Genomic DNA, 56,920 nt, shown 5'->3' with positions numbered 1-56,920 from the left:
ATTCGCCGATGGGCGAGCGCGGCACCAGCACCCGCTCGTCGACCACGAACGGCAACCCGCAGAACCAGGCTTCGCCGAGCAGATAGGCGGTGGGCACCCGCTCCTGGATACGCTTGTGCAGCAGCACCCCGAGTTCATAGCGCTCATCGTCTTCCAGGGCGCAATCCAGGTAGCGGTCGGCAGTGTCCCAAGGCAGGTGCACGGCGCCCAGCACCAGAGCGCGGGCTTCGTCCCAGGCGTTGTCATGGCCATGGCCGAAGAACAGCCCTTCGGCATGGAAACGGCTGACGGCCCAGCGGATGTGGTCGCGCAAGGTACGCAGGCGGGATTCGCTCATGAAAGGCTCCGGATGATCAGCCGCGCATTCTAACCCGCGTCCGGTCCGCCTGCAGGAACTTAACGTCGGAGGCCCTCTTCCTAACCTTAAAGGTCCAACGAGGAGAATGTCATGAGCAAGACCGTAGCCGACCACCTCTGGGAGCGACTCGGCCAGTGGAGCGTCGAACGCGTCTTCGGTTATCCCGGCGATGGCATCAACGGCATCATGGGCGCCCTGGGGCGGGTGGCCGACCAGTTCGACTACGTGCGGGTGCGCCACGAGGAGATGGCCGCCTTCATGGCCTGCGCCCATGCCAAATTCACCGGCGAGGTGGGTGTTTGCCTGGCCACCTCGGGGCCCGGCGCCATCCATCTGCTCAACGGCCTGTACGACGCCAAGATGGACCATATGCCGGTGGTCGCCCTGGTCGGCCAGCAGGCCGCCTCGGCGCTCGGCAGCGACTACCAACAGGAAGTCGACCTGCATACTCTGTTCAAGGATGTCTCCGCCTATGTGGAGACGGTGGTGCATCCCGCGCAGCTGCGTCATGTCATCGACCGCGCCTTCCGCGTGGCCATCGCCGAGCGCCAGGTGGCCACGGTGATCATCCCCAACGATATCCAGCAATTGCCGGCGGTGGAAAGCCCGCCGCATCAGCACGCCAATGTGCTGTCCGGCGCCGGCGCCATTCCGCCGCGGCCCTATGCCCAGGAAGACGATCTGCAGGCTGCCGCCGACATCCTCAACGCGGGCCAGAAGGTCGCCATGCTGGTAGGTGCCGGTGCCCTGCAGGCACGCAGCGAGGTGATGGCGGTGGCCGAGAAGCTCAGCGCCGGGGTGGCCAAGGCGCTGCTGGGCAAGGGGGTGCTCTCGGATGAACTGCCCTATGTCACCGGCTCCATCGGCTTGCTGGGCACCGAGGCCAGCGACCTGCTGATGAAGGAATGCGACACCCTGCTGATCGTCGGCTCGACCTTTCCCTACACCGAATTCCTGCCCAAGGAAGGCCAGGCCAGAGCGGTGCAGATCGATCTGCACGCGCGCAACATCAGCATGAGGTATCCCATCGAGCAACCTTTGCTGGGCGATGCGGCCGAGACCCTACGCCGCCTGCTGCCGTTGCTGCACGGCAAGCCCCATGACAGGTGGCGGACGCGGATCGAAAAAAGCGTGGCCGCCTCCTGGCAGTCGATCAAGCAGCGGGCCCTGGCGCCAGCCGATCCGATCAATCCGCAACGGGTGTTCTTCGAACTCTCCAGCCAGTTGCCCCAGGACGCCATCCTCTGCGGCGACAGCGGCTCCCATACCAACTGGTACGCCCGCGACATCCGCATGAGCGGGCAGATGCTGGGGTCGCTGTCGGGCAAGCTGGCGACCATGGGCTGCGGCATTCCCTATGCCATCGCCGCTAAGTTCGCCCATCCGGATCGCCCGGTGATCGCCCTGGTGGGCGACGGCGCCATGCAGATGAACGGCAATGCCGAACTGGTCACCCTGCAGCAGTACTGGAAGAGGTTCAGCAACCCGACCTTCATCGTCATGGTGCTCAACAACGGCGACCTCAACCAGGTGACCTGGGAGCAGCGCGCCCTGGCCGGCGATCCCAAGTTCGCCCCGGCCCAGGACGTGCTCGACTTCCCCTATGCCCGCTACGGCGAATTGCTCGGCTTCAAGGGCCTGCGCATCCATAGACCGGACGAGGTGGCCGACGCCTGGCAGCAGGCCTTCGAGGCGGATCGCCCGGTGGTGCTGGAGTTCGTCACCGACCCCAGCGTACCGCCCCTGCCGCCGCACATCAGCTTCGAACAGGCGCGGGCCTTCCTCGGCGCCATCGCCGGCGGCGATCCGAATGGCTGGGACATGCTCAAGCAAGGGGCAAGGCAACTGTTGCGCTAGAGCCTTCCCCAGGCGCGCCGAGCCGTATAACCTCGGCGGCTTGCAAAAGGAGCCTGGGGTATGAGCATGCAGTTGCCCGAGCGAGACAGTTTCGATCCACCCGCGCTGCGTCTGCGGCGCCCCTTCCTGACGTCCCTGGCCAACGGCCTGGGTTGGCTGTCGTTGCTGGCCGGGATGAGCGCCCTGCTGGTGGGTGGCTGTGCCCTGCTGCAGTTGCCGCAGCTGGCGCCCTACCTGGTGCTGGAGCAGGAAATCGCCCGGAATGTCGTGGGCGGCGGGGCTTTGCTGTTGCTCCTGGGACTCTGGCTGCGCCGCCGTAGTCAGAAACGCTTCCGCTATCGCAATTCCCTGAGCCTGGCCCCGGAACTCAAGCGGCGACGCTGATCAGCGCTGGCGCAGTCGCGCCAGGCCGCCACCGATGACCCCGGTGAGGCAGCCCAGTACCAGGCCGCCGACATGGGCGCCGTTGGCGATGGAGCCGAAGCCGAGCAGATCGAAGACCCCGGTGAGGCAAATCACCAGCCAGACCAGCATCATGGCTACCACCCCGCGCGGCATGCGATAGGCCGGATTGGGCGCCAGCCACTGGAACAGCCAGCAATGGCCGAGCAGGCCGTAGAGCACCCCGGACAGACCGCCGAACAGCGCCGGTCCGGTCCAGGCGTACTGGACCAGGTTGGCGCCGACAGCGAAGGCCAGGGTCAGCACCAGCAGCATCAAGCCGCCCTGACGAAACTCGATGCGTCGGCCCAGCTCCCAGAACCAGAGGGCGTTCATCGCCAGGTGTAGCACCCCGAAGTGCAGGAAGATCGGCGTGACCAGCCGCCACCACTCACCGCGGGAGAGGCTGACGCCCAGGTCGAGGAAGGCGATGTGGTCGGCATCGATCAGGCGGAAGTCCTGCAGCGTCAGGTAATGAATCAACGCCAGGTTGTCGCCGAACTCGGTCGCCAGGCCCAACGCCAGGGTGACGATCAAGAAGACCGCGCTGATCGGGCTGGCCCTGAGCTGCCCCAGCAGGCCCGGGCCGAGCGGCCGTTGGGTCGCCACGACTTCGCCACGGGGGTCGCCGTCGGGATAGCGCTCGTAGAGGGCACGGGTTTCCTCGACCCGCAGTGGGTCCAATACCCAGAGCACCTGGCTGTCGCCCTCCTCCACCACCCGGTGACGAATCCGCAGCCGACGCAGCAGACGGGTGAAGCCCAGCAGGTCGCGCCCCAGGGGCACGCGCAGGACGGGTTGCGGCTGGTTCATCGGCCCGCCTCCCGCTGCACGTCGATCCAGACGAATTTCTGCGGATCGATCTGGCGTTCGTCGTCCAGGCGATAGGCCACCAGCTTGCCGTACTTGACCGCGCTGTAGTCCAGGCAGGCTAGGTTGGGTCGCAGCGGTTCGGGATGGCCGTCGCGCCAGTAGTGGCCGACGAACAGCAGCGGCTCGCCCTCGCCATAGCAGAGCAGCCCGGCCTTTTCCTCGTCGCTCAGCCGCGCGCAGGCGATCTCCGCCGGCAGGGCGTCGGGCTGGAAGACCACGTCGCCGTAGGTCTGGGGATCGCGCTCCCAGAACTTGGTGCGAAAGCGCGCCCGCACGTAGCCATCGCTGCTCTTGAGGCGCAGGCCGTGGGGCAACGGCAGCGAGACGCCATTGAGCAGCCGCGAGGCGACCCGGCTCGGCAGGCTGCCGGCGAGGATGGACTGGCGGACGAAATCTTCGTCGATGCAGGCGTCGGGATAGTGGTGCAGGAATTCGTCGATCAGCCGTTGATCCCAGCAGGCATGGACGATGCGGAAGTGGCCGAAATCCATGCACAGCGGCAGGGTGTAGAGCCAGCGCAGGTGGTCCTGCCATTCCTCGGGATAGTCGGCGAAAGCGCTCAACGTCTCCTGGATCAACTGGCGATGCCGCGGGGTGTGCTCGCGTACCCAGGTCTGGCCGCTGCCGGGCGTGGCCGGGGTATGCCAGGCCAGGGCATTGAGTTCGTGGTTGCCGAGGATGCAGTGGGCATGGCCCCCCTCGACCATGGCGCGGACCCGCCGCAGGGCACCGCGGATACGCGGACCGCGGTCGACCAGATCGCCGAGGAAGATCGCCTGGCGCTCGGGGTGCTGCCAGACGCCGTCCACCTGCTGGTAGTCGAGGCGCTCCAGCAGCAGATCCAGGGTGTGGGCGCAGCCGTGGAGGTCGCCGATGAGATCGTAGCCCAGGGGCATCAATCGTCTCCCAGCCGACTGCCCCAGCCGAGCTTGGTCCGGCAGATCTCGTAATAGTTGTGATCCAGGGGATGGATCAATCTCAGCTTGTGGGGCTTCTTCTGAATGGTCACGGTATCGCCGGGCGCGCAGGTGAAATGATTCTGGCCATCACATGAGACCTGCGGATAGATGGTCATGTTCGGCGAGACCAGGATCGACAGGGTGCTGTCGCCGGAGACCACGATGGGCCGGCTGGACAGGGTGTGGGGGTACATGGGTACCACCACGATGGCGTCCAGCTTGGGATGCATGATGGGGCCACCGGCCGACAGCGAATAGGCGGTGGAGCCGGTGGGGGTGGCGACGATCAGGCCGTCGGCGCGCTGGCTGCAGACGAACTGGCCGTCGATGTACAGCTCGAATTCGATCATCCGGGTGGACTTGCCGGGGTGCAGCACCACGTCGTTGAGCGCATCGCCCTGGCCGATGATCTCGCCGCCACGCTCGACGAAGGCATCGAGCAGGAAGCGCGTCTCCATCAGGTACTGGCCGTCGAGCACCTCGGCGACCTTGGTCTCCAGCTCGTCCGGGCGAATGTCGGTGAGAAAGCCCAGCTTGCCGCGATTGATGCCCAGCACCGGCACTCGCGGGCGTACCAGGGCGCGGGCGGCACCGAGCAGGCTGCCATCGCCGCCGACCACGATCACCAGGTCGCAGATCTCGCCCATGAGCTTGCGCGACACCGTCTGCAGGCCATGGCCGGGAAATACCTCGGCGATGGTGTTCTCCAGGATGACGTTGCGGTTCCGCGCCAGCAGAAACGTCTTCAGCCGGCGGATGGTGTCCAGCACCTGGGTGCTGCCAAGTCGGCCGATGATGCCAATGTTACGAAAGGAGTCCATGTCGCGCCGGCGGCCCCGTTGGCTGGATTGGGCGGAAAGTATGGGCGAAAGCCCATGGCAGCGGCAAACCGCCTGCATCCGACCACGGGTCGCCTCGGTTGATCCGCTACCCCGTCCTTGGCCTATGCTGGCGCCATGACGCCCTTCGCCGAGCTGTGCGCGTTGCAACGCCGCCTGAGCCAGCCCCAGGTGCGCGACCTCGCCTGGACGCTGAGCGCGCCGCCGCTGCTGGTGGCCGACGATACCCGCCATCCCCTGCTCGCCAGCGACTGGGCGGCCCACCCCGACCGGCTGGCGGACTGGCTGCGGCGACAGGATGCGGCGCCGGCCGAATTGGCCGCTTGGCTGGCGCAGGGCAGCGACCGGCGCCTGGGGCGGCAATACGAAAGACTCTGGCAGTTCGCCCTGGATCGCGCGCCAGGGGTCCGACTGCTGGCCGCCAACCTGCCGCTGCGCGAAGGCGAGCGGACGCTGGGCGAACTGGACCTGCTGGTGGCGGATGACGAGGGTACCCACCACTTGGAACTGGCGGTGAAGTTCTACCTGGGCGAAGGGGCGCCGACCACGCCGCGCTGGCTGGGGCCGGGCGGCGAAGACCAGCTGGCGCGCAAGCTGGCCCATCTGCGCGAGCGGCAGCTGCCGCTGTCGAGCACCCCACTGGCCAGAGCCAACCTGGCCGCCCGGGACATCGCGCCGCCGCGGGCCGCTTTCTGGCTGGGGGGCTATCTGTTCCAGCCGCTCGCCGCCGCCCTGCCCTGGCCCGCTGGCGCCGTGCCACCGGCGCAACCGCCGCTGTGGTGCGAACGCTCACGACTGCCCGACGGCCCTTGGGAGGTGCTGCCCAAGGGCCACTGGCTGGCACCGGCCGTGGCGAGCACACCCTGCCTGCCGCTGCCGGAGGGGGAACCGATCTGGCCACAATTGCTGGTACGCCGCGATGGCCAAGGCGACGAAGCGGCGCGGTTGTTCCTGGTGCCCCCGGGCTGGCCGCTTCAGCCCGCGGCCAAGGCCGCCAGTTGAGTCTCCAGCGCCCGGCGCCCCTGCAGACCGCCACTGTGCACCAGCACCAGGCGGCTGTCCGGGGCCACCGCGCCCCGCTGGATCTCGTCCCGGAGCGCCAGCCAGAGCTTGCCGGTGTAGAGCGGATCGAGGGCGATACCGGTCTGCACCTCGAAATCCGCCATGGCCCGGGCCAGCTCGGCATCGATCCGTCCGAAGCCGCCGCGACAGGCATTCACCAGGCGCCAGTTCGTCGTGGTTCCGTGCGGTAGCAAGGCCGCCAGATTGGCCTCGACGCCATGCCTCGGCGGTACGGCCAGCCCACCCACCACCTGCCACGCCGGATCGGCGGCGCGGATCACCCCGGCCAGGGTGGTGCCGGTGCCGGCAGCCAGCCAGAGTTGCTGGCAATCCGGCCAATCCAGGGCGGCGAGGCCCTGGCGCAATTCGGCGACGATCGCGGCACAGGCGAGCGCCGCCGCTTCATCGCAGCCCCCTTCGGGGACGGGAAGCAGGTCCGGATAGCGGGCCTGCCAGGATTGCCAGAAGTCGGCGTCATGACGACGGCGATAGCCACCATAGCCGAGCCAGTGCAGGGCCATGCCCCAGGCCTGGAGATCTTGGACAGTGGGCGTCTGGCAGGGCTCGCCACGCAGCAGGCCAACGGTGGCGAAGCCTTCTTGCCGCCCCAGCGCAGCGAGTGCATGGAGGTGATTGGAGTGGGCGCCGCCAAGGCTGATGAGGCCTCGACCCTCACCTCGGCGCAGTCGTTCGCGCCAGGGCAGCAGCTTGTAACCCTTGTTGCCGTTGGCGGCATCCGGGCGCTGGTCCAGGCGCAGCACGGCCAGACGCAGACCCCGCCCGGCCAAGGAGGCGAGCTGCACCTCCTGGAGGCGGGCGGGCGGAAACGGCGTGGGTTCAGAGATTGGCGACGTCGCCATCGCTGTCGTCGCCCCGGTGCTCGGCGCAGCGTGTCGAGCGCAGCGGATCGAACTGGGCGGGATGCTCCACCCGGGTCACCGGGCGACCGCAACGCTCGCCGTCCACCTCGGCCTGGCACACCGGCTGCTGGTGATGTTCCAGCCAGCGCTGGTACTGCTCGCGGCTGACCTTGCAGTGTTCGGCGACGAAGCCCAGGGGGTCGGCGCTGAAGCGCGGCACGTCCTGGCGCCCGAGGATCAGATGCCCCGCGCCGGGCTGGAAGGTGACGAAGAGGATGCCCTGGCGCGCCAGGCGCTCCAATTGTCCTTCGTTGCTGTCGGCCATCAGCTGGGCGCAGCGCTCGCGCAACTGGCGGATGTCGTCCTGCAACTGGCCGTCCAGTTCGTCGCGGTACTTGAGTTCCACCTCGCGGATCGACAGCTGGTTCTTCAGCTCATTCACCGCGGCAGCCACCCGCGCTTCGCTCTCGGCCTCGGTCTGGATGCGCAGCGCCTCGATCTTGTAGAGGGCGTTGCGCTCCAGGGTACGCATCTGCTCGTTGAGTTCTTCGCGCTGCTGGCGGGCGAGGTCGTTCTGCTGCTCCAGATGCTGGGCCAGGGCAGCGTAGCGCACCTCCAGCTCGGCCTTGGCGGTGCGCAGCTCGTCGGCGTCGCGCTGCAGCCGCGCCAGGTCTTCCTGATGCTGACGGGTGAGCGTGAGCAGGCGGGTGCGTTGGCCAGCGATGAGCTTATCCAGCGCCTCCTGGTGTTCCTGGGCGAGGATGCGGCGGACCCGCTCCAGACGCGCCTCGACATCGATACCGTCGGCGGCGCTGGGATGGTATTCCCCGGCCAGCTCGACCTCGCCGTCGCGCGGAGCGACCAGGCCCAGGCAGTCGCGAATCGCCTGCCAGTCGTCGTGCTCCTCATCGCTGCGCGGGTCCCAGAGATCCCCCTGGTGCCAGGAAATGGCGCATTGGCTGCGGCTGGCCAGGCGGATCGGACCGGCGCCGAGATCGGGACCGACGCCGCCACGCTCGGCCAATTCCATCAGCGGCAGATTCCATTCGGGCAGCGGGCAACCCTGGGCGTCGAAGGCCAGCAGGAAGAACACCGCGGCCTTGACCCGACGATGGTCGTCCAGCAGCAGATAGACGAAGCGATGGCGCCGTCCTGCACAGTCGAGCAGAGTACCCTCGCCACGCCAGAGCGCCTGGAAATCGGGAAACAGCAAGGCGCGGTTCACGCCCTGGTCGCCGAACCCCAGCACCACCGGGGTCAGTACCGCCTCTTCGTTCAACGTCTCTGCCATCTGTGCCGCTTGCCCTGTCGATCCCACATGAATACCGAGGCCAGCGTCCGTCCCCGTGACTCGCTCAGGCATTGGCAGGGCGAGGGGTCGATGCGACTGGAGGTGCATCCTACCTCTACCGGCCGGCGAGGGACTAATGCTTCCCCGCGCGTTACCTGGTGCGTCGCCAGGCGGATCGCCCGGCCGACGCGGCAGGACGGCAGCTTAGCCAATCCTGCGCAGCGCGACGGGGCCTGGACCGGACATTGGGACGGCGGTCGGTTTGGAAAGAATGTTATGAGAGACAGGTCACAGAAATCTTCCCGGTTTGCAACGAAGAGTTACAGCTGCGCGGCAAGTCGCGTGGCCTGGTCGATGGCGCGCTTGGCATCCAGCTCAGCCGCGACGTCCGCCCCGCCAACCCGATGCACCGCCATGCCCGAGCCCAGCAGGTCGCTCTCCAGCTCGCGCAGCGACTCCTGCCCGGCGCAGAGCACCACGTTGTCCACCTCCAGCAACTGCTCGGTGCCGTCGGGCAGGCGCAGGTGCAGGCCAGCATCGTCGATGCGCAGGTATTCCACTCCGCCGACCGCCTGGACGCCGCGCTGCTGCAACCGGGCTCGGTGAATCCAGCCAGTGGTCTTGCCGAGGCCCTTGCCGGGCTTGCCCGGCTTGCGCTGCAGCAGCCAGACCTCCCGCGCCACGACCGGCGGTGCGGCCGGGGCCAGGCCGCCACGGCTGCTGAAGCTCGGGTCTATGCCCCACTCCCGGTAGAAGGCGGTGATGGGTTCTGCGTCCTGGTGGCCGTGGGTGAGAAAATCCGCGACGTCGAAGCCGATGCCGCCAGCCCCAATCAGGGCGACTCGTCGCCCCACCGGCTGGCGCTCCAGCAGCACGTCCAGGTAGCCCAGTACCTTGGGATGGTCGACGCCGGGAATCGCGGGAATCCGTGGAGTGACACCGGTCGCCAGGATCACCGCGTCGAAGCCCTCGGCCTGCAGTTCGGCAGCACTCACCCGATGGTTGAGACGGACCTCGACGTCCAGCCGCTCCAGACGCCGCTGGAAGTACCTGAGGGTCTCGCCGAATTCTTCCTTGCCGGGAATGCGCTTGGCGACGTTGAACTGGCCACCGATGCGCTCGCTGGCTTCGAACAGCACCACCCGGTGACCGCGCTCTGCGAGGGTACTCGCGGCGGCCAAGCCGGCCGGTCCGGCACCGACCACGGCATAGGTGCGCGGCTCGGCGGCAGGCAGGATCAGCAACTCTGTCTCATGGCAGGCGCGGGGATTGACCAGGCAACTGGTCAGCTTGCCGGCGAAGGTGTGGTCGAGGCAGGCCTGGTTGCAGGCGATGCAGGTGTTGATCTCGTCGGCACGGCCCGCGGCGGCCTTGGCGACGAAGTCCGCATCGGCCAGCAACGGGCGCGCCATGGACACCAGGTCGGCCTGGCCGGCGGCGAGGATGGCTTCGGCCACCTCGGGTGTGTTGATGCGGTTGGTGGCGATCAGCGGCACCCCTACCCGGCCCTTGAGCTGGGCGGTGACGGCGGCGAAGGCGCCGCGCGGCACCAGGGTGGCGATGGTGGGAATACGCGCCTCGTGCCAGCCGATGCCGGTGTTGATCAGGCTGACGCCAGCGACCTCCAGCCATCGCGCCAGCTGCAGGCACTCCTCGGGGGTACTGCCCTGCTCCACCAGGTCCAGCAGCGAGAGGCGGAAGATGATCAGGAAGTCCGGCCCCGTTGCCGCACGGATGCCCTCGACGATGGCCAGCGGCAGCCGGCAGCGGCTGGAGAAGTCACCGCCCCAGCGATCGGTTCGGTGGTTGGTCCGTGCGGCGATGAACTGGTTGATGAAGTAGCCTTCCGAACCCATCACCTCGACCCCGTCATAGCCGGCCTGTTGGGCGAGCTGCGCGCAGCGGACGAAGGCAGCGATCTGGTCCTCGACCTCGGTGTCGCTGAGTTCGCGGGGCGTGAAGGGATTGATCGGGGCCTGCAGCGCCGACGGTGCCACCAGCTGGGGATTGTAGGCGTAGCGACCGGCATGCAGGATCTGCAGGCAGATGCGTCCTCCCGCGGCATGCACCGCCTCGGTCACCGGGCGGTGATGCTCGGCTTCCTCGGCGGTGGTCAGCTTGGCGGCACCCTTGGCCACCGCGCCCTCTTCGTTGGGGGCGATGCCGCCGGTGACGATCAGCCCCACCCCGCCCCGTGCCCGTTCGGCGAAAAAGGCCGCCATGCGCGCGAAGCCGCCCGGACGCTCTTCCAGCCCCGTGTGCATGGAACCCATCACCACACGATTGCGCAACCTGATCGACCCCACGCGCAGAGGTTCGAGCAGATGCGGATAGGTATCTATAGGGGTGGTATTACGGGGGGCACGTTCGATCATGGCGGTCTCCGGTCGGTTGGCCCTTCTCGGGAGGGCCTGCTGCCACGATAGGAGCCCTGCGCCCAGGTCTCAATCACTGGAAATGACAACCTCTTTACCCAAATGCACAGCCGTGGCTTGGCAGAGGCGTCTGGGTCTCCTACCCTGAGCACCTTTGTTTCGCCCGGCCGCACGCCGGGCCCGATGCGGAGTGTCGATGCGCAAGCTCGTGTTCCTGGTGCTGATCGCCCTGTTCGCCGTACTGGCGGGCTGGGTGGCCCAGCGGCCTACCTTCCATTACCTGTCGGATCTGCGCAGCAGCCTGGCGGTGGACCTGGCCACCACGCCGAGCGTGGCCAGCACCGGCAACCTGCTGGGAATAGAGCCCGAGCTGTTCGCCCTGGATTACGGCAATCCCGAGCGCCTGAGGCTCAAGCTCGACGCCTACCTGGACAACGCCCGGCGCCTGGGCCTGCTCGGCGCCCACACCGTGGTGATACTGCCCGAACATGTGGGCACGCCGCTGGCGCTGATGGGCGAGAAACCCGAGGTCTATGCCGCGCTGCGCACCGAGGACGCCTTCCACTGGCTGATGCTGGGCAATCCCCTGCGCTTCGTCCGCGCCTGGTTCCAGGCCGAAGGTGACCAGCGCCTGGCCGACACTCTGTTGCGCATGAAGGCCTGGGACATGGCCAGCGCCTACCAGCAACTCTTCGCCGGCCTCGCCCGCCGCTACCAGGTCACCCTGGTGGCCGGCTCCATCGTCCTGCCCGGCCCGAGCCTGGTGGAGGGTGAACTCCAGGTCGGTAACGGCCCCCTGCGCAACGTCACCCTGGTGTTCGATCCCCAGGGTCAGCCGCTCGGGCCGGCGCTGGTCCGGCCTTTGCCTGGCCAGCAAGGAGGCGAGGACCTCAGCCCGCCCTTGCTGCGCCTGGATACCGCCTTGGGGCGCCTGGGCGTGATACAGGGCAGCGATACCTCTCGCGCCGGGGTGCTGGACGATCCCCAGGTGGACCTGCTGGCCATTCCCGCACTGGCCTCGGACGCGACCCCGGCTCCGGCCCCCTTCGACGCCCAGCGCCTGCGCGCGGCCGGCATCCGCGCCGCCCTGGAAGTCCAGTTGCATGGCCGGTTGTGGGAATGGCGCGCCGACGGCGCCAGCCAGGGCTTCACCCCGGACGCGGCGGCGACGACGGATCCGGCCCGCAGCGGTGCCAAGCTGATCAACCTGCGGCTATGAGCGCTCCCGCGCTGCGCCTCGGCGATCTGTCCACCGGCTTCGTACTGGCGCTGGCCGCCGCGGTGACGGCGCGCGGCGCGGACGCCGAGGCTCTGCTCGACCGCTTCGGCCTCAGCGCGGCGCGGCTGGCCGAGCCCGGCGGGCGGTTGTCGATCCCCCACTACATGCGTCTCGGTCACGCCGCCCTGGAACTGACCGGCGATCCGGCCCTGGGGCTGGCCATGGGCCGGGCGATGCGTCCTGCCTTCCTTGGCCTCGCCGGGGTCACCGTGGCCCAGGCCCCGGACGTACGCCACGCAGCGGAAACGCTGCTGCACCTGGAGCCGCTGTACGGCCGCAACTATCGCGGGCGTTCGCGTTGGGCCGCCCAGGGCGGCGATGGCTGGCTGCACTTCTATAGCATCAGTCCCTACAACGGCTACAACCGCTTCGTGGTCGACGTGGTGCTCAGCGCCTGGCTGGCGCTGCTGGGCAGCGTGGCCGGCACGCCCCTGTCCCCCCGCCGCGTGCTGGTCGAGTACCCGGCGCCGGCCGACCTCGCGCCCTACGAGGCCGCCTTCGGTTGCCCGGTGGAATTCGGCGCAGCGGAGAACGCCTTGTTGCTCGAGGCCGGGACCCTGGCCCTGCCCGGCCCCGACCACTGCCCCGCCACCTGGCGCCAGTTGCTGGCCCTGAGCGCAGCGGAACATGAACGCCTGACCCGTACTCGCGGCCTCACCGAACGGGTGGTGGAGGTCATGGGGCCGCTGCTGCGCCATGGCGAGCCGACCCTGGAGCAGATCGCCAGCCGCCTGCGCCTGCCGCCCTGGACCCTGAGGCGCAAGCTGGCGGACGAGGGCACCCAGTATCGCACCCTGCTGAACCTGACCCGCCGGGACCTGGCCCTGGCCTACATCCGCGACACCGAAGCCAGTTTCGGCGAGATCGCCTACCTGCTGGGTTTCGCCTCACCCGCCGCCTTCCAGCGCGCCTTCAAACGCTGGACCGAGCAGACGCCTGGCGATTGGCGACGCAACGCACGCCTGGCCTGACCTCAGCGGTTCTCCGCTGCGTACGGCCCAGGTGCTACCAATCGCTGCCCTGCCCCAGCAGCTCCAGGGCGTGGTGGCGCAAGTCCAGCAACCGCGGATCGTCGCGCCGCCGCGGATATGGCTGGTCGACGACGATCTCGGCCAGCACCCGGGCCGGCCGCGCCGAGAACACCAGTACCCGGTCGCACAGCAACAAGGCCTCCTCGACATCGTGGGTCACCAGCAAGGCGCTGTAGCGCTGTTGCTGCCAGAGCCGGATCAACTCGCTCTGCATGGCGATGCGGGTGAGGGAATCCAGCTTGCCCAGGGGTTCGTCGAGCAGCAGCAGCCGCGGCTCGTTCACCAGCGCCCGGGCCAGGGCCGCGCGCTGGGCCATGCCCCCGGACAGTTGCCGCGGATAGGCATGGCGAAACTCCAGCAGACCGACCCGGTGCAGCGCCTCGTCCACCCGCTCGCGCTGGGTGGCGAGCAGCCCCCGCGCCTGCAGGCCGAGGGCGACGTTGTCCCACACGCGGCGCCAGGGGTAGAGGGTGGGGTCCTGGAACATCAGGACGCGGGAGTGATGCGGCCCGGGGATGGCGGCACCGTCGGCCAGCAGGCTGCCACTCTGCACCTGCTCCAGGCCTGCCACCAGGCGCAGCAAGGTCGACTTGCCGCAGCCCGAAGGGCCCAGCAACCCCAGGCTCTCGCCAGCGGCGAGGCGCAGATCGACCCGCTCCAGCACGGGCAGGGCGCCATCCGCCAGTTCGAAGGCATGGCTCAGGCCGCGTACCTCCAGACTCATTCCCGGTGTTTCCCGAACCAGGGAAGCCGCTGCCTTCACCATTTCATCGTCCCCTTCTGCCAGGACAGCACCCGGTCACGGATGGCGAACAGCAGGGTGATCAACCCCGAGCAGAGCAACGCCATCACCAGCAGCGCCGCATACATGTTGGCGTAGGCCGCCCAGCCCTGGGCCCATTGCAGATACCAGCCCAGGCCGGCCTTGACGCCCATCATCTCGGCCACCACCAGCACCGAGAAGGACGCCCCCAGCCCCATGAACAGCCCGACGAACACCTGGGGCAAGGCCGCCGGTATGGCCACCCGCAGGATCAGGAAGGCATTGCTCGCCCCCAGGGTGCGGGCCACCTCGTAGTAGGCGCGATCGACGCTGGCGACGCCGGACCAGGTCAGCACCGTGACCGGAAACCAGGTGGCCAGGGCGATAAGGAAGACGCTCGCGCTCCAGCTGGTGGGAAAGAAGAAGAAGCAGATCGGCAGCAGCGCGGTGGACGGGATGGGACCGAGCAGGCGCAGCACCGGATGCACCCAGTAGCCGATGCGCTGGGACCAACCGATGGCGAGACCAGCGAGAAAACCGCAGAAGGCACCGGCGGCGACCCCGTTGAGCAACAGCCACAACGAGTGCGCCAGACTCAGGCCCAGCCGCGGCCAGTCGTCGACGAACACCTCGACCAGTGCCTGGGGCGGGGCGAAGAAGGGGACCGGCAGCAGCCGCAGCTTGGCCGTCAGCAGGGTCCAGATCCCCAGCAGCAAGGGCAGCGCGATCAGCCAGGGCCCCGCGCGCCGCAGCCTCGCCAGCAGCCGTTCGCTGCGCCCGGACAGCAGCGCCAGCAAGGCCAGGAGCGCGGCGACCACCGTGGCCGCCACGGCCAGTTCGCGGGTGAAAGGCCAGGGCCGCCCGTGCTCGGGGTAAAACGGCAGGAACAGCGCCAGGGCCAGCCAGGCCACCGCGGCTAGCAGGCCACCTCGCCAGGTGAGAGCGGTCGCCTGGACCGGTTGGATGCGCTCAAGCGAAGACGTCGGCATGGATGCTCTCCGCGAATTCCAAGGGGTCGGTCCGCGGTCGCAGCACCTCGATCTGCTTGAGGTCGCGGGCGTAGACGGCGATTTCCCTGACGAAGGCCTCGCCCACCGAATAATGGGCATGGGTGTGCTCCCGCAGGATGGCCAGCAACTCCTCCCGGGAGCTGTTCACCGTGAGCGGCAGGAAGCGCTCGGCCACCGCGTCGGGATGCTGCGCTGCCCAGGCGTGGGCCTGCAGGATGGCATGGGAGATGGCCGCTGCCACCGGCTTGTCCTGGCGCGCCAGGGTGCCGCTGACCCCGATCACGCAGCAGCTCAGGTTGGCGTAGTCTTCCGTCAGGTTGTTGGAAAGCTCGACGATGCCAGGCCGCTGCTTGACCCGGTACATCATGGGGTCCGAGCCGCTGGCCGCCTGGATCTCGCCCTTGGCCAGCGCCGGGCCGAGCAGGTCCACCGGATATACCCGCCAGGTGATGTCGCGGCTGGGGTCGACGCCATGGCGCTTGAGCATCAGGGCGAAGAAGTTCTTGTCCGCCGCGGCCATGTCGGTGACGCCGATGGTGGCCCCCTTGAGCGCCGCCAGGTCGCCGGGGCCGCCCTGCCGCGCCAGCAACCGCAGACAACCGCCGTGGGTGCCGCCGGTGAGCTGGACGTCGAAGCCCTGCTCCAGCGCCTTGAGCCAGCGCAAGGCCATGCCCACCGCGGCGTCGGCCTTGCCGGTGGCCATGGATTCCAGCAGTACCTCGGTGGAGTTGCCGAAGTTGACGAACTCCACGTCCAGGTTGTGCTGCTTGAAGATGCCCTGGGTATCGGCGACGGTCACCGGTGCCAGGCAGACGGCGTTGAGATTGACCGCCAGCCGCACCTTGCGTGGCTCCGGCAAGCCCCAGCGGGCGGTGTCCTGCAGGAAATCCACCGGACTGGCCGCAGGGGCCGCGCCATGGCCGGCGTGCCCTGCGTGGGCATCGCTCGCCTCGGCGGCGAAGCCCAGCCGGCCGACCAGTGCTGCAGCGGTAGCGGCGCCCGCCATGCCGAGCAGACGGCGGCGATTGAGGGTATGGATGGTCATGAAGCCTCCTGAACGTTTCCGGGCAGGCTCCACAGCGTCGGGTGGCGTGCCGATGAGGGTGTAAAGCGGTCGACCCAGGTTGCGACGGCCGTGGCAAGCCGCATCCGGTCATCCCCGAGCGGTGTGATTTCGCACGCGACGCGCCTTAGCATAAGGTCGCGCCAGAGCGGTCGAGCCGATCCCAAGCCAGGCGCACGGTGCCCGTTCGCTCACCTGGCCTCCGCGCGGTGAGCCGTGCCCGAAGACCGACAGGATGCGCATCGGAGCGATCCAGCAGCGCGACGGTAAAGCACGGGAAGCGCCTTGGTAAAATTCAATTTAGAGCTAATCTAATATGCAAAATGGACATTTAACGCGAAGGGAACTCAGGGTACGCCTGCAGCCGGCATCATTATCCGTCGGGGAGTCATCGCGCAGCCTGACGAGTCTATGTGGCCAGACCCGCCTTCCGGCACTGCTCAGGCCTTAACCATGTTCAAAGCCTTGCTCGCCCTGTTCCTATTGACACTCGGTACCAGGCTGCACGCCGCCGACGCGCCCGCCACCGCACCGGCCAGCCTTGATCCCCAGCAGGCGCGCCAGGTCGCGGCCCTGCTGCAGGATCCACAACGCCGCCAGGAGCTGATCCTGACCTTGCAGGCCATCGCCAGCCAGCCGGCGAGCGCGGCCGGGACGGACACGACGCCGGCCAGCGCGGCAGCCTCCACTGCGCCGGCCACAGCTGCCACCCCGGCAGCGGGCCAAGAAAAGGCGCTGGTGCCCCTGGAAGCCAATGGCCTGATCGCCCAGACGCTCAGTCGCGTCGGTCGCTGGGCCGACAACCTGGGCAGCGAACTGAATCAGGTGCAGCGGGCGGTACGCACCCTGCCGGATTGGTCGCGTGCCAGCTTCACTTCCGAAGCGGGGCGCCGGGCCCTGCTGCAGGCCCTGCTGACCCTGGCCACCCTGTTCGCCGCCGGCCTGCTCATCGAGTGGCTGATCCGCCGGGCACTCCGGCCCCCCCGGCAACGGCTGCAGCGCCATGCCGATCACGCCGACAGCCGCGCCCGGCGCCAAGCCCAGCAGGCGGCGGCCCAGCAGCCGCCACCTGCAGCCTCGGCAGCCGCCGCCGAGGAGGCCGCCACCCGCCCGGCCGAGCCCGCGGTGGCCCTGGTCAAGACCCAGCGCGATGGGGTGGATCAGCTCGAAGAGGTGCCCATCTCACCGTCCGATAGCGCTGCGCCCGTGCCCGATGAGCCGGCGAACGCCTCCGCCCCGACCGACCCCGCACCCGCCAAGCCCGCCCGGCCCAGCGGCGAAGAGCACTGGACCACCCTGCGGCATCTGCCCTTCGCCCTGGGGCTGCTGGTGCTGGAAATGCTGCCGCTACTGGCCTTCTGGGCCATGGCGGCGCTGCTCATCCACTACCTGGTGGGGTCAGATGCTAACCTGCGCGAGCTGGTCGGCGGCTTCCTCGGCGCCTACCTCACCACCCGCCTCGCCCTGATCGTCACCCGCCTGCTCATCGACCCCGCCGCCCATGGCATCCGCCTGCTCAAGGTCAAGACGGCCCTGGCGAGCCCCCTGCTGCGCTGGCTGCAGGCCTTCGTCTCCCTGATCACCTTCGGCCTGGCCCTGGCCCAGGCGGCGGACATCCTCGGCGCCAACGAAGCCGGCCGCGAGGCCATCGTCAAGTTGGTCTCGCTGCTGGCGCACCTGCTGGTGGTGGGGCTGATCTTCCACGTCCGCCGCCCGGTCGCCGCGCGCATCGCCGGGCAGCAGGACGGCAGTGGCGCCCTCACCGCACTGCGCGCCTGGCTGGGACAGGTCTGGGCAGTGTTCGCCGCGGTCTTCGTCATGGGCGGCTGGACCATGTGGGCGCTGGACATCGAGAACGGCCTGCCACGGCTGATGAACTTCGTCGCGGTCTCGGCCGGCATCGTCATCCTCGGCCGCCTGGCGGCGGTGTTCCTGCTCGGCCTGCTCGGCCGGTTGTTCCAGCCAGCGCCGAGCGAGGGTGCCAGCAGCGCCGATCTGCACCTGCAGCGCTACTATCCGCTGGCCCGCTGGCTGGTGGGAGTGATCGTCACCCTGGTTACCGCCCTGGCACTCTTCCAGTCCTGGGGCTGGAGCGTGCTGGACTGGTTCGACGACGGCAGCATCGGCCGCAGTCTGCTGTCCGCCTTCCTCACCATCCTGATCGCCGCCATCATCGCCGTGGCGATCTGGGAAGGCGCCAATGTGGCGGTCAACCGCCGCCTGAGCCGCTGGACCGAGCGCGGCGATACCGTCCGCGCGGCGCGCCTGCGGACCCTGCTGCCCATGCTGCGCACCGGCCTGTTTCTCCTGGTCGCCCTGATCGTCGGCCTCACCGCCCTGAGCGAACTGGGCATCAACACCACCCCCCTGCTGGCCAGCGCCAGCATCATCGGCGTGGCCCTGGGTTTCGGCTCGCAGAAGCTGGTACAGGACTTCATCACCGGCATCTTCCTGCTGCTGGAGAACGCCATGCAGGTGGGCGACTGGGTCACGGTGGCCGGGGTCTCGGGTACCGTGGAGTACCTGTCGATCCGCACCGTACGACTGCGCGCCGGCGACGGCTCGCTGCACATCGTGCCCTTCAGCTCGGTGTCGGCGGTCAACAACATCAATCGCGGCATCGGCAACGCCGCCCTGCGCATCAGCGTGGGCTATAGCGAGGACATCGAACGGGCCATCGCCGAACTCAAGGACATCGGCGCCGGCCTGCGCGCCGACGAGGCCTTCAAGGACCTGATCCTGGCCGACCTGGAAATCTGGGGCGTGGATGCCGTCGACGGTTCCATGGTCACCCTCGCCGGGCAGATGAGGTGCATCGACAAGGGCCGCTGGGGCGTGCAGCGCGAACTCAACCGGCGCATCCTCGAACGCTTCCGCGAACGCGGCATCGAGATCGCCAACCCACGTGCCAGCCTGCTGCTGCCGAGCGAGACCGGCGCCGTGCCCTCGGCCCCCATCCAGCCACGTCCTACGGAGTGACCGTGCAGTATCGCCTGGACGCCTTCAATGGCCTGATCATCGACGCCGCCTCGCTGCCACCCAACCGCGAGGCCTTCGCTCCAGCGCTTGCCGATCTGCTCGACCAGGCGCGCCGCGAGGGGCGCAACCTGGTCTGGCTCACCCTGCCACTGGCCCTCGGCGAACTGGTCGGGGTCGCCACGGCGGCGGGTTTCGTCTTCCACAATTGCCTCGAACAGGAACTGACCCTGGTCTGGCGTGGCACGCCGACGGCCTTTGCGCCCTTCGTGCCCACCCATAGCCTGGGCGTGGGTGGCCTGGTGCTCAATGGCCGGGGCGAACTGCTGGCGATCCGCGAACGCGGCAGCCAGGGCTACAAGCTGCCAGGCGGCCACGTCGAGCTGGGCGAGGATCTGGCCCCCGCGGTCATCCGCGAAGTCTGGGAGGAGACCGGCATCCACAGTGCCTTCCGCGCCGTGGTCGGTCTGGTGACCACCCACCCTTACCGCTTCGGCAAGTCCAACCTCTATGTGGTCTGCCGCCTCGATCCGCTGAGCGCCGACATCGCCATCCAGGACCCGGCGGAAATCGAGGACGCGCGCTGGCTGGCGCTGACTGACTACCTGGCGGACCTGGGCAACAGCGCCTTCAACCGCGAGCTGGTGCGCAGCCTCGCCCGGAGCGAGGGGCTGGCACCCAGCACCCTGAACAGCGAGCGATATCCCAAGGCCGAGGTCTTTCTCGCTCAGAGCCTGTCCAACGTCTGCTGTGCGTCGGCCAAACGGCGTTGAAAATGGCTTCGGAATGCTCATTTACTACTTGTAAACTCCGCTTCCTCAGCCATTTTCGCCTTGTTTGTCTCTAGCTCGCGAGACTTTGAACAGGCTCTTAGTCGTCGAAGGACTGATCCATGCTCTCGGCCGGATGGGCGTCTCGCGGGCGGCCCACTGGGCGGGCGGGGATGCCCACCACCGTGGTATGGGGCGCCACGTGATGCAACACCACGCTGCCGGCGCCGACCTTGGCGCCTTCGCCGATCTCCAGGTTGCCGAGGATCTTCGCCCCGGCACCGATCATCACGCCCTTGCGTATCTTGGGATGGCGATCACCCTGCTCCTTGCCGGTACCGCCGAGGGTCACCTGCTGCAGGATGGAGACATCGTCTTCCACCACCGCGGTCTCGCCGATGACGATGCCGGTACCATGGTCGAGCATGATGCCGCGGCCCAGTTGCGCGGCGGGATGGATGTCGATGGCCAGCAGCCGGTTGCACCGTGCTTGCAGGTGCAGCGCTAGCAGGCGTTCGCCACAGGTCCAGAGGGCATGACCTAGGCGATGGGCCTGCAAGGTCAGGAAGCCCTTGGAGAAGAGGAAGATCTCCAGCAGGCTGGCATAGGCCGGGTCCCGCGCCAGCACCGCCTCCAGGTCGGCGCAGGCGGCTGTCACCAAGTCTGGCAGCTCGGCATGCAACGCCACGAAGCGCCTGGCGAGTTGCTCGGCCTGACGTGGGTCCTCCGCCAGGGCATCGGCGCAGCGCCGGGCCAGGGCACTGGCGAGATCGTCGGGCTGCAGCAGCGCCCGTGCCAGCCCATCGGCCAAGGCCGGTGCCTCAGGGCATCCCGCCTCGGCCTGGGCACGCAGGAGTTGCCAGAGTTCGGTAGCGGAGCGAGGGGGCATGGCGGACGGCGTTCCTAGCGAAAAGAATCGTCTAGTTTAGCGAGCACGGCGGGCAACGTCTTGTACATCAACGTAGTGCTGTCGCGTCGCCCGGGCTGCTGGGCATCCAGGGCGTAGCCGGGAATCCGGCCCGCAACCTCGTAGCCCAGGGACAGATAGAGCGGCTCGGCATGGTCGTCGCTGCGGGTATCGAGGGTGAGGAGTTCCCGACCATGAGCCCGGGCGGCGTCTTCCAGCCTGAGCATCAGCTGTCGGGCGATCCCCTGGCGACGCTGCTCGGGATGGACCAGCAGCTTGGCCACCTCGGCTCGATGCGGCTGGTTGGCCGGAGTGTCGAGCACCAGTTGGACACTGCCGACCACCCATCCCTCGTGGAGAGCGGCGAACAGCAGCCGCGCGCCGCGCGCGATTCCTGGTGCCACGCCGTCCAGCCAGAAGCCTCTATTGACGGCCGCGGCCAGGGGCAGGATGAAGCCGATGCTCGCCCCCTCGGCCACGCAGGCGGCGAGCAGTCGCTGGAAATCCTCCAGATGGGCATTGAAGCGCACAGCATCGAACTGCTCGATGGAAAGCCTGGCGGACATGAGATACCTCTCAGACGAGAAACAGCAGATAGCGGGCACCGGCACTGCCACTGAGAAAACGGCTGCTGCCCCAGAGCCGATAACGCAGGCAGTCACCCACGCCAAGGCGATGGTGCTGCTCCTCCACCCAGAGTTGCAGTTCACCATCGAGCATCAGCAGATGGTGTTCGAGACCGGGACGAGGCGAACTCTCGTAGCGGATGTCCACGCCTGGCCCCAGTTGGCTCTCGATCACCTCCCCCGCCAGCGCCCGGGACGGCGGCGACACGGAACGGCGGGTGAACGCCTGGACGGGATCGGCCCAGAGTTGCTGGGCCGACCGCGGCACCTGCGCCGGAAAGCCGGCTTCCACGCTGTGCAGCAGCCGTGTGAGGGTCAGGCCATAGGCGGTGCAGAGCTGGCCGAGGACCGCCGTGGTCGGGCTGACCTCGGCATTTTCCAGCCGCGACAGGGTAGCCCGGCTCACGCCACTGCGGCTGGCGAGCTGTTCCAGTGAAAGTCCGTGCTCCAGCCGGAGCGCCTTGAGTCGGAGGGCCAGGTGTTCGTCCAGCATGTCATTCTCCCATTTAAAGGAATTTTTCCCATAAATGGGAATAAAATGCAAGCTCGAGCGTTATTCAGAGAACGGGGAAATGGATCTCTCTATCGTCTTAAACTTTATCGAAAGAACTATTAGAAGTGCGCCTTGATATCGAGTTAGTTGACATACATCATTAACTTCAGTTAAACGGCCTTGGCTTCACCCTTTGACGCCGAGTCAGCCAGCCATCGCAATAAGTTATAAATCTTCCTTTGCCGAGATAAGCCGCTCAGCGCTTGGGAGGATGCAGTGTCGCTCCCAGCAAGAACCTTATCGAGCATTCGCCGTCTGAGCTGATACCCTGCTAACCCAGCAGTGGCGAGCCCCGTCACAAGATATTTCAAAATATTTCAACCTAACTCCCCCGGATTCCAGTTCAGCGTCGCGATCCTTTACCAAAAACCTCTACAGCTCCTGTACAACATTGTGCGAACGGCTCTAATGGCGAAGATCATCCGCACAAAGCTGTATCGAACCTGCATCGCGTCCAACAAAAGTTCCCTCTATCGCCCATCCAGAACTCGTTTCCCTTCGCGCTACTCTCAACTAGCGAATCGCTTAGTCTTTGGGGCCCGGCGTTCAAATTCCTACCTTTGCACTCAGGAGAAGTTATTATGGCTAACAAGAGCAGCAATCCAGGCAACTTCGCCAACAATCGCGACCGTGCCGCGGAAGCCGGTCGCAAGGGTGGTCGGGCCAGTGGTGGCAACTTCGCCAACAACCCCACACGGGCCTCAGAGGCTGGACGCAAGGGCGGCCAGAACAGCCACGGCACTCGTCGAAACGATGCGGCGAGCGAGGCGGCGCCGACCTGAGGCAGCCTGATCCCCCGGCAGCCTCCTAATATCCGACATCGTGGCAGGCTGCCGCCCTACCTTGGCGCGGATGTCCGCCTGGCGTTTCAGCCTTTCCGGCCAAGGCCGACTGCGTCACAACTCACATAACTGCATGACCGTGCTACTTTTATCGGATAGACAGGGTGTTCCCCTTGGGTTCGCTCCTTCCCCTTCCGTCCGCGCGTGCCGGTGCCCATGCTCGATAACATTCGCATCCAGAACAAACTCTTCGCCGGCTTCGCCGCCATCATCGCCCTGGTCGTGCTGCTGCTCTGGCAGACCTATGCCGCCCTGCAGAGCCTGGTCGACGCCAATCGCTGGGATCGCCACACCGCCGAGGTCCTGCTGGCGGTCACGGCGCTGGACAACAACCTCCTCGAGACCCGCGCCAAGCTGCGTAACTACTGGTATTCCGGCACGCCCGCCGACGCCGAGACGGCGCGTCAGGCCCTGCCGCAGCTGGCCAACGCCGTACGCACGCCCCAGCAACTGACCCAGGACAACCCTGAGCAGCAACAGCGCTTCACTCGGCTGGCGGCGAGTCTCGACGACTGGCGGCGCAATACCTTCGAAACGCTGCTGCGTCTGCGCGAGACCGGTAACCTCACCCCGACCCAGCTGGCCAACGAGCCCCTGATCGATGCCCTGAACACCCAGGTCGCCGGCATCCGCCAGCAGATTCAGAGCATCGCCGACGAGGAGCGCAAGCTGACGGCGCAACGGGCCGCGCACACCGAGAGCACCCGCAGCCGCCTCACCTGGACCCTGCTGGCCGGCGGCGCCCTGTGCATACTGCTCGCCGCGCTCATCGCCTGGGTGCTGTCCCATGGCCTGCTCCGCTCGATTCGTGGCCTGACCGATACGGTGGCGCGGATTTCCGCTGGCGAAAGTGGCGCGCGCGTTCAGGTGCGGGGTCGCGACGAACTGGGCCAGGTGGGCCTGGCATTCAACCAGATGGCCCAGCAGATCCAGGATGACCACAGCCGGGAACAGGCGTTGATGCAGCGCCTGCGCGACGACGTCGACGACCTGCTCGAGCTGGTCAACAAGGCCGCCGCCGGTGATCTCACCGGGCGGACCCGCGTCAGTGGCGACGATGCCATCGGCCAGCTGGCCCGCGGCCTGGGCAAGATGATCGAGGACCTGCGCGGCATGCTCACCAAGGTCCAGCGCGCCGGTATCCAGGTGACCTCCTCCACCACCGAGATCGCGGCCTCGTCCCGCCAGCAGGAAGCCACCAGCATCGAACAGGCGCAGACCAGCGTGGAAGTCCTGAGCACCACGCGGGAGATCGCCGCCAACGCCAATGCGCTGCTCAAGACCATGGAAGAAGCCGTGCAGGTGGCCGACGAGACCACCCACGGCGCGGTGCAGGCGCGCAGCAACCTGGCGAGCATGGACGCCACCATGCAGCGCATGGTGGCGGCGACCGATTCCATCAACGCCAAGCTCGCGGCGCTGTCGGAAAAATCCAGCCACATCAACAAGGTGCTGACCACCATCACCAAGGTGGCCGACCAGACCAACCTGCTGTCGCTCAATGCGGCCATCGAAGCGGAAAAGGCCGGTGAGGCAGGTCGCGGCTTCTCGGTGGTGGCCACCGAGATCCGCCGGCTGTCGGACCAGACCACCGCCGCCACCGACGACATCGAGCAGATGCTCAAGGACATGAACTCCGCGGTTTCCGCCAGCGTCATGGGCATGGACAAGTTCTCCGAGGAAATCCGTCGCAGCGTGCAGGAGGTGGCGAGCGTCAGCGACCAACTGGCCGAGGTCATCGAGGACGTGCAGAAACTGCCGGCGCGTTTCGACATCGTGCTGGAGGGCATGCAGTCCCAGGCGGTGGGTGCCGTGCAGATCGCCGAGACCATCACCCAGCTCAACGACAGCACCCAGCAGACCACCGAGGCGCTCAAGGCCACCAGCGAGGCGGTCCAGTACCTGCAGCAGGCCGCGCAGGACCTGCAGAGCAGCGTCGCCACCTTCTCGGTCAGCCGTTGACGATGCAGATCCTGGCCTTCCAGCTGGCCGAGGCGGCCGCGGCCCTGCCGACGGCGGTCATCCGCCAGGTACTGCCCTATCTGCAACTCACCCGCTTTCCCGCGGCGCCCGCCGGTGTCGCCGGGTTGATGAACCTGCACGGCGCGGCGGTGCCGGTGGTGGACGTCACCGCCATGAGCGGCGCACGTAGCGCCCGGCTGCGGCAGGACACCCGCATCCTGCTGGTGGACTATCCGCTGTCCACGCCGGACGGTGATAGCCAGCCGCTCGGCCTGGTGGTGGAAGGCGTCGTCGGCATACGCCGGGTGACGGCCACCACGCCACGACCGGCTGGTATCGCACTGCCCGACTACCCCTGGCTGGGCGAAATCCTGGAAACGCCCGAAGGTCTCTGGCTCTGGCTCGACCTGCAGCGGCTACTCTCGCCCACCCTGGCCGCGCTGCTGTTCCAGGAGGCCGCGTGAAACTCGATCCGCGCCTCGCGCCCCTGGTACGTTCCCGCACCGGGCTCGCCATCGCCGACGACATGCTGGGGCGCGCCATTCGCCAGCGGCTGCGCGAGCGCCAGGAGAGCGAGGCGGAACTCTACATGGCGCGCATTCTCGACGACGAGGCGGAGTTCGCCGACCTGCTGGACCTGCTGGTCATCCCGGAGACCTGGTTCTTCCGCGATCCCCAGGCCATCACCCACGCGGCCCGCTTCGCCCAGGCGCGTCACGCGGGCAGCGGTCGCCCCGTGCGGCTGCTCAGCCTGCCCTGCTCCACCGGCGAGGAACCCTACACCCTGGCCATGGCACTACTCGATGCCGGCCTGCCGGCCAGCGCCTTCCAGGTGACCGCCGTGGACATCAACGAACCTTCCCTGGAGCGCGCCAGGCGTGGCCTCTACGGCCGCAACTCCTTTCGCGCCAAGGACCTGGGCTTCCGCGAGCGCTATTTCAGTGCCGAGGGTGATCGGCATCGCCTGGCCGAGTCGGTGCGCAACCAGGTGCGCTTCCGCCAGGGCAACATCCTCCAGCTCGGCAGCCTGCGCGACGGCGCGCTCTTCGACGTGGTGCTCTGCCGCAACCTGCTGATCTACTTCGACGACCAGACCCAGGGCCGCGCCTTGAGCCACCTGGCCGCCCTGCTGCACGACGATGGCCTGCTCTGCGTGGGCAGCTCGGAAATGGTCAGCGCCATGCGCCACGGCTTCGCCAGCCTGGGCGTGGCCCATGCCTCGGCACTGGTCAAGCGCCAGGCACAGGTAGCGGATGCCCCCCGCTCCCCGAACGTTACCACCACGCCACGGCGCAAAGCCGCACCCCGTCCAGCCGCGGCGCCCCGTGCGCCGGCACCGCCGCCTCCGCGCAGTCGCGCCTTGCCCGTCAGTGCGCCCGCGACGCCCGGGCCACCACCGGTATTGGAGCAGGCGCAGCGGCTCGCCGATGCCGGCCAGGGCGACGCCGCCGAGGCCTTGCTGCGCGGCCTGCTGGAACAGGATCGCAGCCAGGCCGGCGCTCACTTCCTGCTCGCCCTGATCCTACCCGACGCACGCGCCGCCGAGGCCGAGCGAGCGCTACGCCAGGCCCTCTACCTCGAACCCGCGCATTACCCCGCGCTGTGCCGGCTGGCGCTGATCTGCGAGCGCGCCGGACGCCTCGACGAAGCCGGCCGCCTGCGCGAGCGCGCGGCGCGCATCCAGCCCGGCGGCGCAGGGGATCAGGCATGAGCCTGGATCGCGAACTGGCCGACGCCGAACGGGCTGCCTGGGCCGAGCGCTATGCGGCACCCCTGGCCGATGCCCAGACGCGCTCGCTCAGCGCCCTGGTGTTTCGCCTGGGCGGGGAATGGCTCGGGTTGCCGGGCAGTTGTCTGGTCACCGCCACCGAGCCCATCGCCGCCCACCGGGTGCCCCATCGCCGCTCACCACTGCTGCACGGCATCGTGCCGGTGCGCGGCCAGCTGTATCCCTGCATCGCCCTGGACCTGCTGCTCGCGGTGGCCCCCGCCAGCCGCAGCCAGGGCTTTCCGCGCCTGCTGCTGATCCGTATCGGCCGCCGCGACTGGGCGATCCAGGTCGACGAGGTGCTGGGGCTGCAACGCTATGCGCCGGCGGAGTTGCAGCCGCCGCCGGCGACCCTCGGCGGCGAGTTGCTGAGTTATCTCGGCGGGGTCTATCGCGAAGGTCCGCACCAGGTCGGACTGATCGAGCCGGCGCGCCTGGAACGTGCCCTGGAAGAGGCCCTGCGATGAGCCAGCCCCCGCGCGACGTGCGCGAGATGTCGCTGTACGACCTCTTCGCCAGCGAGGTGCAGAGCCACCTGCAGGCGCTGGACGCCGGCCTGCTGCGCCTCGAGCGCGATCCCGCCGATATCGCCGTGATCGAGCCCATGATGCGCGCAGCCCACTCGATCAAGGGCGCCGCTCGCATCGTCGACCTGGATGGCCTGGTCGAACTGGCCCACGCCATGGAGGATTGCCTGGTGGCCGTGCAGGACGGCCAGCGCCGCCTGGGCACCGCAGCCATCGACCAACTGTTCCGCTGCGTCGATGTCCTCGGCGAGGTCAGCCGCCTGGACGAGGCCGCCAGCCAACGCTGGCAGCTCGAACAGCGCGATGCCCAGCGCGCCCTGGCCCGGGCCCTGAGCGTCGCCGATGCCGACGCGGCGCCGAGCCCGGCAGCAACGCCGCCCGGCGTGCCGGCACCGAGCGTCGCTGCCGCCGTGGAAGAGCCCCCCGAGCCCGAACGCACCCGGGACCCGCTGCGGGTCGACAGCGGCCGCTTCAACCAGATTCTTGCCCTCACCAGCGAGGCCCGGGTGATGGGCCTCGGCCTGCACGGCCTGGTGCAGGGCTTCCAGGGCTATCGCGGCGAACTGCAGGCGCTGTTCGGCCAGGCAGCGGCGGCGAGTAACGAGCTGCGCCTGCGCCAGGAGGGGCTGCTCGATCGCTATCAACAGCAGCTGCAGGCACTGGAAGCCTACGAACGCCGCCTGCTCGGCGTCTGCCGAGGTCTGCTGGACGAGGTGCTCGGCGTACGGATGCGTCCGCTGCGCGACGCCGTACAGGGCTTTCCGCGGCTGGTACGCGACCTTGCCAGGAGCCTGGACAAGGACGCCACCCTGCAGGTGGACGGCGCCGACACCCTGATCGACCGCGAGGTACTCGCGCGCCTGGAAAGCCCGCTCAACCACCTGCTGCGCAATGCCGTCGACCACGGGCTGGAAACGCCGGCCGAACGCCGTGCCCTGGGCAAGCCGGAAAGGGGCCAGATCCGCCTCGAGGCACGCCATGTCGCCGGTCGGCTGCAGGTGAGCCTGCACGACGATGGCCGTGGTCTTGACCTGGAGCGCATCCGCGCGGCAGTGATTGCCCGTCGCCTGAGTCCCGCCCCGGTCGCCGCCGAGCTGAGTCCCGCCGAGCTGCTGGAATTTCTGCTGCTGCCCGGCTTCAGCCTCAAGGAGACGGTCACCGAGCTGTCCGGACGCGGCGTGGGCCTGGACGTGGTGGCCGATGCCATCCGCGCCCTGGACGGCGAGGTGCGCCTGGAAACCCGTCCGGGTGAAGGCTTCAGCACCCACCTGCTGGTGCCGGTCAGCCGCTCCATCGTCCGCGCCCTGATCGTCGACATCGCCGGCGAAGCCTATGCCCTGCCGGTCAACCGCATCGAGCGGGTGCTGCGCCTGGCAGCGAACGAGGTGCATTCCCTGGAGGGCAAGGCCTTCTTCCTGCTCGGCGAGGATCGCCTGGGCCTGGTCGCCGCCCACCAGCTCCTGGAACTCGACCCGACTCCGGCCGGCGACGACCTGGCGGTGCTGGTGATCGGCGGCGGCGAGCGCCGCTACGGCCTGGTGGTGGATCGCCTGCGCGGCGAGCAGGGCCTGGCGCTCAAGCCGCTGGACGACATCTTCGGCAAGCTGCGCTCGGTCACTGCCGGGGCCCTGCTCGACGATGGCGACCCGGTGCTGCTACTGGACGTCGCCGACCTGCTGACCGGCATCGAGCGCCTGCTGGGCGAAGGCCGGCTGCGCCAGGTACAGGGCGGCCAGGTCGCCGACACCCGAAGGGTGAAGCGCATCCTGGTGGTGGACGACTCCCTCACGGTGCGCGAGATGGAACGCAAGCTGCTGGAAGGCCAGGGCTACGAGGTGGAAGTGGCGGTGGACGGCATGGACGGCTGGAATGCCGTGCGCGCCGGCGATTTCGACATGCTGCTGTCGGACATCGACATGCCACGCATGAACGGCATCGAGCTGGTGGAGCTGGTGCGTCGCGATCCTCGCCTGCACGCCCTGCCGGTGATGATCGTCTCCTACAAGGACCGTCCGGAAGATCGGCTCAAGGGGATGCAGGCCGGTGCCGATTACTATCTGACCAAGGGCAGCTTCCATGATGACGCCCTGATCACCGCCGTGCAGGACCTCATCGGAGCCCCATGAGAATCGCCATCGTCAACGACCTGCTGCTGGCCACCGAAGCCCTGCGCCGCCTGCTGGCCAGAGACGGGCGTCATACGGTGGCCTGGATCGCCCACGATGGCGAGGAAGCCGTGGCACGCTGCGCCGAGGATCGGCCCGATCTCATCCTCATGGACTTGCAGATGCCGCGCCTGGACGGCATCGAGGCGACCCGCCGGATCATGGCGCAGTCGCCCTGCGCCATCCTGGTGGTCACCGCCACCCCGGACGATTGCGAAGGGGTGTTCCGTGCCATGGGCGCCGGTGCCCTCGACGTGACCGCCACCCCAGCCCTCGCCGGAGGGGCCGACGGTGGCGCCTTATTGCGCAAGATCGGCCGTATCGAACCCCTGGTGCGGCTGCCCGATCGCCCCGCTCAAGCGGTGCTGCCGCAAGCGACCGCGCCGGTCGGCATGCCCGGCGAGACACCGGGCGCCCTGGTGGCCATCGGCGCCTCCACCGGCGGCCCGGCCGCCCTGGTGAGCCTGTTCGAGGGCTGGGCTCCGACCGGCGCCGCCAGCGTGGTCCTGGTCCAGCATATCGACCGTCGCTTCGCCCCCAGCTTCATCGCCTGGCTCGACACCCAGATCGCCTGGCCCGTCACGGCCGCCGCCGCCGGCGCCCAGCCGCAGCCCGGCCAGGTCTGCGTGGCCCTGGGCGACGATCACCTGCTGCTGGACAGCCGCGGCCGCTTCGCCTACACCCCCGACCCGCTCGACTATCCCTATCGGCCGTCGGTGGATGTGTTCTTCACCAGCCTTGCCGGCCACCCCCACCTGGGCCGCCAGGTGCTGGGCATCCTCCTCACCGGCATGGGACGCGATGGCGCGAGCGGGCTGTATGCCCTGCGCCAGAGCGGTTGCCCGACCCTGGCCCAGGATGAGGCCAGTTGTGCCGTATACGGCATGCCCGCAGCTGCGGTTAGAATGGGCGCCGCGGAGCGCGTGCTCAGTCCTGCGCAGATCGGCGCCTGGCTGCAGCGACGCTTCGCCTCGCCCCCGGAGGGCAGAACATGACAGGCCGCCAACAGGAGCGTTGGCCGGTGCAGCGGCAGGGAATGGCCAAGTTGAGATGCGGGATTCTCACCCCCCGCTCGCAGAAGGACGCGCAGTAATGGCCACGCATGAGGGTGGAGCCCTGGATAGTCTGATCGCCCCCAAGGTGCGGCTGCTGCTGGTGGACGATCAACTGATCATCATCGAGGCAGTGCGGCGGATGATCGCGGATCAGCCCGACGTCGAACTGCATTACTGCCTGGATGCGCACCAGGCGGTGAACATGGCGCTGCAGCTGAAACCCACCGTGGTGCTGCAGGACCTGATCATGCCCGAGATCGATGGCCTGGAAACCGTTCGCCGCTTCCGCGCGGACCCGGCGCTGCGCGACGTACCCATCGTGGTGCTCTCCTCCAAGGAGGACCCCCAGGTCAAGGCGCAGAGCTTCGCCACCGGCGCCAACGACTACCTGGTCAAGCTGCCTGACAAGCTGGAGCTGCTGGCCCGGATTCGCTACCACTCCGAAGCCTACGTCCTGCGCGCCCAGCGCGACGAGGCCTTCCGCTTCCTGCGCGAAAGCCAGCGGCAACTCGCCGAGGCCAACATCCAGCTGCAGAAACTGGTCGCCATCGACAGCCTCACCGGCATCAACAACCGGCGGCATTTCGACCAGACCTACGAAGGCGAATGGCTGCGCGCCCGTCGCAGTCGCCAGCCGTTGGCCCTGCTGCTCTGCGACGTCGACCACTTCAAGCGCTACAACGACACCTACGGCCACCTGAGCGGCGATCTCTGCCTGAAGAAGGTGGCCGCGGTGCTCACCGAACAGCTCAAGCGCCCGGCGGACCTGGTGGCCCGCTACGGCGGCGAGGAATTCGCCATGGTCCTGCCGGACACCGACGCCGAAGGCGCGCGCCAGGTCGCCGAAGCCTGCCGCGCCGGGGTCGAGCGCCTGCAGGTGGCCCACAGCGGCAGCGAGATCGGGGTGGTGACCATTTCCATCGGCGTCGGCAGCATCCAGCCGCAGAGCGGTGACGACCACGAAGCCTTCCTCGAACGGACCGACCAGGCGCTTTACCAGGCCAAGGCCAGCGGCCGCAACCGGGTGGAATTGCTGGCCGGGCCCGCCGGCGACGCCTGAGCCTGCCGCTAGTGTGGTGTTTCAGACGTTGACTGCACAATTTTGGCGGCGCTTTTTTGGCTTAAGCGGCGTTGCCACTCCTCGCCATAGCCCTGCTATGACTCGTCGCAGCGCCTAGCCTTAGTCAAAAAATCACTCGCCAATTCTTGCGCGAACGTCTGAAATACCACGCTAGAGGCCGGCGCTGACCAACCGGTTGCGCCCGGCTGACTTGGCCTGATACAGCAGGGAGTCCGCCGTCTTGAGCAGCCAGTGCGGCTCCTGTTCCGGGGTCGGATGGCAACAGGCCAGGCCGATGCTCACCGTCAGCCAGAGCCGATCGTCCGCCAGCGGATGGGCGATGCGCAACTCGGCGATCCCCTGCCGGCAGCGCTCCAGCACCGCCTCGGCGGCAGCCTGGGAGGCGCCCGGCAGCAGCAGGACGAATTCCTCGCCACCATAGCGCGCCAAGCAGTCGCGATCGCGGATGCGTTGCTCCAACACCTGAGCCACCCGCGACAGTGCCTGGTCGCCCGCGGCATGGCCGTAGGTATCGTTGTACTGCTTGAAGTAATCGATATCGAGCATGGCGATGGCGATGGGCCGCCCGCGATTGACCGCCAGTTGCCACTCCACCGCCAGTTGCTCGTCGAAACGCCGCCGGTTGCCGACCGACGTCAGGGGGTCCATGTGCGCCAGCTCTTCGAGCAGGCGCCGCTGGCGGGCCAGTTGCAGGTGCAGCCGCACCCTGGCCAGCACGGCGAGGGGGTTGAAGGGCTTCTGGATGAAATCACTGGCACCCAGCTCGAAGCACTCGACCTCGCGATTGAGGTCGTTGGCCGCGGTGATGAAGATGACCGGGATGGCACTGGTCTCGGCCCGCCGCTTGAACAGCTGGATCAGCTGCAGGCCGTCGATGCCTGGCATCACCACGTCCAGCAGGATGAGGTCGGGGTGCTCGCGGGCCGCCTTGGTCAGCGCCTGCACCCCGCTCTTGGCCAGCATGATGCGAGCCTCGTCGCGCAGCAGGTCGGCGAGGACACGTAGGTTACTCTTCTGATCGTCGACGATCAGAATCAGCGGCAGATCGCTACCCCTTGCCTCCATCGGCCCTCAGCCCGACCGCTGGTCGAGCTGTCGCACCCGACGCAGCAGATCGAGGGTGGCATCGGCAGCGTGTTCGAATTCGACGTCATCCACCCATTCGCGGATACGCGTCACATCGGCGCTCTGGGGCGTGCCCGCACAGCGCTCCACGAGTCTGTCCAGCACCCCTTCGGCGGCGAAGTCCGACGCCCGCAACAGCCCGACCAGGCGCTCGAGCATGGCCTCCACGCCGTCCGTGGACGCCTCCGGTTGCTGCTGTTCGTCCTCGACCAGCAACTCGTCCAGCGACGCCAGGCAGCGCTCGGCCTCGGCGTGCAGCAGGCGAATCTCCTCGGCGAGGGGCTGGGCCAGGCGAATGCGCTTGGTCAGTCGCTGGGCCGCCTCCTGCAGGGCGGTGGCGCCCACGTAGGCGGCAGAGGATTGCAGCGCATGGGCGCATTCGAAGAGACCGACCACATCGTCCGCGGCGCGCCAGGCGGCGATGCGACCGGGCAGATCGGCCTGCTGGGCGCGGAAATCCCGGACCAGTTGCTCATAGAGATCGGTGTTGCCGCGCAGCAGGCGCAACGCTGTCTCCGGCTCCAGCGCCGCGGTACCGCGTGCCCGCGTCAGCAGGCTCGCCTCGTTCACGTCCGCCACCGCCTTGCGCTCGGCGCGCTCCAGTTGTTCGAGACTGGCCCAGGCGGCGATGACACGGAACAACTCACTGGGATCGAGCGGCTTGACCAGGTGATCGTTCATGCCGGCCTCCAGGCAGCGCTCCCGGTCTCCCGGCAGGCCGTTGGCGGTCATGGCGATCACCGGCAGCCGCGCCAGCGCCGGCCGCTCGCGTAGCAGGCGGGTAGCCGACAGCCCATCCAGGCGCGGCATGTGGACGTCCATCAGCACCAGGTCGTAGGCCTCGTGTTCCAGGCGATCCAGCGCCGCCTGGCCGTCTTCCGCCACCTCGATGTGGATGCCGGTACCCTGCAGGAAGCCGATCACCACCTGGCGATTGATGGCGTTGTCGTCCACCAGCAGCAGGCGAATGCCCTGCAGGTCGATCGCCGTCTGCCCCCGCGTCGGCGCCATGGCGGGCGCCAGGCCCAGGCCGGCAAGCAGCCGCTGGGGCATGGGCGCGGTGATCGGCTTGTCGAGCAGCTCCAGGCCGACGATGTCCTCGCCCAGGCTGCGTACCTCTTCCGCCTCGTAGGGCGAGGCCAGCATGGCCAGGGGCAGCCCTGGCTGGCACTCGCGCAGGCGCCGCGCCAGCACCAGACCGTCCTCGGCGCCCAGGCGCCAGTCGACGATGGCCAGCTCGAACACCTCGCTCCCGGTCGTCACTGCGGCCAGCGCCTGGACCGCGGATTCCGCTTCGCGGACCTGCATGCCCAGTTCACGCAGGCGCTGCGCGAGGATGCGCCGCGCGAGGGCATGGTCGTCCACCAACAGCACCCGGCGCGCCAGCTGGCTGGGCAGCCGCTCCGGCTCGCCGGTCACCGGCAGGGTCAGTTGCAGGGTAAAGCAGGACCCGCGTCCCGCCTCGCTGTGGACCTCCAGGGAACCGCCCATGAGGTCGGTGAGCTGGCGCGAGATGGCCAGGCCCAGGCCGGTGCCGCCATAGCGGCGACTGATGGAGCCGTCCGCCTGGGTGAAGGGCTGGAACAGCTGGCCCAGTTGCACCTCGGTCATGCCGATGCCAGTGTCCTCGACGGCGATGCTGAGCCGCACCCGCGCGTCTTCGCGCGCCGCGCCGACGCGGATCAGCACATGCCCGGCCTCGGTGAACTTGACCGCGTTGCTCAGGAGGTTGACCAATACCTGCTGCAGCCGTAGCGGATCGCCCTCCAGTTGCAGGGGGATGTCCGGACCGCAGTCCAGCACCAGCTCCACACCCTTCTCGTGGGCCTTCAGCGCGCAGAGGTTCAGGGTGCGCTCGAGCACCTTGCCCAGGTTGAAGCCGAGTTGTTCGAGCCGGGTGCCGCCGGCTTCGTTGCGGGAATAGTCGAGGACATCGTTGATGACGCCCAGCAGGCTCTCGCCGGAATCGAGGATCTTGCCGACGTGGCCGCGCTGCTCGCCGGACAGCCGGGTACCCAGGGTCAGGCGGCTGAGGCCGATCACGGCATTGAGCGGGGTGCGGATCTCGTGGCTCATGGTGGCCAGGAACAGCGACTTGGCCGTGGCCGCTTCCTCGGCACGGATGCGCGCCTGGTCCAGTTCGAGCGTCCGCTCGGCGACGCGCTGCTCGAGGGTCTCGTAGATCTGCGCGTGCTCCAGGGAAATCGCCGCCTGGGTGGCGAGGATGCTCAGCACCTGCAGCCGACCCGGGGTGAAGGCCTGGGCCAGCAGGTTGTTTTCCAGATAGAGCACGCCGATCAGGCGGCCCTGGCGCAGTACCGGCATGCAGCAGATGGAGCGCGGTCGCCGGGCGCGGATGTAGCTGTCGCGGACGAAGCGCCCGGCACTGGCGGCATCGTCGAGGATGACCGCTTCCCGGTTACGGATGACGTGGGAGACCAGGGTGAGCGGCACCAGGCTTTCGCCGAGGTCCTGCTCGCCCAGCGCCACGGGCAGTCCCTGCAGCACCTTGGGCTCGGCCGCGCCGCTGGACACCGAGGCCTGCACCAGCCAGCGCCCGCCTTCAGGCAACAGCAACAGCCCGTGCTGGGCACCGCCCTCCTCCAGGATGATGCGCATCATCCGCGCCAGCAGCTGGTCCAGTGCCAGTTCGTTGGAGATGGTCTGCAGCGACTTGAGCACCGACAGCCAGTCCAGGCGCATCATGTCGCCGGTAGTCTGGTCATGGGTACGCTGCACCGTCAGGGAACGGGTTTCCGCCACGCGCAGCCAACGGGGGAATTCGTTCTCCAGGGCCTGGGCCTTGGCCGCCGCGCCCCAGTGCAGATAGCTACGCTGGGCGTCCTGCAGATAGGCCCGGGCCAGGCGCGAGCGGCCTTGCGCCAGCCAGAAGCGGCCGTAGAGCTCCTCGGCCAGTGCCGCGCCCTGGCGGAAGCCATGCAGCCGCGCCGACTCCAGGGCCCGCTCGTAGCAGTCCATGGCCGTCTCGCTGCGGCCGGCATGGCGCGCCAGTTCGGCGTCCACCAGGTCGCGCTTGTGGGCGAAGTTCTCCGGGCAGTGCGTCGCCCAGCCGGCCAGCCGTTCACGGGCGGCCTGGACCTTGGCCAGCTCCGTCTCCGCCAGCTCGTCTCCGGCCAGCAGGATCAGCGCCTGGTAGAAGGCATGCTCGGCGATGCTGAACCAGCCGAAGGTGGCCGCCAGCGAGGCCTCCATGGCCTCGGCATGCTGCCGCGCAACGGGCAGCCGGCGGAACAGGAAGGCTGCCTGCATCTTGTTGAAATCGTAGTAGTTCAGGCAGAGCACATGGCCGCTGTCCTGCATCTGGCGCACCAGCACCGCTTCGTCCTGGCCCTCCTCGTCCCAACGCTCCTGGCTCGGCGTCAGCCCCTGCAACAGGCGCAGCGACTGGCGGAGGATGGTGAATATCTCCAGGGTATTGGGATCGCCGATCCCCAGCAGAATCGGCTCGATCTGCCCGGTTTCGCCGAGGATGTCGTCCAGCGGCGCCCCGGCATGCTGCAGGTGCTTGAGGATGTGGAAGGCGCTGTAGGCGGTGAAGATGATCTCGCCACTGCGCTGGCCAGCTGCCAAGGCCTCGCGCAGCAGGGGCACGTTATCCGCGATGGGACTCGACCAGGGGCTGTTGGTCACCGCGAACATGGTGTAGACCTTGCACTTGAGCGGCAGATTGCCAGTGCGGTCCACCAGGTCGACGGCCAGCCGCCCGACCTGGTAGCCCAGTTCGTAGCGCCCGTGGAAGGCCGACAGCAGCGAGCCATAGTTGGCATAGCCAAAGGGCGAGAGGTCGCCGTTGCCGTACTGGATCGACAGCTTGACGATGCGCATCACCGCCAGCAGGCTCATGGGCAGGTCGACGTTGATCGCCGGCCCCCACAGCAGGCCCAGCAGCCGGATCAGCAACTGGGCGCGCGGATCGTCCATGGTCGGCAGGTCGAGCAGCGCCGCCGGCGACCGCGCGGCGAGCCAGGCGTCGACCTCGGCACTGTCGGCGCCGATGGCCTGATTGATGTCCGCCGGGGCTTCCGGCCAGGGTTCGTCCAGCGCCCGGACGCCCGCCACGCCCACCGCCAGGGCCTCGGCGAAACGTCCCAGCCCGCTGAACAGGTCGATCTGCAGGGCGCGCACGCCCGCTTGCTCAAGGGACGTCCGCGCCCGCGGCAGCAACAGTTCGCAGATCCGCAGCGCCTCCAGGGCATCGCCACAGAGATGGGCGAGTTCTGCCCACTCGCGATGCAGCTGGAACAGCAGCACGTGGCGTCCGCTCCAGGCGGGTTCGTCGATCAGTGTCACCGCCGTGCTCAGGAATTCCAGCGCCGCCGGGTAGGCATTGGCCTGCCGCGTCCGGCGCGCGGCCTCCAGATTGAGTTCCAGCAGTTGCAGGCGCTCGGCCGGTGTCTCGATCAGCGCCAGCGCCAGGTTGAGGTGCGATACCGCCTCCAGCCGCGCCTTCCCGCCTTCGGCGAGGTACAGTTGGCCCGCCCGCAGATGGACTCGCTCGCGCTCGTCGGGCGCCAGCAGCGAATGGGCGGCATGGCGCACCTGATCGTGGGGGAAACTGAAGCAGGTAGGGGCGCCGTCGCCCCCGGACCCGGCTTCGGTGAGCAGTCCTTCCTGGACCAGCACCTGGCACAGGTGACGGATCGTCGCGGGCGACTCGGCGATCAGGGCGGCGAGTCGCTCGCAGGAGAACACCGTGCCCAGGCAGGCGGCCCATTGCAGCAACTGCGAAGTGGCCGGCGGCAGGTCCTGGAGCTTGCCGACCATGAAGTCGACCACGTTGTCATAGACGTCCAGTGCCTGCAGGCGTGGCAACTCCCAGTGCCACCGGCCGTGCTCGCCATCGAATTCCAGCAGGCCTTCCTGTTGCAGGCTGCGCAGCAACTGTTCGATGAAGAAGGGGTTGCCCAGGGTCTTGTCCAGGCAGAGGCCGGCCAGCGCGGCCTGGTCGGCGGCCGGGGCCGGCAGGATGTCGGCGATCAGCCGCTCGATGTCCTCGCGAGACAGCGGCCCCAGCGTCAGGTCGCGAATCGGCGCCGTCGTCACCAGGCGCTCCAGCGGGCTGCCGGCCAGTTGCTCGTCGCGGAGGGTCGCCACCAGCAGTTGGGAACCCGGGTGCCGGCGTGACAGCAGGCGTTCGATCAGCCGCAGCGAGGCAGCGTCCGCCCATTGCAGGTCATCCAGCCAGAGCAGCAGGGGACGGTCGTGGGTAGCGAAGGCCAGCAACAGGGCGCTCACCGCATCGTCGAAGCGCTGCTCGGCCTGCTGGGGCGGCAGCTCGGCCACCGGCGGCTGGGGACCGAGCCAGGCGGCCAGTTCGGGCGAGACATCGGTGAGGACGACGGCATTGCCGTCCAGCAGGCCGAGCAGGCGTTCGGCGAAGTCCGCGCCCAGCGTCTGGCCCAGCTCGACCAGCTCCTTCACCGCCTGGCGCAGGGCGCTGTAGGGCACCGCGCGGCCCAGGGCCTCGAACTTGCCGTGGACCACGACCATCCGCTCGCCCTGGCGGCGTACGAAGGCCTGCACCAGGGCCGACTTGCCGACCCCGGAGGCGCCCCTGACGAACACTGCCTCGACCTGGCCGAGGGTCACTCGCGCCAGGGCTTCGTCGAGCAGGCGCATGGCGCTGGCCCGGCCTTGCAGCGAGCGCGACATCACCAGGCGCGCGGGCGGATCGTCGCTGCCCGGCACGAAATCCTCGTCGCGCCCGGCCTGCCAGTTCGCCTGGCAACGCTGCAGATCGCGCAGGATGCCGAAGCAGCCCTGGTAGCGCTCCTCCGCAGCCTTGGCCATCAGTTTTTCCACCAGCGCCACCAGCCCGGCGGGAATGCCCGGTACTCGCTCGGCCAGGGCGGGCGGACGCATGGCCAGGTGCGCATGCACCAGTTCGAGCGGATCCTGGGCGTGGAACGGCGGCTCGCCACAGAGCATCTCGTAGAAGGTCACACCGAGGGCGTAGAAGTCGCTGCGGTAGTCCTGGTGCCGCCCGGTCCGCCCGCTCTGCTCGGGCGCGAGGTAGATCAGGGAGCCTTCCAGGCGGATCTCGCCGCTGCCCACGGCGCCGAACTCGGTGGCGATCCCCAGGTCGGTGAGTCGCAGCGTACCGGTGTCGCCATTGCAGACGATGTTGCGCGGGTTGAGGTCATTGTGGGCGATGCGCAACCGGTGCAGCCGCGCCAGCGCGCGGACGATGGCCAGCGCCCAGTCGAAGAAATCGTCCAGGGCCAGCGGCCCTTGATCCAGCAGCGCGGCGAGATCGGTACCGCCGATGTCCTCGAGCACCAGTACCTGGCGCCCGTCATAGTCGACCAGGTCCAGCGCCGCGCTCACCGCACCACTGGCGCTGGCCCGACGGGTCAGCTCGAATTCCTGACGCAGGCCGGCCTGGGCCTGGGGCGTGGGGTAGTCGGCAGCCAGCAGCTTGAGAATCACCGATTGTCCGTCGTCCAGGCGGGTTCCGCGGTAGATCAGCGCATGGCGACTCTCGCTCACCCGTGCCTTGCAGCTATAGCCTGGAATCCTCAACACCGCGCTCGCCTCGATCCTGGGACGCCCCGCCGGGTCGTCGCCTCAACTGTAACCAATCGCCCTGCCTGAGCCTGCATGCCAAGTCGCCCGGCAAAGGTCGAGCACGTCGACTCGGGACGTCGCCTCGCCCGCTATGCAGGTACTTTTCAGCCGGACCCTAAAGTCTCAAGGGAACTTTTCGATAAAGTGATATTACCTTAGCCATCACCAGGCATTCGTCCACTCGCGCAAGAAATTGCACACTTCGGAGCAAACGGCATGGAAGCGTTACCCTCTTTTCGCAAGATCGTCATTCTAGGCGGTGGTGTATCTGCCATCACGGCCGCCTTTCGTCTTACTAGTGAGCCCAACTGGCAGGACCGCTACCAGATCACCCTCTATCAGCAGGGCTGGCGCCTGGGGGGCAAGGGCGCCAGTGGCCGCAACGCCGCGGACCACCAGCGCATCGAAGAACACGGCATCCACGTCTGGTTCGGCTTCTACTACAATGCCTTCCATAGCCTGAGACAGTGCTACGAGGAGCTCGCGCGCCCGGCCGGCGCGCCCCTGGCCACCCTCGACGAGGCCTTCTTCGCCCACTCCCACACCGCCTTCGCCGACGAATTCCAGAATCGCTGGACCACCTGGCCCATCGATACCCTGGCGCTGCCTGGCAAACCCGGCGAGGGCTGGAATCCCAAGCCCTTCATGAGCGCCCTGGGCGACCTGCTGGAATGGCTGTTGCGCCTGGGTGAAGCCGAGCAGACCAGCGTCTCGGCGGCCCCCGAGGGGCTGTTCGGTCGCCTGCGCGCCCACTGCAGCGAAGAGGTCCAGGCCCTGGCCCTCGGCGAGGCGGAGCGCCACCTGCACAAGGCGCGCACCGCGCTGCCCGAAAGCCACGATCATCCGCTGCTGCTGTGGCTGTTGCGCGAAGCCCGCAGCCTGCTGGCCAGGGTGCTGAACGAGCGCAGCCAGACCAGCGTCGTCGCCCACCGGCTGTGGCTACTGATGGACTTTGGCCTTACCGTGCTCATCGGCATGCTTGACGACGAGGTCTACGCCAAAGGCTTCGAGTCGCTCAACGACGAAACCTTCCTGGCCTGGCTGGAACGCCATGGTGCCAGCGCCGCTACCCTGGACGGCGCGGTGGTCAAGTCGCTGCACGGTGGCATCTTCGCCTATCGCGACGGCGACCTCGGCAGCCCCGACGTCGAGGCCGGCACCGTGCTGCGCGCCGCCCTGCTGGCGCTGACCACCTCCAAGGGCTCCTTCATCTGGCGCATGCAGGCCGGCATGGGCGACGTGGTCTTCGCGCCCTACTACGAGGTGCTGGCCAAGCGCGGGGTGAATTTCCAGTTCTTCCACCAGGTGACCGGCATCGAGGCCGCTGACGGCGGTCAGGGCCAGGGGCCACGAGTCACCCGCCTGCAGATCCAGCGCCAGGTGCCGCTCAAGCAGGAGCCCTACCAGCCGCTGGTGGACGTCAAGGGCCTGCCCTGCTGGCCGTCGACGCCGCTCTACGACCAGATCCAGGACGACATCGCCCAGCGCTTGCAGGAGCAGAACATCAACCTGGAATCCAACTGGAGCGGCTGGCCAGGTGTCGAGCAACTGGAACTGGTGGTCGATCATGACTTCGACGACGTGGTGCTGGGCATCTCCGTCGCTGGCCTCGCCGCCCTCTCCCCCAGCCTTTGCAGCCTCGATCCGGCCTTCGCCCAGATGACCCAGAAGGTCGCGACCGTGGCCACCCAGGCGGTCCAGCTGTGGCAGAGTCGGGACGCCTGGCAACTCGGCTGGACCGGCTCGCCCAAGGGCGGCCAGGCACCGGAGCTGCTCGGCTTCGCTGCCCAGGCGATGGATTCCTGGGCCGACGTCAGCTACCTGGTGGATCGCGAGGACTGGTCGAGCGGCACCCCGCCCCAGGACATCAGCTACTTCTGTGGCGTTTTCGCCGCCGACGCCGCGCCGCCCATCGGCAAGAAAAGCGACTACCCGCAGGGTCAGGCCCTCAAGGTACACGACGCCTTTATCGACTTCATGAAGGGCAACCTGCTCGATTACTGGCCGGCTGCCGGCACCAACCAGGATTACCACTGGGAATACCTGTTGGCCCCCACCGACGTCAGCGGCGTGGCCCGCTTCGACTACCAATACTGGCGCGCCAACGTCGATCCCAGCGAGAGATATGTGCAGAGTGTGGCCGGCAGCAGTCGCTACCGCCTGGCCACCGACGGCAGCGCCTGCAGCAACCTCTATCTGACCGGCGATTGGATCCGCAACGGCTTCAACATGGGCTGCGTGGAGTCGGCGACCCTGTCAGGCCTGCAGACCGCTCGTGCCATCCTCGGCCACTCCGAGGTCCTGCCTGGCGAGGACGCCTTCCAGTGATGTCACCGCCCGGGCCGCCGCGAGGGCTTCGCGGTGGCCCGCGGCGGGTGGGTAGGCGGGCTTGTTGCCGTTCAGATAGTTCAGCAGGTCGGGCGCCTGGTTCCACCCGGCCGCCTCCTGGTACAGCTCGCGCAGAAAGTGGCGAATCAAGCCATCCATCAGCCGCACGGCCGTTTCCTCGAGGCCCTTGCCCTTCCCTTCGATGATGGGACGGTCCGCCTCGGTGAGCGGATAATGCGGCGGGTAGAAGTCCGCCAGGTGCACCAGCAGCGTTACCGAAAATCCGCGCGGGTCGGCCAGCCAGGCGCCGATTTCACCGAAGATGGTCGCATCCTCCACCAGCGCCTGAGCGAACATCAGTCGATAGAGGGTGATGTTGAGAAAATCCTGGCCAATGGCGTTTTCCAGCCGGGCGTCGTCCTCATAGAGGTGGAAACCGTCGAGGATTGAGGAGTTGTGGGCTAGATACCAGTGGCGCGGCGTGGGCTCGGCGATGAAATCCAGCCAGCAGCGCGTGGGAAAGGGCGCCTGGTCACTGGGAATATCATGCTGCGCCAGGCAGCCGGCCAGCTCGGACAGATAGATGAAGTTCAGGTTGACGTTGCGCCACCAGCGACTGCCGGTTTCCGGATCCAGCACCCCGGCACGGATTTCCCAATCGAGAAAGGCCAGCTCCGAATCGCCGTAGCTCAGGCCGTCGTTGTCGGCGTCACCGAAACGCTCGTAGAAGGACTCGCGCACCCTTCGTCTTTTGCATGGATCGTTGCGAATGGCTTCACAGAGGGCTCTGGTCGCGGCGACCGCTTCTTCGTAGGTATTCATGGCATCCCTGTCCTAGGTGGTGGTGCTGGATCATTGCGTGAGGGTGTCCCCCTCTACCACGCGTAGTCGACCGACTGTGTCGGTCGGCAGGTCCAGCGGCTCGCCCGCGTGCCGCCAGTCGCCCTTCAGCGGATCGCCATTACGCGCGATGACCACCACCGGGCGTATCCGGCGCTGATCCGACAGCCGGCGCTGGGGCAGCATGGCGTCGCCATCGTCGAGCCGCACCCGCACCGGCAGGTCGGCTACCCTCAGGCGGCGGACCGCCAGGGGCGGACCGGGCTGGTCGACCGCCAGGGCCAGCACGAAGACGCTGTCTTCAGGTTTCACCCGGCGCGCCACCTCCGGCGCCAGACTGACCTCCACGGCGAATCCGGAGGTAGCTACGCCTTGCCCCGCCGCCTGTGCTGACCGCTCGGCCCGGGCGATGCCCTCGGCCAGGGCCTGGCGCAGCGGGTCCGCCGGATCGAGACCGGCGCTCAGCCGGCGCCAATAGGCGGCCGCCTGGGGGTAGTCGCCACGCTCGTAGGCAGCGATACCCAGCAGCCCCAGGGTGGTGGGCTCGCCGGGATTGGCCTGCAGCGCCTCGTCGGCCAGCGCCTGGGTCTGGGCGTCCAGGGTGCGGCCCGCGGCGAAGAAGCGCGCCTGGGCCAGTTGACCCAGGACTTCCGGGCGCCGCCCATCGAGCTGGAGCACTCGCTCGAAGGCGCTCACCGCCGCGGCATAGCGCCCCAGCCCGGCATAGGCGCGGGCGAGCAGGTACCAGTTGTCGGCGGCCTGGGGTTGCCGGCGGGTGGCCTCTTCCAGATTGGCCAGCAGCGCCTGGGGTGACCCTGCCGGTTCGGCGAGTCGCTGGCTGAGTTGCAGCGCTGGCAAGGCGCCGAGCCATAGATAGAGCCCCAGGGCCAGGGCGGGCACCGCGAGGGCGGCGGCGATGCCGAGCCGCCGCCCGTGAAGGGAAGCCGGCCGCTCATCGACTGGGCTGTCGGCTAGCAGACTTCGCGCCGCTTCCGCCTCGGCGCCCGCCAGGTCCTCGGCATCCAGCTCGCCCTGACCGGCGCGCAGCCGTGCGTCCGCCAGGCGCTCCCGGTAGAGCGCGCGATTGATCGCCTCGCGCTGATCTCCCGCCGCCCGTCCACCTCGCAGCAGCGGCACCAGCAGGATCAGCGCCGCCAGGATCGCCAGCAGCCCGGCCAGGCCCCAGAAGGTCAGGGTCATGGCGCCTCCTCCGGCTGCAGCGCGGCCAGCCGCTCGCGTTCGGCGGCGCTGAGCGCCGGTTCCACGCGACGCCGGCGGGTCAGCACCAGCAGCACCCCGGCGCCGCCCAGCAGCCCCAGCCCCGGTAGGGTCCAGAGCAGCAAGGTGCGCCCTTCGAAAGGCGGGCGATAGCGGATGAACTCGCCATAGCGCTGTTCCAGGTAGGCGATGATCTGCTCATCGCTCTGTCCGGCTGCCATCAGCCGCCGGATCTCCCGGCGCAGATCGCCGGCGATGGGCGCGTTGGAATCCGCCAGGTCCTGGTTCTGGCACTTGGGGCAGCGCAGTTCGCGGGTCAGGGCCTGGAAACGCAGCCGTTCGGCCTCGTCGCGAAAGCCATAGGTGTCGATGGCGGCACTGGCCAGGGCCGACCAGGCCAACAGCAGGATCGCCAGCAGCCTGTCCCTCATGGTGCGCTCACCAGGGCGCGATAGCGCGGTCCGAGTTCCTCGTCCCAGAGGCGCTGGTCGATCACGCCGACGTGGCGATAGCGCACCACGCCCTGGGCATCGACCAGGAAGGTTTCCGGGGCGCCATAGACCCCCAGGTCGAGTCCCAGCCGCCCCTCGTCGTCGCGGATATCGAGCTGATAGGGATCGTGAAATTCCGCCAGCCAGCGTCGGGCACTGGCGTTGTCGTCCTTGTAGTTGATGCCGTGGATCACCACGCCCTGGGCCTTGAGTCGATTCAGCACGGGATGCTCCTCGCGGCAGGCCACGCACCAGGTACCCCAGACGTTGACCAGCGCCGGGCGGCCGAGCAGGTCCTGGCGACCGAACTGGCGCTCGTCCTGCACGCCCGGCAACGAAAAGCTCGGAAACGGCTGGCCGACCAGCGCCGAGGGCAAGGCCTGGGGATCACGATAGAGGCCGCGATAGAGAAATCCGGCCAGCAGCAAGAAGGCCAACAGCGGCAGGCAGAGCAGCAGGCGACGACGCATCAGGAAGACTCCGCAGGGGCAGGGATGGGCGCCGCCCGCCGTCGCCGGTAGCGCGGATCGGCCAGCGCCAGCAGGCCACCCAGGGCGGTGAGCAGCCCACCGAGCCAGATCAGCCGGACGAAGGGCTTGATCTGCAGGCGCACCGCCCAGGCGCCCTCCCCCAGGGGTTCGCCCAGGGCGACGTAGAGATCGCGGGTCAGGCCGGCATCGATGGCGGCTTCGGTCATGACCGCGCCGCCAGCCAGGTAGCGGCGCTTTTCCGGCGTCAACAGCGCCACCACGCGGCCCTCGCGCTCTACCTGCAGCAGGGCGCGCTCGGCACTGAAGTTCGGTCCCTCGTAGTGCTGGGTGCCAGCGAAGCCGAAGCGATAGCCACCGAGTTCCACGTGCTCGCCCGGCGCCAGGCGCAGGTCGCGCTGCACGTCCAGCTGGCTGGCCAGTACCACGCCCAGGGCGAGGACGGCCAGGCCCAGGTGCGCCAGCTGCATGCCCCAGTAGCTGCGCGGTTGGCTGCGCAGGCCGCGGCGCCAGCCCAGCGCCACCACCTTGCCCAGCATATCGCGCAGCGCGGTCAGCACGACCCAGGCCGCCAGCGCCAGCACCACCAGGATGGATGCTCTCGGCTGCTCCAGCCACGAGGCGGCGATGCCTGCCAGGGCGGCGCAGGCGAGCAGGATGGGCGCCAGCAGCCGTGCCAGCCAGCGGCCCGGACTCTGTTTCCAACGCACCAGCACGCCCACGCCCAGGGCCAGCATCAGCAGCGCCATCAAGGGAACGAACAGCAGATCGAAGTACGGCGGCCCGACCGACAGCTTGGCGCCGGTGAGGCTGTCGATGATCAGGGGGTAGAGGGTGCCCAGCAGTACCATCGCCGCGGCCGTCACCAGGATGAGGTTGTTGATCAGCAGCAACGCCTCGCGCGACGCCAGGCCAAAGGTCGCCGATCCGCTGAGGGCCGGCGCGCGCCAGGCGAACAACGTCAGGGAGCCGCCCACCACCAACAGCAGGAAGGCCAGGATGAACACCCCGCGGGTCGGATCGCTGGCGAAGGCATGCACCGAGGTCAGCACGCCCGAGCGTACCAGGAAGGTCCCCAGCAGGCTGAGCGAGAAGGCGGCGATGGCCAGCAGCACCGTCCAGCCCTTGAACAGGCCACGCTTCTCCGTCACCGCCAGGGAATGCAGCAGCGCCGTGCCCACCAGCCAGGGCATGAAGGAGGCGTTTTCCACCGGGTCCCAGAACCACCAACCGCCCCAGCCCAGCTCGTAGTAGGCCCACCAGGAACCGAGCACGATGCCGCAGCCGAGGAAGGCCCAGGCCACCAGCGTCCAGGGCCGTGCCCAGCGTGCCCAGGCGGCGTCCAGGCGCCCTTCCAGCAGCGCCGCCAGGGCGAAGGCGAAGGCCACCGAGAAGCCGACGTAGCCCATGTAGAGCATGGGCGGATGCAGGATGAGCCCGGGGTCCTGCAGCAGCGGATTGAGGTCGTTGCCGTCGCGCGGAAATTGCGGCAGCAGCCGCGCGAAGGGATTGGAGGTGGCGACCAGGAAGGTCAGGAAACCCAGGGCCACCAGCCCGAGGATGCCCAGTACCCGGGCCAGCAGGGCCTGGGGCAACTGCCGCGAACAGACCGCCACCGCCAGGCTCCAGGCCGACAGCGTCAACGCCCAGAGCAGCAAGGACCCCTCATGGGCGCCCCAGCTGGCGCTGATCTTGTAGTACCAGGGCAGGCGACTGTTGGAGTTGGCCGCCACATAGGCCACCGAGAAGTCGTCCTGCAGGAAGGCCCAGACCAGCGCGGCGAAGGCCAGCGCCAGGAACAGGCACTGGCCGAAGGCGGCCGGGCGCGCCAGGCGCATCCAGTCGAGCTGGCCCCGCCAGGCGCCGAGCAGCGGCACGGTACCTTGCACCAGCGCCATGGCCAGTGCCAGCAGCAGGCACAGCTGGCCGAGTTCGGGAATCATGGCGCCGGCCTCGCGCCATCCAGCGGCCGACCGGCCTGGCGCAGCGCCTGGCTCACCTCGGGTGGCATGTATTTCTCGTCGTGCTTGGCGAGGATCTGGTCGGCGACCAGCCGGCCCTGGTCGTCGAGCCGGCCCAGGGCGACCACGCCCTGCCCCTCGCGGAACAGATCCGGCAGGATGCCGGCGTAGCTGACCCGCACCTCACGCTGGAAATCGGTGATGACGAAGCTCACGGCGAGGGAATCCGCGGCGCGTACCAGACTACCCCGCTCCACCATGCCGCCGGCGCGGATGCGGGTGTCCCGCGGCGCCTCGCCCTGGGCGATCTGGCTCGGGGTATAGAAGAGGTTGATGTTCTGCTGCAGGGCGCTGAGGGCCAGCGCCGCAGCGCCCCCCACGCCGAGCAGCAGCACCAACACCCACAGCAGCCGACGACGGCGGACGGCATTCATGGTTGGCGCTCCCGCCGCCAGCGCTGACGCAGGTCGCGCTCCACCCGCCGGCGCGCCTGCCAGCCGTGCAGCAGCAGGCCCAGGAGGATCGCCAGGGTCAGGCCGAAGGCCGGCCAGACGTAGAGGCCATGACGTCCCATGCTCAGGGCCTGGACCCAGTCGATCCCGCTCATGGCCGCTCCTCGCCCACTGCCGCTCGTACCCAGCGACTGCGCCATTCGCGGCGCAGCAGTTCCAGGCGCATCCGCTGCAACAGCAACCCGGCAAACAGCAGGTAGAAGCCCAGCACCATGACCAGCAGCGGCAGCCACATGGCTGGCGGCATCGGCGGACGCTCCACCAGACTGAAGGTGGCCGGCTGGTGCAGGGTGCTCCACCACTCCACCGAATACTTGATGATCGGCAGATTCACCGAGCCTACCAGCGCCAGGAGGGCGCAGGCGCGGGCAGCGCTCTCCCGCGTGGCGATGGCCTGCCCCAGGGCGATGATGCCCAGGTAGAGGAACAGCAGCACCAGCATCGAGGTGAGCCGGGCGTCCCAGATCCACCAGGTGCCCCAGGTGGGGATGCCCCACAGCGATCCCGTGGCCAGGGCGATCACCGTCATCCAGGCTCCGAGCGGCGCGGCGGCACGCAGGGCGACGTCGGCCAGCTTGAGGCGCCAGACCAGACCGACGGCCCCGGCGATGGCCAGTAGGAGGTAACAGGACTGTGCCAGGAAGGCTGCCGGTACGTGTACATAGAGGATGCGAAAGCTGTCGCCTTGCTGGTAGTCCGGCGGCGCCAGGAACAGCCCCCAGACCAGGCCGACGGCCAGCAGCAGCCCGGCCAGGGCCAGGCAGGGTCCCTGCAGCCGGCCGGCCAGGCGATAGAAGATGGCGGGCGAGCCCAGGCGGTGCAGCCAGGTCCAGTTCATGGGATCCTCGTCATTGGGCGGCGCCGATGCGCAGGCCGGCAGCCACCGCCAGGGGCGCCAGGGTCAGAGCCAGCAGGGTGAAACAGCCCAGCCACAGCAGGTAGCCGGTAACCGGCAGGCCGCTGCGCGCGGCGTCCAGGCTGAGCGTGCCCAGGATCAGCACCGGAATCTGCAGCGGCAGGTTGAGCAGCGCCAGCAGCAGGCCGCCACGCGCCAGCCCCACGGTCAGGGCCGCGCCGATGGCGCCGATCAGCGTCAGGGCCAGGCTGCCCAGGGTCAGGGCCGCCAGCATCGCCGGCAAGGCCCCGGCAGGCAGGCCCAGCATCAGCCCCAGCAGTGGGGTCAGGGCTACCAGGGCGAGGCCGCTGAAACACCAGTGCACCAGCAGCTTGAGCAGCACCAGCAGCGCCAGGGGTTGGGGCGCCAGCAGCCAGAGTTCCAGGGAGCCGTCCTGCCAGTCGCTACGAAACAGTCCGTCCTGGCCGAGCAGCAAGGCCAGCAGCAGGGCGATCCACAGCAGGCCCGGCGCCAGCAGCGCCAGTTGCCGGCCGTCCGGTCCCAAGGCCAGGGGAAACAGGGTGACGATGAGGGCGTGAAAGGCCAGCGGAATGAGCCACTGCGCCGGCCGGCGACAGGCCAGGCGCCACTCCCGCCGAAGAACCGCCAGGCAGGCCGCGATCATCGACCACCATCCAACACCAGGCGGCGATGACCGGCGATGGGGGTTTGCAGCTCACGATGACTGGTCAGCACTACGGCGCCATCCGCGGCGCAATGCGCCTGCAGCCGGCACTCCAGAGCCGCGCAAGTCGCCGCGTCCAAGGCGGTGAAGGGTTCGTCCAGCAGCCATAGCCGCGGCGCTGCCGGCAGATAGAGGCGGGCCAGGGTCACCCGCCGCCGCTGTCCGGCCGACAACTGGCCACAGCGCTCGTCCGCCCACGCCTCCAGGCCCATGGCTGCCAGGGCGGCCAGGGCGTCAGCGCGCCTGAGCGCCTGCCGCAGACAGGCCAGCGACAGCAGATTTTCCAGGACGCTCAAGCCATCGGCGATGCCCGGCGCATGGCCCAGCCAGAGCAGGTCGGTCGCCGATGGGCGCTGGACCTGCCCTCCCTCGGCCGGCAGCAGGCCCGCCAGGATACGCAACAGGCTGGTCTTGCCGCTGCCGTTGACGCCACCGATCTGCAGCAGCTCGCCGGGCCGTACGCGCAGGTCGAGGCCGTCGAACAACAGGCGATCGCCCCGTTCGCAACGGAGCGCGACGGCGTCGAGCAGGGGCGGGTTCACGGCATGAGGTTCCAAGGGACTAAAGTCGGTCGGGTAGCGGCCGTTAACCCGGCACACACCCCTGAAGGCAAGCCTGCCATTATACATAGGCAGCACAGAGGCGACTTTTTCGGACCTGTCGATGACTTCCATCTCCGCGATCCCGCCCAGTACCGGCGTCACGCCCACCCTGCCCGTCCGGGCCGCGACGGCGCAGGCGTCCGATGCCGGCGCGCAGATCCTCCAGGCCCTGCAGTCCCTCGACGACCTCATCCCGCCCGGCACCACGGCCACCGCCGAGGTGCTGGCCACTCGCCCGGCCGGCCAGAATTTCCAGTTCCTGCTGCAACTGCAGCTCGCCCAGGGTGGCAGTGTGCTGCTCACCACCCAGAGTCCGACCAATAACCTGCCGGTCGGCAGCCAGTTGCTGGTGAGCACGCTGGGCTCCACGCAATTGGCCGTACTGCTGCAAAGCCTGGACGGCGAGGCGCCGCCCCCGCCGCTGCAGCAACTGGACCTGCGCCAGTTGCCGGTGGGTACCACCCTGCAATTGCGGGTGCTGAGCAGCCTGCTGCAACAGCCACCCGACGCGGCGCCCAGCTACGAGGTGCTTGCCAAGGCGCTCAGCTCCAGCCTCGAAGGTCGCCAGCTCAAGCTTGAGTCGCCCCGTCCTGTGCCGGTGGGCAGCCTACTCACCGTGGTGATCAAGGACAGCCAGGAAGTGGCGGTCATGCCCCTGGCGCAGCGCCTCGACCAGCTCGACATCGACCGCCAGCTGCAGAGCCAGGGCCAGCGCCAGTTGTCGATGAACGGCCTGCTGCAATGGCTGCAGGACGCCCTTCCCGAGCAGGAGCTGCCACCGGCCGTGGGTGCCGCGCTCAAGGCGCTGCTGGCCAATCTGGACGATACCGAGACCCTCACCACCCCCCAGGGCTGGGCCCGCGCCCTGGCTCGTAGTGGACTGCAGCTGGAACAGCAACTGCTGGACCGGACCGGGCCCGACGTCGGCGAAGACTTCAAGGCCAATCTGTTGCGCCTGGTAGACCGGCTGCTGGCCAGCGTGCCGGGCGATCCGCTGCGCAATCCCCAGGTGCTGGCCCAGACCGCCCAGCAGAACCTGCCCGATGCCCTGCGCCGCGCCCTGGGTGGCGCGGCTACCATCAGCCGCCAGCCCAGCGACCTGGATTTCCCCCTGGGCGAGCGCGATGGCCGCGGCCTGGCCGCTACCAACGCCGAACTCGACGAACTGCTGCAACTGGCCACCGGCGTCATCGCCCGGCTGCAGACCCACCAGCTCGCCAGCCTGGCGCAGACCCAGGTCTTGCCGGATGGCTACTACCTCTCCACCTGGCAGACCGAAATCCCCTGGCGCGATGGTGAGCGCCTGGGCGCGGTGCAGGTGCGCTTCCAGGAAGAACGCCCCCCGCCGGACGCCCGCGGTGAAGCCCGCGACAGCCTGTGGAAGGTGGAGCTGGCCTTCGACCTGGCACCCCTGGGTCCGCTGCAGGTCAAGGCCCAGCTCGCCAGTGGCCGCCTGTCCAGCGAGTTCTGGGCGGAAAAAGGCGCCACCGCGGCCCTGATCGACACCGAACTGCCCCATCTGCGCGAACGGCTGCTGGCCGCCGGCTTCGTGGTCGGCGACCTCAGTAGTCGCCAGGGCCGCCCCGCCCGTAATCCCCGTACCACCCTCGAACAACGCTGGATCGACGACACCGCATGAGCACGCCCGCCCCCCGCCAGGCCATCGCCCTCTCCTACGACGGCAGCAGCGCCCCGATCCTTTCGGCCAAGGGCGACGCCGAGCTGGCCGAACTCATCCTGGCCACCGCCCGCGAGCACGAGGTGCCCATCTACGAGAACGCCGACCTGGTGCGCATCCTGGCGCGCCTGGAACTGGGCGCGGAGATTCCCGAGGCGCTCTATCGCACCCTGGCCGAGATCATCGCCTTCGCCTGGCACCTCAAGGGCAAATGCCCGGCACACCTGGCCGACCAACCGTATCTGTCGCCGGGGTGGGAAAGGATGCCGTAGGGATCGGGTATCGTGGTCATGGCGGTCCGCCGATGCAGCCGCGCCTACGGGCTACAAATCGTCTTATCGCGGCCATGGGCCGCTCCTACAGTTACATCAAGCACCCGTAGGAGCGGCCCATGGCCACGATAAGACCCGCAAAAATCCACCTACTCCCGCCGCAACGAATTCCCCACATCACCCTTCTCTGCCATTTTGGCGGCATCCCAGAGCGCATCCATCTCTTCCAGGCTTGCCTCCTGGGGCGTGCGCCCCTGGGCCTTCAACGCGTCCTCAATGTAGCGGAAACGCCGCTCGAACTTGGCGTTGGCCTGGCGCAAGGCGTCCTCGGCATCCACGCGCAGGTGGCGCGCCAGGTTGACCATCACGAACAGCAGATCGCCCACCTCTTCCGCCACCTGGGCGGCCTGGCCGTTGGCCATGGCCTCGCGCACCTCGTCCAGTTCTTCCTGGATCTTGGCCACCACCGGCATCGCATCGGCCCAGTCGAAGCCGACGTTGGCGGCGCGCTTCTGCAGCTTGGCCGCGCGACTCAGGGCCGGTAGCGCCGCCGGTACGTCATCCAGCAGCGACAGTTGCTCGGGCGCCGCGGCCTTTTCCGCGCGCTCCTCGGCCTTGATCTCTTCCCAGCGTCGCTTGATGGTCGCTTCGTCGAGCCGTGGTAGGTCCAGCGGGCCATGCAGGTCGCCATCGGGAAAGACATGGGGATGGCGGCGCACCAGCTTGCGGGTGACGCCATCCACCACCTGGGCAAAGTCGAAATGGCCATCTTCCCGGCCCAGCTGGCTGTAATAGACGACCTGGAACAGCAGGTCGCCCAGCTCGTCGCGCACCTGGGGGAAGTCACGCTTGGCGATGGCGTCGGCGACCTCGTAGGCCTCTTCCAGGGTATGAGGCACGATGCTGGCGTAGTCCTGCTGCAGATCCCAGGGGCAACCGTGCTGGGGGTCGCGCAGTCGGGCCATGAGGTGCAGGAGGTCGTCGAGCTGGTACATGGGTGAAATCCTGTCGCGTAAAAAAGAGCGAGGCGCCCGGAGCGCCTCGTGAGGATCGTCGTCGCGCCACTCAGGCAGCGCGGTTACGACGGGCTTCTATGATGTTGGGCAGCTGGGAGATGCGCCCGAGCAGACGGCCGAGGGCGTCCAGACCGGGGATCTCGATGGTCAGCAGCATGTTGGCGGTGTTTTCCTCGCGATCGGAGCGGGTGTTCACCGCCAGCACGTTGATCCGCTCGTTGAGCAGGATCTGCGAGACGTCACGCAACAGGCCCGAGCGATCGAAGGCCTTGATCAGGATGTCGACCGGATAGGTCTGCACCGGCACCGGCCCCCAGCTCACCTGGATGGTCCGTTCCGGCTCGCGACTGGCCAGTTGCAGGGCGTTGGCGCAGTCCTGCCGATGGATGGTCACGCCACGACCGAGGGTGATGTAGCCGACGATGGGATCGCCCGGCAGCGGCTGGCAGCAGCCGGCGATCTGGGTCAGCAGGTTGCCCACGCCCTGGATCTGCACATCGCCGCGCTTGCCCGGCTTGTTGGTAGGCTTGCGGGGAATGAGGTCTAGGGTGTCGTTGCCCTTGTCCGGCTCCACCAGTTGCTGGGCCGCGTGCATCACGTGGGCCAGGCGCAGGTCACCCGCGCCGAGGGCCGCCAGCATGTCCTCGGCGCCCTTGTAGTTGACCTTCTCGGCCAACTTGTCGAAGTCCACCGGCGGCAGCGCCAGGCGACCCAGCTCGCGCTCGATCATGGCCTTGCCGGCGGCGACGTTCTGGTCGCGCGCCTGGAACTTGAACCAGTGGACGATCTTGGCTCGCGCCCGGGAGGTGTTGACGTAGCCCAGATTGGGGTTGAGCCAATCGCGGCTGGGCGAACCCTGTTTGCCGGTGATGATCTCCACCTGTTCGCCAGTCTGCAGCTGGTAGTTCAACGGCACGATACGGCCGTTGATCTTGGCCCCCCGGCAGTTGTGGCCGATCTCGGTGTGCACACGATAGGCGAAGTCCAGCGGCGTCGCGCCCTTGGGCAGGTCGATGGCGTGGCCGTCGGGGGTGAAGACGTAGACCCGATCCGGCTCGATATCGACCCGCAGCTGATCGGCCAGGCCGCCGATGTCGCCCAGCTCCTCGTGCCATTCCAGCACCTGGCGCAGCCAGGAGATCTTCTCTTCGTAATGGTTGGACGCCGACTTGACGTCGGTACCCTTGTAGCGCCAGTGGGCGCAGACCCCCAGCTCGGCCTCTTCGTGCATGGCATGGGTGCGGATCTGCACCTCCAGCACCTTGCCCTCCGGGCCGATCACCGCGGTGTGCAGGGAACGGTAGCCATTCTCCTTTGGATTGGCAATATAGTCGTCGAACTCGCGGGGAATGTGCCGCCAGAGGGTATGCACGATCCCCAGCGCGGTATAGCAGTCGCGTACCTCGGGAACCAATACCCGCACGGCACGCACGTCGTAGATCTGGCTGAATTCCAGCCCCTTGCGCTGCATCTTCCGCCAGATGGAATAGATGTGCTTGGCCCGGCCGCTGATGTCGGACTTGATGCCGGTGGCGGTGAGCTCGTCGCGCAACTGCTGCATGACGTCGGCGATGTACTGTTCGCGATCCAGCCGCCGCTCGTGCAGCAGGGTGGCGATCTGCTTGTACTGCTGGGGCTCCAGGTAGCGGAAGGACAGATCCTCCAACTCCCACTTGATATGGCCGATGCCCAACCGATGGGCCAGGGGCGCATAGATGTCGGCCACCTCGCGGGCCACCCGGTTGCGGCGCTCCTCGGTGGCGTTCTTCACCGCACGGATGGCACAGGTACGCTCGGCCAGCTTGATCAGGGCGACGCGGACGTCGTCGACCATGGCCACCAGCATGCGCCTCAGGTTGTCGACCTGGGTCTGGCTGCCCAGCACCATGGACTTGCGCGGATTGAGGCTCTCGCTGATCGCCGCCATGCGCAGCACGCCTTCGATCAGCTTGGCCACCACCGGCCCGAAATGCTCGGCCGCGGATTCCAGCGTCGCCTTGCCCTCGCGTACCGCACGATAGACGATGGCGGCGATCAGGCTGTCCTGGTCCAGCTTGAGATCGGCGAGAATCTCGGCCATCTCCAGACCGGTGTGGAAACTGGAAGTCCCTTCGGCCCAGGTATGCTCGATCTGCCCCGAGTTCTCCTCCGCCGTGCGGGCGAAGCCGCAGGCATCCAGCAAGGCCTCGCGATCAAGATTCGGATCCACGCTCTGGATGTGATCCAGCCAGGCATGAAGGTTGATGCTGCCATCGACGTTGACTGGCTGATGCGCTCTGACCTGTACCATCTACCCCTTCCTCACGGCGCAGCGTTCTCGCCGGATTGGCTCGCATCGTTGGCGAACCGTCGTTAGCCGGGCATCCCGCCCGCTTCGAACAACACCATGGCTTCCACATGGGCGGTTTGCGGGAACATGTCGAGAATTCCCGCCCGTGTCATGCGATAGCCCTGCCGCACCAGTTCACCCGCGTCCCGCGCCAGGGTGGACGGATTGCAGGAGACATAGACCAGTCGCCGCACCTCCAGTCCCTTGAGCTGCCGGACGACCTCCAGCGCACCATCGCGCGGCGGGTCCAGCAGGGCCAACGAATGGGCGCCCACCTCGGTGGGCAGCGGGTTCGACAGGTCCACCTGTAGAAAGTGCGCGTTGCCGATGCCGTTGTCACGTGCATTTTGTATTGCCCGTGATGTCATCGCCGCCACCCCTTCGATCCCAGTCACCGCCGCAGCCTGGCGTGCCAGGGGTAGGGAGAAGTTGCCCAGGCCACAGAACAGGTCGAGCACCCGATCATCGGCACCCGGTGCGAGCCAGTCCAGCGCCTGGGCGATCATCGCGGCGTTGATGGGCGCGTTGACCTGGACGAAATCACCCGGCCGGTAGGCGAGCGTCAGCGCCCAGTCCGCCAGTTGGTAGCCCAGGGGGACGTCCGCCTGATCAGCCATGGGCTCGCCCTTGCCCTGCCACCAGAGCTGAACCTGCCCGGCTGCGCAGAAATCGCGCAAGCGGGCCTGGTCGCCGGGCAGCAAGGCCTGGGTATGGCGTACCAACAGTGCGGTCGCAGTGCCCTGGAACAACTCCACGTGACCGATGACCTGAGGCCGTTCCAGGCCACCCAGCAGCGTCGGCAACGCCCGCAGCAGGCGTTGCAGCTCGGGGACCAGCACCAGGCAGTCGTCCGGCGTGACGATGTCCTGGCTGGCTTCGGCGCGAAAGCCCACTTCCAACCGACCCTGCCGCTCGTCCCACCGCACGGCGACCCGGGCCCGACGGCGATAGCCGAATTCAGGACCGACCAGTGGCGCGGCCCAGGCCTGGGGCTGGGTACCGGCCAGGCGCTGGAACTGCTCCGCCAGTGCCTGCTGCTTGAGCGCCAGCTGGTCGCCATGGGGCAGATGCTGCAGGGTACAACCCCCACAGCGGTCGGCCACGCTGCAGGGCGGCATGCGCCGCAGCGGGCTGGCCTCCAGCACCTTGAGGGTACGGGCCTCCACTACCTGGCTACGGGCACCGAGCACCCGCGCCTCGATGCGCTCACCCGGCAAGGCGCCGGCGACGAACCAGGTCCGTCCACCCTCGTGGCCGATGCCGCGACCGTCGTTGGACAGCCGGTCGATACCCAGCACCTGGCGCTTGCCGGTCGGCACCGTGGCCGAGCGCGCCCCGCCAGCCGGCTGGAAGCGCAGCCCACCGCCGCCTCGCTTAGCGCGGGTCATAGACGCCGGTCGACAGATAGCGATCACCGCGGTCACAGATGATCGCCACGATCACCGCGTCGTCGACCTCCCGGGCGATGCGCAGGGCACCGGCCACCGAGCCGCCGGAAGACACGCCACAGAAGATGCCTTCTTCACGCGCCAGGCGGCGCATGGTGTCCTCGGCTTCCTGCTGGGACATATCGATGATGCGATCCACGCGGCTGGCGTCGTAGATCTTCGGCAGATAGGCCTCGGGCCATCGGCGGATGCCGGGGATGGCGGCACCCTCTTCCGGCTGCAGACCGATGATCTGCACCTTGGGATTCTGCTCCTTGAGGTAGCGCGAGGTCCCCATGATGGTCCCGGTGGTACCCATGGAGCTGACGAAATGGGTGATGCTGCCATGGGTCTGGCGCCAGATTTCCGGCCCGGTACCCAAGTAGTGGGCGATCGGATTGTCGCCATTGCCGAACTGGTCGAGCACCTTGCCGCGGCCCTCGGCCTGCATGCGGGTAGCCTGATCACGCGCGCCTTCCATGCCCTCTTCCTTGCTGACCAGGATCAGCTCGGCCCCATAGGCAGTCATGGCGGCCTTGCGCTCGGCACTGGAGTTGTCCGGCATGATCAGGATCATGCGGTAACCCATGATGGCAGCGGCCATGGCCAGGGCGATGCCGGTGTTGCCGGAGGTGGCCTCGATCAGCGTATCGCCGGGCTGGATGTCGCCGCGGGCCTCGGCCTGGCGGATCATCGACAGCGCCGGCCGGTCCTTCACCGAACCCGCCGGATTGTTGCCTTCCAGCTTGAGCAGCACGGTACTGCGGGTATCGCTGGCCAGGCGCTGCAGGCGCACCAGCGGCGTGTTGCCGATGCAATCGGCGATGGTGGGATAGTGCAGACTCATGGATCAGCTCGTTTCGCCAGGGGTGAAAGCCGTCCATGATACCCCCAAACCCGCGCCGACCCTACCCATGAGGCGCCAGGCTACGGCCTGGGCGCGGTCGCTCCGTCGCTGGCCACTTCCAGGGCCGCGGGCAGGCTGAGCGACAGGATGGCTTCCGGCCCCAGGTTGGGGCGCACCTGGGACGTCACCTGCAACCCCGGCAGACTCGCCAGGCGCTCGGCCAGCCGCTTGGGCGCCTCGGGCGCAACCTTGCGGGTCATATCCTCGCTGCCGGAAAACAGCCAGAGGTGCACTGGCCGGGCACCCCCCACGCCCTGGAACTCCT

Annotated in this window: 48 protein-coding genes (2 of these 48 only partly in view); 18 read left to right on the top strand and 30 right to left on the bottom strand. The window is 68.2% G+C overall.

What is annotated here, in order from left to right; all coding sequences use genetic code 11:
* Positions 1-337, bottom strand: partial view of a 50S ribosomal protein L3 N(5)-glutamine methyltransferase gene (gene prmB, locus RND78_RS00985; protein WP_312725272.1) — the beginning only. It extends 578 nt beyond the left edge of the window; 337 of the gene's 915 nt are visible here — the first part of the coding sequence; its start codon is at positions 335-337; the stop codon falls past the left edge of the window.
* Between the two features lie 111 nt (positions 338-448).
* Here prmB and RND78_RS00980 point away from each other — a divergent pair, with 111 nt between their 5' ends.
* Together RND78_RS00980 and RND78_RS00975 are read left to right on the top strand one after the other, a co-directional pair.
* Positions 449-2,215, top strand: a complete 1,767-nt coding sequence (locus tag RND78_RS00980) for a thiamine pyrophosphate-requiring protein (RefSeq protein ID WP_312725270.1) — start codon at positions 449-451, stop codon at positions 2,213-2,215.
* 60 nt (positions 2,216-2,275) lie between these two features.
* Positions 2,276-2,599: a hypothetical protein gene (locus RND78_RS00975; RefSeq protein WP_312725269.1), complete on the top strand. Its 324-nt coding sequence runs from the start codon at positions 2,276-2,278 to the stop codon at positions 2,597-2,599.
* On the opposite strand, the gene RND78_RS00970 is transcribed toward RND78_RS00975, so the two are convergent.
* From RND78_RS00970 to RND78_RS00960, 3 genes are read right to left on the bottom strand one after another with little or no spacing between them, the layout of a single operon-like run.
* On the bottom strand, positions 2,600-3,469 hold the full coding sequence (locus RND78_RS00970; protein ID WP_312725267.1) for a rhomboid family intramembrane serine protease: 870 nt from the start codon (positions 3,467-3,469) through the stop codon (positions 2,600-2,602).
* On the bottom strand, positions 3,466-4,425 hold the full coding sequence (locus tag RND78_RS00965; RefSeq protein ID WP_312725265.1) for a metallophosphoesterase: 960 nt from the start codon (positions 4,423-4,425) through the stop codon (positions 3,466-3,468). The genes RND78_RS00970 and RND78_RS00965 overlap by 4 nt, the downstream gene beginning before the upstream one ends.
* Positions 4,425-5,309, bottom strand: coding sequence for an NAD(+) kinase (locus RND78_RS00960; RefSeq protein WP_312725263.1), 885 nt, complete (start codon positions 5,307-5,309; stop codon positions 4,425-4,427). Before RND78_RS00960 ends, RND78_RS00965 begins: the two co-directional genes overlap by 1 nt.
* Positions 5,310-5,444: 135 nt before the next feature.
* Between RND78_RS00960 and RND78_RS00955 the strand changes: the two genes are divergently transcribed.
* On the top strand, positions 5,445-6,329 hold the full coding sequence (locus RND78_RS00955) for a DUF1853 family protein (RefSeq protein WP_312725260.1): 885 nt from the start codon (positions 5,445-5,447) through the stop codon (positions 6,327-6,329).
* Here the strand turns inward: RND78_RS00955 and RND78_RS00950 are convergent.
* The 3 genes from RND78_RS00950 to RND78_RS00940 form a co-directional block, all read right to left on the bottom strand.
* Entirely contained in the window at positions 6,302-7,249 is a 948-nt protein-coding gene (locus RND78_RS00950) for a pyridoxal-phosphate dependent enzyme (protein ID WP_312725258.1), read from the bottom strand. The genes RND78_RS00955 and RND78_RS00950 overlap by 28 nt on opposite strands.
* Positions 7,227-8,540, bottom strand: a complete 1,314-nt coding sequence (locus RND78_RS00945) for a chromosome partitioning protein ParA (RefSeq protein ID WP_312725257.1) — start codon at positions 8,538-8,540, stop codon at positions 7,227-7,229. Before RND78_RS00945 ends, RND78_RS00950 begins: the two co-directional genes overlap by 23 nt.
* A gap of 320 nt (positions 8,541-8,860) precedes the next feature.
* Positions 8,861-10,915, bottom strand: a complete 2,055-nt coding sequence (locus RND78_RS00940; RefSeq protein ID WP_312725256.1) for an NADPH-dependent 2,4-dienoyl-CoA reductase — start codon at positions 10,913-10,915, stop codon at positions 8,861-8,863.
* A gap of 196 nt (positions 10,916-11,111) precedes the next feature.
* Between RND78_RS00940 and RND78_RS00935 the strand changes: the two genes are divergently transcribed.
* Entirely contained in the window at positions 11,112-12,134 is a 1,023-nt protein-coding gene (locus RND78_RS00935) for a carbon-nitrogen hydrolase family protein (protein ID WP_312725254.1), read from the top strand.
* On the top strand, positions 12,131-13,165 hold the full coding sequence (locus RND78_RS00930; RefSeq protein ID WP_312725252.1) for an AraC family transcriptional regulator: 1,035 nt from the start codon (positions 12,131-12,133) through the stop codon (positions 13,163-13,165). Before RND78_RS00935 ends, RND78_RS00930 begins: the two co-directional genes overlap by 4 nt.
* Positions 13,166-13,199: 34 nt before the next feature.
* On the opposite strand, the gene RND78_RS00925 is transcribed toward RND78_RS00930, so the two are convergent.
* Genes RND78_RS00925 through RND78_RS00915 form a run of 3 tightly spaced genes read right to left on the bottom strand, consistent with a single transcriptional unit; the run spans position 13,200 to position 16,043 of the window.
* Positions 13,200-13,949: an ABC transporter ATP-binding protein gene (locus RND78_RS00925; protein WP_312725250.1), complete on the bottom strand. Its 750-nt coding sequence runs from the start codon at positions 13,947-13,949 to the stop codon at positions 13,200-13,202.
* Positions 13,950-13,984: 35 nt separating this feature from the next.
* Positions 13,985-14,977 (bottom strand): ABC transporter permease, encoded by a 993-nt coding sequence (locus tag RND78_RS00920; RefSeq protein ID WP_312725249.1) that lies wholly within the window; start codon positions 14,975-14,977, stop codon positions 13,985-13,987.
* Positions 14,958-16,043, bottom strand: coding sequence for an ABC transporter substrate-binding protein (locus tag RND78_RS00915; protein ID WP_312725247.1), 1,086 nt, complete (start codon positions 16,041-16,043; stop codon positions 14,958-14,960). The genes RND78_RS00920 and RND78_RS00915 overlap by 20 nt, the downstream gene beginning before the upstream one ends.
* A 471-nt stretch (positions 16,044-16,514) precedes the next feature.
* On the opposite strand from RND78_RS00915, the gene RND78_RS00910 reads away from it, so the two are divergent.
* Both RND78_RS00910 and RND78_RS00905 read left to right on the top strand, forming a co-directional pair.
* Positions 16,515-19,040: a mechanosensitive ion channel domain-containing protein gene (locus RND78_RS00910; RefSeq protein WP_312725245.1), complete on the top strand. Its 2,526-nt coding sequence runs from the start codon at positions 16,515-16,517 to the stop codon at positions 19,038-19,040.
* Between the two features lie 2 nt (positions 19,041-19,042).
* Positions 19,043-19,810: an NUDIX domain-containing protein gene (locus RND78_RS00905; RefSeq protein ID WP_312725243.1), complete on the top strand. Its 768-nt coding sequence runs from the start codon at positions 19,043-19,045 to the stop codon at positions 19,808-19,810.
* A 97-nt stretch (positions 19,811-19,907) separates the two neighbouring features.
* Here RND78_RS00905 and cysE read toward each other — a convergent pair whose 3' ends face one another.
* The 3 genes from cysE to RND78_RS00890 are packed head-to-tail and all read right to left on the bottom strand — an operon-like array spanning position 19,908 to position 21,833.
* Positions 19,908-20,696, bottom strand: coding sequence for a serine O-acetyltransferase (gene cysE / locus RND78_RS00900; RefSeq protein ID WP_312725241.1), 789 nt, complete (start codon positions 20,694-20,696; stop codon positions 19,908-19,910).
* A gap of 14 nt (positions 20,697-20,710) precedes the next feature.
* Positions 20,711-21,280, bottom strand: a complete 570-nt coding sequence (locus RND78_RS00895) for a GNAT family N-acetyltransferase (protein WP_312725238.1) — start codon at positions 21,278-21,280, stop codon at positions 20,711-20,713.
* A gap of 10 nt (positions 21,281-21,290) precedes the next feature.
* Positions 21,291-21,833, bottom strand: coding sequence for an XRE family transcriptional regulator (locus RND78_RS00890; protein ID WP_312725236.1), 543 nt, complete (start codon positions 21,831-21,833; stop codon positions 21,291-21,293).
* A 641-nt stretch (positions 21,834-22,474) separates the two neighbouring features.
* On the opposite strand from RND78_RS00890, the gene RND78_RS00885 reads away from it, so the two are divergent.
* The 8 genes from RND78_RS00885 to RND78_RS00850 all read left to right on the top strand — a co-directional run bounded on the left by RND78_RS00885 (position 22,475) and on the right by RND78_RS00850 (position 31,272).
* Complete coding sequence (locus RND78_RS00885) at positions 22,475-22,675, top strand: general stress protein (protein WP_312725235.1); 201 nt, start codon at positions 22,475-22,477, stop codon at positions 22,673-22,675.
* A 216-nt stretch (positions 22,676-22,891) separates the two neighbouring features.
* Positions 22,892-24,697: a methyl-accepting chemotaxis protein gene (locus RND78_RS00880; RefSeq protein ID WP_312725234.1), complete on the top strand. Its 1,806-nt coding sequence runs from the start codon at positions 22,892-22,894 to the stop codon at positions 24,695-24,697.
* 2 nt (positions 24,698-24,699) lie between these two features.
* Complete coding sequence (locus tag RND78_RS00875) at positions 24,700-25,161, top strand: chemotaxis protein CheW (protein WP_312725232.1); 462 nt, start codon at positions 24,700-24,702, stop codon at positions 25,159-25,161.
* The gene (locus RND78_RS00870) at positions 25,158-26,408 is read left to right on the top strand and encodes a CheR family methyltransferase (protein ID WP_312725230.1); all 1,251 of its coding nucleotides are present in this window, start codon (positions 25,158-25,160) and stop codon (positions 26,406-26,408) included. The genes RND78_RS00875 and RND78_RS00870 overlap by 4 nt, the downstream gene beginning before the upstream one ends.
* Positions 26,405-26,932, top strand: coding sequence for a chemotaxis protein CheW (locus RND78_RS00865; protein WP_312725228.1), 528 nt, complete (start codon positions 26,405-26,407; stop codon positions 26,930-26,932). The genes RND78_RS00870 and RND78_RS00865 overlap by 4 nt, the downstream gene beginning before the upstream one ends.
* Entirely contained in the window at positions 26,929-29,118 is a 2,190-nt protein-coding gene (locus RND78_RS00860) for a response regulator (protein ID WP_312725226.1), read from the top strand. The genes RND78_RS00865 and RND78_RS00860 overlap by 4 nt, the downstream gene beginning before the upstream one ends.
* The gene (gene cheB, locus RND78_RS00855) at positions 29,115-30,152 is read left to right on the top strand and encodes a chemotaxis-specific protein-glutamate methyltransferase CheB (RefSeq protein WP_312725224.1); all 1,038 of its coding nucleotides are present in this window, start codon (positions 29,115-29,117) and stop codon (positions 30,150-30,152) included. Before RND78_RS00860 ends, cheB begins: the two co-directional genes overlap by 4 nt.
* A 97-nt stretch (positions 30,153-30,249) precedes the next feature.
* Positions 30,250-31,272 carry a diguanylate cyclase domain-containing protein gene (locus RND78_RS00850; protein ID WP_312725222.1) on the top strand — a complete coding sequence of 341 codons (1,023 nt, stop codon included), beginning with the start codon at positions 30,250-30,252 and terminating at the stop codon, positions 31,270-31,272.
* Between the two features lie 171 nt (positions 31,273-31,443).
* Here the strand turns inward: RND78_RS00850 and RND78_RS00845 are convergent, their stop codons facing one another.
* Positions 31,444-32,358 carry a diguanylate cyclase domain-containing protein gene (locus tag RND78_RS00845; protein WP_312725220.1) on the bottom strand — a complete coding sequence of 305 codons (915 nt, stop codon included), beginning with the start codon at positions 32,356-32,358 and terminating at the stop codon, positions 31,444-31,446.
* A gap of 6 nt (positions 32,359-32,364) precedes the next feature.
* Entirely contained in the window at positions 32,365-38,964 is a 6,600-nt protein-coding gene (locus RND78_RS00840) for a response regulator (protein ID WP_312725218.1), read from the bottom strand.
* Between the two features lie 258 nt (positions 38,965-39,222).
* Here RND78_RS00840 and RND78_RS00835 point away from each other — a divergent pair, with 258 nt between their 5' ends.
* Entirely contained in the window at positions 39,223-41,334 is a 2,112-nt protein-coding gene (locus RND78_RS00835; protein WP_312725216.1) for an NAD(P)-binding protein, read from the top strand.
* On the opposite strand, the gene RND78_RS00830 is transcribed toward RND78_RS00835, so the two are convergent.
* The 10 genes from RND78_RS00830 to ccmA are packed head-to-tail and all read right to left on the bottom strand — an operon-like array spanning position 41,263 to position 48,966.
* On the bottom strand, positions 41,263-42,156 hold the full coding sequence (locus RND78_RS00830) for a hypothetical protein (protein ID WP_312725214.1): 894 nt from the start codon (positions 42,154-42,156) through the stop codon (positions 41,263-41,265). The two genes, RND78_RS00835 and RND78_RS00830, sit on opposite strands and share 72 nt — an antisense overlap.
* Before the next feature lie 30 nt (positions 42,157-42,186).
* Positions 42,187-43,374, bottom strand: a complete 1,188-nt coding sequence (gene ccmI, locus RND78_RS00825) for a c-type cytochrome biogenesis protein CcmI (RefSeq protein WP_312725213.1) — start codon at positions 43,372-43,374, stop codon at positions 42,187-42,189.
* Positions 43,371-43,823: a cytochrome c-type biogenesis protein gene (locus tag RND78_RS00820; RefSeq protein WP_312725211.1), complete on the bottom strand. Its 453-nt coding sequence runs from the start codon at positions 43,821-43,823 to the stop codon at positions 43,371-43,373. Before RND78_RS00820 ends, ccmI begins: the two co-directional genes overlap by 4 nt.
* Positions 43,820-44,353, bottom strand: coding sequence for a DsbE family thiol:disulfide interchange protein (locus tag RND78_RS00815; protein WP_312725210.1), 534 nt, complete (start codon positions 44,351-44,353; stop codon positions 43,820-43,822). The genes RND78_RS00820 and RND78_RS00815 overlap by 4 nt, the downstream gene beginning before the upstream one ends.
* Positions 44,353-46,314 (bottom strand): heme lyase CcmF/NrfE family subunit, encoded by a 1,962-nt coding sequence (locus RND78_RS00810; protein WP_312725208.1) that lies wholly within the window; start codon positions 46,312-46,314, stop codon positions 44,353-44,355. Before RND78_RS00810 ends, RND78_RS00815 begins: the two co-directional genes overlap by 1 nt.
* A complete protein-coding gene (gene ccmE, locus RND78_RS00805; protein ID WP_312725206.1) occupies positions 46,311-46,766 on the bottom strand; it encodes a cytochrome c maturation protein CcmE in 456 nt (151 codons plus the stop codon). The genes RND78_RS00810 and ccmE overlap by 4 nt, the downstream gene beginning before the upstream one ends.
* Positions 46,763-46,939: a heme exporter protein CcmD gene (gene ccmD, locus RND78_RS00800; RefSeq protein ID WP_312725204.1), complete on the bottom strand. Its 177-nt coding sequence runs from the start codon at positions 46,937-46,939 to the stop codon at positions 46,763-46,765. Before ccmD ends, ccmE begins: the two co-directional genes overlap by 4 nt.
* The gene (locus tag RND78_RS00795; protein WP_312725203.1) at positions 46,936-47,682 is read right to left on the bottom strand and encodes a heme ABC transporter permease; all 747 of its coding nucleotides are present in this window, start codon (positions 47,680-47,682) and stop codon (positions 46,936-46,938) included. The genes ccmD and RND78_RS00795 overlap by 4 nt, the downstream gene beginning before the upstream one ends.
* Positions 47,683-47,692: 10 nt before the next feature.
* Positions 47,693-48,364: a heme exporter protein CcmB gene (gene ccmB, locus RND78_RS00790; RefSeq protein ID WP_312725202.1), complete on the bottom strand. Its 672-nt coding sequence runs from the start codon at positions 48,362-48,364 to the stop codon at positions 47,693-47,695.
* Positions 48,361-48,966 (bottom strand): cytochrome c biogenesis heme-transporting ATPase CcmA, encoded by a 606-nt coding sequence (gene ccmA / locus RND78_RS00785; protein WP_312725201.1) that lies wholly within the window; start codon positions 48,964-48,966, stop codon positions 48,361-48,363. Before ccmA ends, ccmB begins: the two co-directional genes overlap by 4 nt.
* Before the next feature lie 121 nt (positions 48,967-49,087).
* Between ccmA and RND78_RS00780 the strand changes: the two genes are divergently transcribed.
* Positions 49,088-50,665, top strand: a complete 1,578-nt coding sequence (locus tag RND78_RS00780) for a flagellar hook-length control protein FliK (RefSeq protein WP_312725199.1) — start codon at positions 49,088-49,090, stop codon at positions 50,663-50,665.
* The gene (locus RND78_RS00775; RefSeq protein ID WP_312725198.1) at positions 50,662-50,976 is read left to right on the top strand and encodes an EscU/YscU/HrcU family type III secretion system export apparatus switch protein; all 315 of its coding nucleotides are present in this window, start codon (positions 50,662-50,664) and stop codon (positions 50,974-50,976) included. The genes RND78_RS00780 and RND78_RS00775 overlap by 4 nt, the downstream gene beginning before the upstream one ends.
* Positions 50,977-51,125: 149 nt before the next feature.
* Here the strand turns inward: RND78_RS00775 and mazG are convergent, their stop codons facing one another.
* The 5 genes from mazG to RND78_RS00750 all read right to left on the bottom strand — a co-directional run.
* Positions 51,126-51,971 (bottom strand): nucleoside triphosphate pyrophosphohydrolase, encoded by an 846-nt coding sequence (mazG, locus tag RND78_RS00770; RefSeq protein ID WP_312725197.1) that lies wholly within the window; start codon positions 51,969-51,971, stop codon positions 51,126-51,128.
* A gap of 70 nt (positions 51,972-52,041) precedes the next feature.
* Positions 52,042-54,282, bottom strand: coding sequence for a GTP diphosphokinase (gene relA / locus RND78_RS00765; protein WP_312725195.1), 2,241 nt, complete (start codon positions 54,280-54,282; stop codon positions 52,042-52,044).
* Positions 54,283-54,344: 62 nt separating this feature from the next.
* The gene (rlmD, locus tag RND78_RS00760) at positions 54,345-55,709 is read right to left on the bottom strand and encodes a 23S rRNA (uracil(1939)-C(5))-methyltransferase RlmD (RefSeq protein WP_312725194.1); all 1,365 of its coding nucleotides are present in this window, start codon (positions 55,707-55,709) and stop codon (positions 54,345-54,347) included.
* Positions 55,696-56,595 carry a cysteine synthase CysM gene (gene cysM, locus RND78_RS00755; protein WP_312725193.1) on the bottom strand — a complete coding sequence of 300 codons (900 nt, stop codon included), beginning with the start codon at positions 56,593-56,595 and terminating at the stop codon, positions 55,696-55,698. The genes rlmD and cysM overlap by 14 nt, the downstream gene beginning before the upstream one ends.
* Positions 56,596-56,675: 80 nt before the next feature.
* On the bottom strand, positions 56,676-56,920 hold the 3' end of the coding sequence (locus RND78_RS00750) for an alpha/beta hydrolase (protein ID WP_312725192.1). It continues 646 nt past the right edge of the window; 245 of the gene's 891 nt are visible here — the last part of the coding sequence; its start codon lies off the right edge, out of view; the stop codon is at positions 56,676-56,678.

Source organism: Pseudomonas oryzihabitans, assembly GCF_032027545.1.
Classification (GTDB): domain Bacteria; phylum Pseudomonadota; class Gammaproteobacteria; order Pseudomonadales; family Pseudomonadaceae; genus Chryseomonas; species Chryseomonas oryzihabitans_F.
The sequence above is the reverse complement of the archived record's forward strand: the minus strand, read 5'-3'. Positions and strand labels throughout refer to the sequence as shown.

Coding starts and splice junctions, on each gene's coding strand:
- RND78_RS00930 (WP_312725252.1), top strand. CDS start 12,131: ATGAGCGCTCCCGCGCTGCGCCTCGGCGATCTGTCCACCGGCTTCGTA.
- relA (WP_312725195.1), bottom strand. CDS start 54,282: ATGGTACAGGTCAGAGCGCATCAGCCAGTCAACGTCGATGGCAGCATC.
- RND78_RS00880 (WP_312725234.1), top strand. CDS start 22,892: ATGCTCGATAACATTCGCATCCAGAACAAACTCTTCGCCGGCTTCGCC.
- RND78_RS00795 (WP_312725203.1), bottom strand. CDS start 47,682: ATGAACTGGACCTGGCTGCACCGCCTGGGCTCGCCCGCCATCTTCTAT.
- rlmD (WP_312725194.1), bottom strand. CDS start 55,709: ATGACCCGCGCTAAGCGAGGCGGCGGTGGGCTGCGCTTCCAGCCGGCT.
- ccmE (WP_312725206.1), bottom strand. CDS start 46,766: ATGAATGCCGTCCGCCGTCGTCGGCTGCTGTGGGTGTTGGTGCTGCTG.
- RND78_RS00950 (WP_312725258.1), bottom strand. CDS start 7,249: ATGGCGACGTCGCCAATCTCTGAACCCACGCCGTTTCCGCCCGCCCGC.
- RND78_RS00850 (WP_312725222.1), top strand. CDS start 30,250: ATGGCCACGCATGAGGGTGGAGCCCTGGATAGTCTGATCGCCCCCAAG.
- RND78_RS00890 (WP_312725236.1), bottom strand. CDS start 21,833: ATGCTGGACGAACACCTGGCCCTCCGACTCAAGGCGCTCCGGCTGGAG.
- RND78_RS00960 (WP_312725263.1), bottom strand. CDS start 5,309: ATGGACTCCTTTCGTAACATTGGCATCATCGGCCGACTTGGCAGCACC.
- RND78_RS00970 (WP_312725267.1), bottom strand. CDS start 3,469: ATGAACCAGCCGCAACCCGTCCTGCGCGTGCCCCTGGGGCGCGACCTG.
- RND78_RS00920 (WP_312725249.1), bottom strand. CDS start 14,977: ATGCCGACGTCTTCGCTTGAGCGCATCCAACCGGTCCAGGCGACCGCT.
- RND78_RS00860 (WP_312725226.1), top strand. CDS start 26,929: ATGAGCCAGCCCCCGCGCGACGTGCGCGAGATGTCGCTGTACGACCTC.
- RND78_RS00955 (WP_312725260.1), top strand. CDS start 5,445: ATGACGCCCTTCGCCGAGCTGTGCGCGTTGCAACGCCGCCTGAGCCAG.
- ccmI (WP_312725213.1), bottom strand. CDS start 43,374: ATGACCCTGACCTTCTGGGGCCTGGCCGGGCTGCTGGCGATCCTGGCG.
- RND78_RS00910 (WP_312725245.1), top strand. CDS start 16,515: ATGTTCAAAGCCTTGCTCGCCCTGTTCCTATTGACACTCGGTACCAGG.
- RND78_RS00820 (WP_312725211.1), bottom strand. CDS start 43,823: ATGAGGGACAGGCTGCTGGCGATCCTGCTGTTGGCCTGGTCGGCCCTG.
- RND78_RS00830 (WP_312725214.1), bottom strand. CDS start 42,156: ATGAATACCTACGAAGAAGCGGTCGCCGCGACCAGAGCCCTCTGTGAA.
- RND78_RS00965 (WP_312725265.1), bottom strand. CDS start 4,425: ATGCCCCTGGGCTACGATCTCATCGGCGACCTCCACGGCTGCGCCCAC.
- RND78_RS00945 (WP_312725257.1), bottom strand. CDS start 8,540: ATGGCAGAGACGTTGAACGAAGAGGCGGTACTGACCCCGGTGGTGCTG.
- RND78_RS00885 (WP_312725235.1), top strand. CDS start 22,475: ATGGCTAACAAGAGCAGCAATCCAGGCAACTTCGCCAACAATCGCGAC.
- ccmB (WP_312725202.1), bottom strand. CDS start 48,364: ATGATCGCGGCCTGCCTGGCGGTTCTTCGGCGGGAGTGGCGCCTGGCC.
- cysE (WP_312725241.1), bottom strand. CDS start 20,696: ATGCCCCCTCGCTCCGCTACCGAACTCTGGCAACTCCTGCGTGCCCAG.
- RND78_RS00895 (WP_312725238.1), bottom strand. CDS start 21,280: ATGTCCGCCAGGCTTTCCATCGAGCAGTTCGATGCTGTGCGCTTCAAT.
- RND78_RS00940 (WP_312725256.1), bottom strand. CDS start 10,915: ATGATCGAACGTGCCCCCCGTAATACCACCCCTATAGATACCTATCCG.
- mazG (WP_312725197.1), bottom strand. CDS start 51,971: ATGTACCAGCTCGACGACCTCCTGCACCTCATGGCCCGACTGCGCGAC.
- RND78_RS00925 (WP_312725250.1), bottom strand. CDS start 13,949: ATGAGTCTGGAGGTACGCGGCCTGAGCCATGCCTTCGAACTGGCGGAT.
- cheB (WP_312725224.1), top strand. CDS start 29,115: ATGAGAATCGCCATCGTCAACGACCTGCTGCTGGCCACCGAAGCCCTG.
- RND78_RS00875 (WP_312725232.1), top strand. CDS start 24,700: ATGCAGATCCTGGCCTTCCAGCTGGCCGAGGCGGCCGCGGCCCTGCCG.
- RND78_RS00980 (WP_312725270.1), top strand. CDS start 449: ATGAGCAAGACCGTAGCCGACCACCTCTGGGAGCGACTCGGCCAGTGG.
- RND78_RS00775 (WP_312725198.1), top strand. CDS start 50,662: ATGAGCACGCCCGCCCCCCGCCAGGCCATCGCCCTCTCCTACGACGGC.
- cysM (WP_312725193.1), bottom strand. CDS start 56,595: ATGAGTCTGCACTATCCCACCATCGCCGATTGCATCGGCAACACGCCG.
- RND78_RS00835 (WP_312725216.1), top strand. CDS start 39,223: ATGGAAGCGTTACCCTCTTTTCGCAAGATCGTCATTCTAGGCGGTGGT.
- RND78_RS00865 (WP_312725228.1), top strand. CDS start 26,405: ATGAGCCTGGATCGCGAACTGGCCGACGCCGAACGGGCTGCCTGGGCC.
- RND78_RS00810 (WP_312725208.1), bottom strand. CDS start 46,314: ATGATTCCCGAACTCGGCCAGCTGTGCCTGCTGCTGGCACTGGCCATG.
- RND78_RS00815 (WP_312725210.1), bottom strand. CDS start 44,353: ATGCGTCGTCGCCTGCTGCTCTGCCTGCCGCTGTTGGCCTTCTTGCTG.
- RND78_RS00935 (WP_312725254.1), top strand. CDS start 11,112: ATGCGCAAGCTCGTGTTCCTGGTGCTGATCGCCCTGTTCGCCGTACTG.
- RND78_RS00780 (WP_312725199.1), top strand. CDS start 49,088: ATGACTTCCATCTCCGCGATCCCGCCCAGTACCGGCGTCACGCCCACC.
- RND78_RS00975 (WP_312725269.1), top strand. CDS start 2,276: ATGAGCATGCAGTTGCCCGAGCGAGACAGTTTCGATCCACCCGCGCTG.
- ccmD (WP_312725204.1), bottom strand. CDS start 46,939: ATGAGCGGGATCGACTGGGTCCAGGCCCTGAGCATGGGACGTCATGGC.
- RND78_RS00845 (WP_312725220.1), bottom strand. CDS start 32,358: ATGGAGGCAAGGGGTAGCGATCTGCCGCTGATTCTGATCGTCGACGAT.
- RND78_RS00915 (WP_312725247.1), bottom strand. CDS start 16,043: ATGACCATCCATACCCTCAATCGCCGCCGTCTGCTCGGCATGGCGGGC.